Origin of the sequence: Klebsiella sp. CN_Kp113, assembly GCF_040064585.1 — a bacterium.
In the GTDB taxonomy this organism is placed as follows: Bacteria; Pseudomonadota; Gammaproteobacteria; order Enterobacterales; family Enterobacteriaceae; genus Klebsiella; species Klebsiella michiganensis.
This window is the reverse complement of sequence record NZ_JBEAID010000019.1, coordinates 56,939-114,609: the sequence shown is the minus strand read 5'-3', so window position 1 is coordinate 114,609 and position 57,671 is coordinate 56,939. Positions and strand designations below refer to the sequence as shown.

Here is a 57,671-nt window from a genome sequence, read left to right as displayed (position 1 = left end):
GTTGCCCCTGTGAAGACAATTGTTTCGCTTTTTGTTTCGCCTCCTCTGACGAGCGGGATACAATGACGACCTTCGCGCCATGTTTGTGTAACTGCTCTGCGACTGCCTCGCCTATACCTGCAGTGCTGCCGGTGATAACAGCCACTTTATTTTGAAAATTCATAATTCCCCCTATGACGTAGCATTGAGTCTTACATCTGAGGAAGTATACAAATTCGCAGTGACAGTTTTTGTCAGTACTCTTTCTCCGGGCCGATCCCCTCTTTCATTCTCCATTTATTCAATAAAACTAACCTGCTTTCACTATACCTGGAATCCAGCGGCACAATGCCTTGTATTTTGTCCGTTCTAAAATGACGGAAATCCTTTCTCATTTCACACCATGCAACCAAAAGCCAGCATGACTCCATATATACCAATGCGATGGGCCATATGACTCGAGAAGAGTTAACATTGCTCTTATCACAATACTTTATTTTGATCCTCTTTCGTTTTTTAATCGCATTACGCAAGTCTTCAAAAAACACCTCATTCTTTTCTGTGGGACCGGTCAGATAGGATTGACTCTCAATAAGATTTTTTAATTCGCCGGGAATAACGGCATGTATTTTGGCAAGCGCATTCCTTGCGTTTTTTTTGAAATCATTATCCGTATTATGAGAAACCCAATTAAGCCCAAGTATAATAGCATTGATTTCTTCATGAGAAAGATTTAAGGGCGGCAAATGAAAGTCAGACTTAACGATATAACCCATTCCAGCCACCCCTTCAATGCACACGCCTTGCTGCTGTAGCGTTTTTATATCTCTGTAAAGGGAACGCACGCTTATTTCTAATCTTTCTGAGAGAGCGGATGCCGTGATCGGATATCTTTGCGCCCTTAATATCTGTAGTAATTCGAGAAGCCTTTCTGTTCTGGTCATGCTGATAAATCCATCTTGATCCTGAGACGATATCTTAACGCCTCTGTTGGATAAATATCTTAGTATAAAGCAAACGTACATGCTTAAGCTGAGTGGCTCCCCGTTGTTTAATACACCGCGACAGGACATAGGGTGAGTTTGGTAGGCAGTGCTTTGTGCCAGAAGCGGACATTATCGCTGGATAATATCCAGAAACCGGCTTCAAACGTTCACCATGCTACACTTTCGCCCTGAATCAGATAAACAAACGGGTAGTCACGTTGGATAACGGATCTCAAATACGATGAAAGTGATATGGGTGAGGCACGCAGAAACCGAGTGGAATCATAGAGGGATTATTCAGGGGCGTCGCGACAGCTTCGTAACCCACCGCGGTATGCAAGAAACAGCGGCGTTACTGACAGCGCTGACGAAAGAGGCATATCCGATAGAATGTGTTTACAGCTCCCCGCTTGGGCGCGCCTTGCACATGGGGCTGAAGCTGTCTGAAGGTCTTGGCTGCCCGTTAAAAGTTGAAGAATCTCTTAAGGAACAGTCGTTTGGTTGCTTTGAAGGGATATCTTTCGAGCACTTCAGGCGAGACAATCCGCGTGATGCAGATGCGTTGCTCGCCCTTGATGCAGCCTATTGTCCCCCGGAGGGAGAGTCGTTAGCCCAGGCGACTCGACGCGTGATAAATTTCTTACGACACCTGCAAAATACCAATGAACATCAGATCGTCGGTGTTGTTTCTCACGGGCATGTCAGTCAGGGCGTGCTGGCGTTACTTAAAGAGGGGACTCTCGATAACTTCTCTCGCTATGCTCACCCCAATGCGAGTTACTCTGTTTTCGATTTTACGGACGGCAAATGCGCCGCGCTCAGATGGGGGATGGCTACCCACCTCATTCAACTTCAACGATAAACGCCCATTAAGACCCCGGGGGTCCTGTGTGCCCGAGCGGGTATTAAATGCTGATACATTTTTCATCAGTGCCTCACGCCATGGCGTGAAGCGTCGGCTGGTCCCGCTCTCACTCACGCTTTTTTACCTGGTGGGAAAAGCGCAGATTGCTTCAAAAAAATTACCGTATTTGGTATATTGTTGTTTATTGCTTACTCACCTCTGCGGTGCCAAAAAGAACAAGATTCACCGCTACCCAGGATAAGAAAATGTTAGATTACCGCTTCCCGACAGCTTTGCAGATGGTTCTCAGCGTAGCAATGGCGGAGCAGTTGGGTGAACGTTCGACGAGCGCGATTCTGGCCTACGGCCTGGAAGCGAACCCGAGCTTTATCCGCAAACTCATGGTTCCTCTCACCCGTGACGGCATTATTGTCTCAACGCTTGGCCGCAACGGCTCTATTCATCTTGGCCGCCCGGCGGAAGAGATCACCCTGCGCGATATCTACGTCTCCGTTATCGAAGATAAAAAACTGTGGGCGTCGCGCCCTGACGTCCCCGCCCGCTGCGTGGTCAGCGCAAACGCGTGCTGGTACTTCAAATCTATCGCCGATGAAGCGGAGCAGGCTTCGCTACAGGTACTGGCACGCCACACCGTGGCAAGCGCGCTGGAAGAAGTGAAAAAAGCCGATACCAGCGGGTGCGATCCGGTGCCTGAACTTATCGCCAAATATAAAGAAGCCCATTAATTTTCCTTGAGCGCCAAAAAACCGCCTTCACTGTGAAGGCGGTTTTTTGTTATCTGCCGCACCCTACGCCGGCGAAACGTCCTCAGCCGGTTTACCGCGCGTCACGAATTTACGCAGCGTCACGTAAAACACCGGGGTCAGGAACAGACCAAACAGCGTCACCCCCAGCATCCCGGAGAAAACCGTGATCCCGGTAACGCCGCGCACTTCCGCGCCCGCGCCGTGACCGAGGATCAGCGGGATGGTCCCGGCAATAAAGGCGATAGAGGTCATCACAATCGGGCGTAAACGCAGGCGACACGCCTCCAGCGCCGCTTCCATGATCCCTTTCCCCTGGATTTCCAGCTCGCGGGCAAACTCCACGATCAGAATCGCGTTTTTACAAGCCAGCCCCATCAGCACCACCAGCCCCACCTGTACGAACACGTTGTTATCGCCGCCGGTCAGCCAGACGCCAAACAGCGCGGAGAGCATCGTCATCGGCACGATAAGAATCACCGCCAGCGGCAGCGTCCAGCTTTCATACAGCGCCGCCAGCACCAGGAACGCCAGCAGCACCGCCACCGGGAAGACGATCAGCGCCGTATTGCCCTGCGTGGCCTGCTGGAAGCTCAGATCCGTCCATTCGATATTCATCCCGTTCGGCAATATCTGGCCGGACATCTTCTCCAGCTGCGTCATCGCCTGCGAGGAAGAGAGTACGCGCGGATCGGCATCGCCAATCAAATCCGCCGCCGGATAGCCATTGTAGCGAATCACCGGGTCCGGCCCGTAGGTGGTGCTGATATTCACCATACTGCCGATTGGCACCATTTCGCCCTGATTATTCCGCGTGCGCAAATTGGCAATATCCTCCACGCTTTCGCGGAACGGGCCGTCAGCCTGCGCCATCACGCGCCAGGTCCGCCCGAACTGGTTAAAATCATTGACGTAAGACGATCCCAGATAGGTTTGCAGCGTACCAAACAGATCGGTGAGCGACACGCCCTGCGCTTTCGCCTTATCACGATCGACCTGGACATCCAGCTGCGGCACGTTCGCCTGGTAGGTGGAGATCGGGAAGTGCATCCCCGGCGTCTGCATAATGGTACCGGACATCGCGTTTACCGCGCTTTGCAGCGCACCATAGCCAAGACCTGCCCGGTCCTGAATATAGAGCGAATAGCCGGAACCCTGGCCAAGCCCTAAAATCGGCGGAGGCAAAATAGAGAAGCCAAAGCCCTGCTGGATTTGCGCGATTTTCGCGTTGATCTCAGCGTTAATTTCCGCCGCCGAATGTTTACGCTGGTCGAACGGCTTCAGGCCAAAGAAGACCGTTCCGGTATTCGGCGTATTGGTGAACTGCAGCGCGTTAAGCCCCGGAAACGCGACCGCGTAATCCACGCCTTCGGTATTCATCCCGATTTCGCTCATTTTGCGGATCACCGCATCGGTGCGCGCCAGCGATGAACCTTCCGGCATTTTCACGCCGCCGATTAAATACAGTTTATCCTGCGTCGGTATAAATCCGCCGGGTACCGCTTTAAACATGACGCCCGCCGCGCAGAGCAGCAGCACATAGACCACAAACACCGCCCCGCGTCGTCCGAGCGTTTTTCCCACCAGCCCCTGATAGCCGTTCGAGCTGCGGTGGAAGAAACGGTTAAACGGACGGAAAATCCAGCCGAAAAGACGGTCGATAAGCCGGGTCGGGAAGTCTTTCGGCGCGCCGTGCGGTTTTAGCAGCAGCGCGGCCAGCGCCGGAGAGAGCGTCAGCGAGTTGATGGCGGAGATCACCGTGGAGATGGCGATCGTCACCGCAAACTGCTTGTAGAACTGGCCGGTCACGCCCGAGAGAAACGCCATCGGCACAAACACCGCGCACAGTACCAGCGCAATGGCGATAATCGGGCCGGACACCTCACGCATCGCCTGATGCGCCGCGGCGAGCGGAGCCAGCCCTTCCTCGATATTTCGCTCGACGTTTTCCACCACCACGATGGCGTCATCCACCACGATGCCGATGGCCAGCACCAGCCCGAACAAGCTCAGGGTATTCAGCGAGAAGCCCAGCAGGTAGAGAATGCTGAAGGTACCCACAACCGAAACCGGCACCGCGATCAGCGGAATAATCGACGCGCGCCAGGTTTGCAGGAACAGGATCACCACCAGCACAACCAGCACCACCGCTTCCAGCAGCGTTTGCACTACCGCGCGAATGGAATCGCGAACAAATACCGTCGGATCGTAAGGCGCCGCCCATTTCATATCCTGCGGGAAACGCTTCGACAGCTCGTCCATTTTGGCGCGCACCGCGTTAGACAAATCGATGGCGTTCGCCCCCGGCGACTGGAAGATACCAATCCCGACCGCGTCTTTATTGTTCAGCTGGGAACGCAGCGCATAGCTGCCGGAGCCCATTTCGATACGCGCCACGTCGCGCAGGCGGACGACCGTACCGTCCTGCGTTGTTTTCAGGACAATATTGCCAAACTCTTCTTCGGTATGCAGGCGCCCCTGGGCGTTAATGGAGATCAGGAAGTCGCTCTCTTTCGGCAGCGGCTCGGCGCCAAGCTGCCCGGCGGAAACCTGGACGTTCTGCTCCTGCATCGCCGTGACCACATCCGACGCGGTCAACCCGCGCGCCGCCACCTTGTTGGGATCGAGCCAGACGCGCATCGCGTATTCGCCCGAGCCGAAGATCTGAATTTGGCCGACGCCGGGCAGGCGCGCCAGTTCATCCTTCACCTTCAGCGTGGCGTAGTTACGCATGTACAGGGAGTCGTATTTACCGTTTGGCGAAAACAGATGCACCACCAGCGTCAGCGTCGGCGACTGCTTCTGGGTGGTGATCCCCAAACGCCGCACATCTTCCGGCAGACGCGCCTCGGCCTGCGATACCCGGTTTTGCACCTGAACCTGCGCCTGATCGGGATCGGTACCCGGACGGAAGGTTACGGTGGTCACCAGTACGCCGTCAGAACCGGCGACGGATTTCATGTACATCATATTTTCAACGCCGTTGATCGCCTCTTCCAGCGGCGTCGCCACGGTCTCGGCAATCACTTTCGGGTTGGCGCCCGGATACTCCGCGCGCACCTGCACGCTGGGCGGCACGACGTCAGGATATTCGCTCACCGGCAGCAGCGGGATGGCGATTAATCCGGTGATAAAAATCAGAATCGACAGAACGGCGGCAAAAATCGGCCTGTCGATGAAAAAACGGGAAAAGTCCATGGGTTGGATTCTCAGGTCAAGGGATCAGTTGATGGCGGTGCTGGCGGTCATGGCCACGGTTTTCGCGTTAACCGGCATGCCCGGCATAAACACTTTCTGTAGACCATCGACGATGACTCTGTCGCCCGGCTTCAGCCCCTGCTGCACGATGCGCAAACCGTCGGCCAGACGGCCCGGCGTAATATCACGGCGCTGCGCTTTACCCTCTTTATCAACGACATAAACATATTTGCGATCCTGATCGGTCAACACCGCTTTATCATCGATAAGCGTGGCGTTGAATTCCGCGCTGCCCGGCAGGCGGACGCGGGCAAAGAGACCCGGCGTGAACTGACGCTGCGCGTTATCCAGCAGCGCGCGCATCCGGATGGTGCCGGTGCTTGGCGTTAACTGATTATCGAGAAAATCCACTTTGCCCTGATGGGGGTAGCCCTCTTCGCCAACCAGGCCAATCTCCACCGGCAGCGCCAGATGATTGCTGGACGCGCCCTGCCCGCTGCGGGCGAGATTTTGATAATGGAGGTAGGTCGACTCGTCCACGTCAAAGTAGACGTAAACCGTCTTCTGCGACACCAGCGTGGTGAGCACGCTGGCGCTGTCGCCGGCGGTGACGAGGTTACCGCTGGTGATCAACGCCCGGCTGGCGCGGCCATCGATAGGCGCGGTCACTTTGGTGAAGTCCAGGTTAAGCTGCGCGGCGTCGACTGCCGCCTGCGCGGCGCGAATGTCGGCCTGCGCCTGGGTGGCCGCGGCGCGGCGCTGCTCCCACTCTTCGCGGGAGACCAGGTTGGTATTGACTAATTTATCGGTACGGTTAGCCTCGCTTCGCGCCAGGCTGGCCTGCGTTTTGGCTCGCGCCAGCGTCGCCTGCGCCTGTTCCAGCGCGGCGCGATAGGTTCTGTCATCGATAGTGAACAGCACCTCCCCCTTTTTCACCTCCTGGCCGTCGGTGTAATTCACTTTGTCAATGTAGCCGGAGACGCGGGGTCGCAGCTGGACGCTTTCCACCGCTTCAATCCGACCGTTAAAGCTGTCCCACTGACTAATGGATTTGACGACCACATCAGCGGCGCTGACGGCGGGCGCCTGCGGCGCGGCGTTTTGCGCGACGCCCTCATCGCATCCAACGAGGAGCGCCGAGAGCAGCATCACGCCCGGCACAGTCAGATGAAAGTTACCCCAGTATTTTTGCAGGCTCATTATTTTTATTCCGGTATTGGTAGCCGCCGGGCAAGACGCAGCGGAAGACACCGCGCCACTTCCTTTGTCCGGGCTGGCTTAAGGCCATTTGTGTCGTTCATCGCCACAAAACTGTAACAGTTGCGAATACACTATCGCGGCGATTGTAGGAAGGCGCTAAATTTAGTGCAAGAATAATTGTTGCACTTTATGTGCTATTCCTGGCGCCTAAAAATGGCGCGTTTCCGGCATGGATTTAAATGCAACAATAAAACTTGCAATTAGTGCAAAAACGGGCCACCTTTAAATGCAACAGATAAAGATGCTTTTTTAGACGCTGCGTAGAGGTACATCAGATGAACACTGGCGCATTCATTCACGATTTACTCGACTGGATCGACAACAATCTTGATAGCCGTCTGGATATTGGCACCGTCGCCAGGCGAGCCGGCTATTCGAAATGGCATCTGCAGCGGCTATTTAAGGAGCATACCGGTTATCCTCTCGCCGAGTATATTCGCGCGCAAAAACTACAAAAATCGGTCGAGCGCTTAGCCCACAGCGACGAACCGATTTTGAATGTGGCGATCGCCCTGGGCTTTGACTCCCAGCAGTCCTTCAACCGCAGCTTCAAGCGTCAGTTCGGCCAGGCCCCCGGCGCATGGCGCCGCAGCATCGGCAACCCGGATACGACGGGATTACGCCAGCCGCCCCCGCCCTTCTCTGACTAAATTTTGCGCTCGCCGCGGCGCTGTGGCCGCGGCGGATATTAAGCGCCTCACTCCGCATCCAACCTGCGCGCCGCTCAGGGATCTGCCGTTCTTCGACCGGCAAAATAGTGCGCGGGGGTGCTCCCCATCGTTTTTCTGAACATGGTGATAAACGCGTTGACCGACTCATACCCCAGATTAGCCGCCACGTTTTGCACCGATACCCCGCTTGCCAGCTCCCGCAGGGCAATAATCAAATGCAGCTGCTGACGCCATCGCCCGAAGGTCAGACCGGTTTCGCGCAGCATCAGGCGTGCTAATGAGCGCTCGCTGAGCGCCAGCCGTTTCGCCCAAACTTTAAAGGTGCTGCGATCCTCCGGGTGGCTGACCAGCGCATCCGCCATGGCGCGGATCTTAGGATGCGCCGAAACCGGCAGACTCAGCTTCTGCTGCGGCATGGTGGCCAGCTCATCGAGCGTCACTCTGGTCAGCCTGCCGACATGGCTCTCCGCGGTGTAATCGACGTCCGCATTCGTTAAGCGGTCAACTAACGCTTTAATCAGCGGCGAAATCGCCAGCGTGCAGCATTTCTCCGGCAGCGCGGCGGCGCCGGGTTCAATAAACAAATAGTTGAGATGCGCATTCCAGGTCGCTTTGGCGCTGTGCGGGATCCCACCGGGGATCCACACCGCGCAGTCTGGCGGCACTATCCAGATATCGTTTTCCGCACGACAAATCACCGCCCCATAGAGGGCAACGATCAGTTGTCCCTTGCGGTGGGTATGAACCGGCACTTCTGCCGCGTAATCAACGAAATCAATATGCCGCGCGACGGCAGGGCTCGGCGTGCTATCGGGATCAAACAGGGTATGGGCAAGTCTGGATGGCATCTCATTGGCAACATTTAGGTATTTTTTGACAGAATAGAGTATTTAAGGAGACGCGCAAAGCGGGAATAATTCCCGGCATGAGCACATTAACTTCCCATCACAGCCGTTTTTTACACGCGATAAGCCGTTGGTCAGGCCGCATAGCCTCTCCCTCGCTGCTGAGCGACGCCCATGCCCTGCTCTATTCCGTCAGGAGTTTTGCCGCCGCGATGCTCGCCTATTACGTTGCCCTGGCGATTGGCCTTGAACGGCCCTCATGGGCCATCATCACCGTCTACATCGTGTCGCAAACCTCGGTGGGCGCGTCCCTGAGCAGAAGCCTTTATCGCCTGGCCGGTACCGTGGCCGGCGCGGGGGCCACGGTATTGATTGTGCCGACGTTTGTGAATACGCCAATTCTATGTAGCGTGATTCTGGCAGGCTGGATCACCTTCTGCCTCTATTTATCCCTGCTTGAACGCACGCCCCGCGCCTATGCCTTTGTGCTGGCCGGTTATACCGCAAGCCTGATTGGTTTTCCCGCCGTCGCCGATCCCGGCACGGTGTTTAACATCGCCCTCATCCGGGTACAGGAAATCGCGATCGGTATCGTCTGCGCCGCGCTGATTCACCGCTACATTTTACCTGCCCGGATATCAGGGCTGTTCAACAGCAAATTAGCCCAGACGCTGCACGCCGCGCGCCAGCGGATTGCCGACACCCTGGCAGGCAAGGCCGACGCGCAGTCAGAGCCGCTGCATCTGGCGCTGGCGCTACAGTTTCTGCAGGGTATCAGCCACCATATCCCGTATGATTTTGCCCTTTTGGTTCCGGCCCGCCAGGCCAGGAAAGCGCTCCATGACAGGCTGGCGCGGTTAGTGATTGTCAACGGCGAAGTGCGCGATCGTTTGCAGATCATCGCCGAGATGCCCGCCGCGATGCAGGCTCTACTGAATGACGTGCAGGTCTGGCTGACCTGCGACGATACCGGCCAACGCAAAAACGCCGCAGAAGCGCTGCACCAGCGCAGCGCGCAGTTAGCGCAGCGGCTCGCGGCGCAGGCGCGGACCTTTGAAGATGCGCTGCGGGTAAATTTCTTACGCTACATCGCTGAGTTGATTACCCTCCTGCAACAGTGTGAGCGGCTTTCGGAGACCATTCATCACGCCAGGCCTGCGCCAGCGCAGGCGGAAGATCGTGCGGCGACAGGATACGTTTTCCATCGCGATCCCCTCAGCGCCGCCCGCACGGCGTTGGGCGCTTTTGTCATCATTCTGAGCGGCTGTCTGCTATGGATTTACTCTGCCTGGCCCGATGGCGGCACGGCGGTGTCAATTCTTGGTGTTTGCTGCACGCTGTTTGGCAGTTTCGACACGCCGGCCCCGCATATTGTGAAATATATTATCGGCTCTGTCTGGGGCGTAGTGATAAGCCTTATCTATAGCTTCGCCCTGCTTCCTCCGCTCAGCGATTTCCCCGTGCTGGTGGCGGTGCTTGCCCCGGTCTATCTGCTTGCCGGATCGCTGCAGGCGCGGCCCCCCACGACCTTTATGGCCATGGGGATCACCCTGACGCTGCCGGTACTGTGCGAGCTGGGCGCGCGCTACAGCGGCGACTTCGCCGACGCGGCCAACACCGCGATCGCCCTGTTTTTCGCGACCGGCTTTGCGGTTATCGGCATGAGTCTGCTGCAAACCGTACAGGCGGACGCGGCGATAAAGCGTCTGCTGAAACTGTGCCAACGCGATATTCGCCGCAGCGTGAGCGGCGTATTTAAAGGCGATGAAACGCACTGGACCAATCTGATGATCGACCGGGCCGCCCTGCTGCTACCACGCTTGCCGCGCAGCGGGCAGTCCTCCGCCCGGGCGCTCGATCGCCTGGTGCACTTTCTGCGCATTGGCCTCTGCGTGATGCGCCTGCGCCGTTGCGAAACGCCCGCCGGCAGCGATATCCACGAGGTGCTTTCTCGTCTTACCCGCACAACGGAGACCGAAGCCTTACGCGAGCGCATTGCCGCCATGGCGAACCGCTGCTTGCCCGCGAGGGATGAACAATCATGCCAGTTTGTCGACCGACTGGTCGATCTGCACTGCGCGTTACGGACGCAGAACGAGGAACCCACCCATGATAAATGACATCAATATCGGGGGCGTTTTTATCCCCGGATTGCTGCTGACCGCGCTCATTGCCCTGGTCTGTACGCTGTTACTCGTACCGCTTTTCTCCTGCAGCAGGCTTTACCGCCGCTTGCCCTTACGCCCGCTGCTTGATGTTTCAACCTATATCGTGACCTTTTTCCTGCTTTTGCAGGGCCTGACCACACTGGGGTTATTCGCATGAAATCTTTTTTCTCTTTGCTGGGCCGTTACGCGCTGACGTTAATCGCAGTAGCGGTAGCGGCCTGCGTGGCGTTTATTTTCTGGAAACAGTATACGCAGACGCCCTGGACGCGCGATGGCCGGGTTCGGGCAGATGTGGTGCAGATTGCGCCGGATGTTTCCGGGCCGGTGAGCAGCGTGGCGGTGCGGGATAATCAGTGGGTTAACCGCGGCGATGTGCTTTATGCCATCGACCCGCGCTGGCTGAAGCTGGCGGTGCTCAGCGCGCAGGCCGACGTCGAAGCAAAACGTCATGAAATGCTGATGCGCCAGGATGCCGCCCGGCGACGCGCGCTCATCAAAGGGGTCATTTCCGGCGAGGATATCCAGCAAACAGGCAGCGCAGCGCGCGTCGCGGCGGCCAATTATCAGGGGGCGCTGGCTGCGCTGGAACTGGCGCAGCTGAACTTATCCCATACAACGGTGCGCGCACCGGTTACCGGCTACGTGACGCATCTTCGGCTCCGCCCCGGCGACTACGCCGCGGCGGGAGAGACAAAGATCGCCGTGGTCGATGCGCACAGTTTCTGGGTGGTGGGCTATTTTGAAGAGACTAAGCTGCGTCATATTCGCGTCGGAAGCGCCGCACACATTTCGCTGATGGGGTTTGACTCGCTCATCACCGGGCACGTGGAGAGTATCGGCCGGGGGATCGATGATAGCAATGACGAGACCGGCGGGCTGGGGCTGCCGGATGTCAATCCCACCTTCAGCTGGGTGCGACTTGCGCAGCGAGTCCCCGTTCGTATTCAGTTAGATAAGATACCGGAAGGGATTGAACTGGTGGCGGGACTATCCGCCAGCGTTTCTATCCTGCCTGAAAGCCCTGACGGCGGGCGTAGCGGAGGATCGGGCTACGTGGCTCAGGCTATCCACCCATAGTGGACCCGAGACTCAATGAGGAAACGACGCTTCCTGCAAAAATATCTGGCCCGAATACACCGAACTCGATATTCTGTAATGCTTTGTATTTTTTGTGAACAGGAAAAAGTATGCTTAGTACGTTACCCGATTTACACAGAAGTTTTGCAGAGCAACTCAAGCTTAACGTTCAGTCTGACGCCCGGATTCACTCCCTGCTCGGGGGCGGATCGCTTATTCATGGCGGATTTGATAAATACTCCGATTTGGATTTTGTCGTTGTAGTAGACCCTCTCTACTACGATGAAATCATGGCGCAGCGTGTGGCGTTCGCCGGAACAGCAGGCAACCTGCTGCATGCGTTCACCGGGGAACATGTCGGAGAGCCTCGCCTGCTGATATGCCTGTATGGCCCTGAACTCCTCCATGTCGATCTGAAATTTGTCACCCTGGACATGCTCACTCAACGCGTTGAGGAGCCGGTAGTGTTATTTTCTCGCGATCGCCATGCCCTGGAGCGACATCTGGCACAATTTCGGGCCCAGTGGCCTGACATGACGCCGGAGTGGTTTGAGTCCCGAGCCTGGATCTGGCTTCATTATGCGGTGGTTAAACTGGGAAGGGGCGAACTTTTCGAAGCGATGGGTATGCTGTCATTCTTCCGGGAGCAAGTGCTGGGACCGATGCTGTACCGCCGCGCCAATCTACCGCAGCGTGGGGTTCGCCGCATTGAATGCCACAATATCGATCCTGAGGGCCTGCTGACCTCCACGCTGGCCACGCACGATCGTGACTCCGTCAGCATCGCCATCAGCAAGGCGGTTGACGCTTATATCAATCTCCGCGCTGATGCGCTGCCTGAAAATATCGCGGACGATGCGGCACGACGGGCGCTCCTTGCCATGCTGAAAGCGTATTCTGAACGGGTTTAAACGCTACTTCCGGCCGCTTAAGTGGCCGGAATGTAAAAGAGAGTCTGATACACATCATTGAAGGCCCGCTCCTCCTCATTGCAAACCCTGGCTTTGTTGAGTCTGGCAGCTATATGCCAGAAGCGGATGTCTTAAGCCTGTTCTTTCCTTTAAACGCGAATACCGCAGGATATCGACCTGAATATTATTGATTTCATATCAAATACTTGCAATGGATTTTTAGCTATGGAAGAGATAAAAATCGCTGATGCTATATGAAACATTTTAATAATGACGGAATCGGATGTTGTTCGTAATGACCTTTAATTTGGAATGAGATATAACGTGCCTCGAAGAAAATTAACATTCTCATAACGTAATTAGGGTTAAGCAAATGAAGCAGGTTGGCATTGTTGGTTGGCGAGGAATGGTCGGTTCTGTTTTGCTACAGCGAATGATCGAAGAGAACGACTTCGACAATATATCAGCGCATTTTTTCAGCACCTCCAGTGCAGGAGCCGCCGGTCCTGTCATTGATGGCGTCAGCTACACACTTAAAGATGCTAATTCCGTAAGTGCGCTGGCCGAAATGGACATCATCATAACCTGCCAGGGCGGGGATTATACCAAAGCAATATACCCTGCTTTGCTTAACCATGGCTGGGAAGGCTACTGGATTGACGCGGCCTCAGCGCTACGGATGGATGAGAAAGCCTGCATTATTCTCGACCCCGTCAACCGCAACAATATCGATCGTGCAATTAAAGAAGGTATTAAACTTTTTGTCGGCGGCAACTGTTCCATTACGCTGAGTCTTATGGGGCTGGCTGGGTTGATAAAGGCTGACTTGATCGAATGGATGAGTGTGATGACCTACCAGTCCGCATCGGGTGCTGGTGCACAGTATGTACGGGAACTCATTGCGCAAAGTGCTTACATAAGCCGCCATTTATCTCCGGATGAGCTGGCATCCTCAGGTTCAGTGCTTCCGTTAGTTAATAAGGTCAGTGAATTGATTAACAGCGCTGATATGCCGACCCAGAACTTCGGTGCACCTTTGATGGGCAGCATCATTCCCTGGATTGACAGCGATTTAGGCGATGGCAACAGCCGTGAAGAATGGAAAGGTGAGGCGGAAACCAACAAAATTTTAGGCCTGTCTCCCGGTACGATCCCGGTAAACGGCTTATGCATACGCGTCGGCGTGATCCGCTGCCACAGCGCTGCTATAACCCTTAAGCTCAAGCGTGAAGTCAACGAAGAGGAATTTGCCGAATTAGTGATGAATTCCCACCCCTGGGTTAACTATGTGCCCAATAACAAGGAAGAGAGTGTCCGTACCCTGACACCGGCCTGTATCAGCGGTTCGCTTAAGGTGGGTATTGGTCGTTACAAGAAAATGTCGCTAAACAATGAACCTATCTACTCGGTCCTGACGGTTGGCGATCAGCTATTGTGGGGAGCAGCGGAACCATTACGCCGCATGTTGAATATTTTGGCTGGCAAAGCGTGAATCATATTATGTGGACAAAACACCTCTCCCTAAACTCAACGGCATAGATACAAGCTGAATACGGAGCACTTGATGGTCACCACACATGTTTTTATCGCGGTTAGTCTTGATGGTTATATCGCCCGACATGATGGCGATATCGACTGGCTGTTGCAGCGCGATGACCCGACAGAAGATCATGGCTATGCCGCATTCATCGCGGACAAAGATTGGATCGTTATGGGCCGGGGGAGCTATGAGAAGGCGCTGACTTTTGACCAATGGCCTTACGATCGACCCGTACTGGTTCTCTCCCGACAGCTAACCGATACCGCCATTCCCGAGGCGCTGAAGGGCAAAGTGCAGCTCTCGAGCCGCACGCCGGGCGAAGTGCTTGCTGACCTGGCGGCGCAAAACGCGCATCGCGTCTATCTGGATGGCGGGCAGGTAATACAGTCGTTCCTGCGCGAAGGTCTGGTCGCCGATATCGTTATCACGACCGTTCCTGTCCTACTTGGTTCGGGAAAACCATTGTTCGGATCCCTGACCAGGGATATCGATTTGACGCTGTTATCAAGCCGCAACTTCCCTTCGGGACTGGTGCAGTCGCACTATCGGCTGACGTCATAAACGGCCTATAAACCTGACGGCGGCCTACGCTAAAGCAACAGTGCCGCCCTGCCAGCGGTACTTACCTTGTTCTTGCGATACCTCTGGCTACTCCCTTTGCATTGAACAGCGCAAATTAGCTTTAACAGAAGCAGAGCCGGTAACCAAACAGATCGTAAACTTCCATGACATCTCCTCAGTCCTGCCTCACTATTTTCGGGCGACCATAACCATATTGTTTTCCACGTAATTCGTTTCTGAACTACTTAATATTTTTCACACTGACGCAGGGGGTCGGTCTGTTAAACCCGTGGCGATTCAGTATCATTATAGGCTGTTGATTCACAGCCTATCGTGGATTTCTGTGTTGACTTATTTAATCAATTCTTTAAGGCGACCGATTAAGTTCGTATATTCCTCCGGTTGCTCAGTGAATAGTTTGGCGTATTTAGCTATAGTGTCCGGTGATACAAACAGGAACGTATTGGACTCCTGCAATTGTTCAAAGGTTGTAGTGACAGATTTGTGGCACGGCGATTGTGTGATTGCACTGTGCGATTTTTTTGACGCAAAGAACAAGCGTACGGTCACGCTTGGAGCGCCGAAAAGCTCTTCACAGATGAAAAGGATGTGGCCAAGTTTGGCATTTTCATCGCGCTCAACCGCCTGAAACTCACCATTTACTGCACTCAGTACACCTTTTGCAATCTCCATAGCGCTGCCGCCACTTAAACCAGGAAGAAGCTGCTGAATAATCTGAGTGTTAACGGTAACACCGCTGTTTTTAATGGTCATCATGTTTCTGGTCTTTTGCACTTCAACAAAAAATCCAGATCCACCGATTAAATTACTCCATGCTTCATAATCGAATAATGATTTTTTTGTCTCATGAAGCGCTGCGGTCATGGCAGCGAACAATACTGTGACACTATCAAATAGATCTTTAGTCCTGTGAGTAAGTTCCGGTGTAGTAGACACATAAAATATATTTCCCGTTTGGTTCATTCGGAATTGGGCTTCCTTCTCAGTATCACCGTTACTCGCAGCCATAAAATTACCACCTGCATTTTTTGTGAGTGCAGGTGATGCGAAAGTGTATGAATCCAACGGGACGGAACCTGCATTAACAGTTTTACAAATATCAGCTCCGACTAATTTTTCAATAATCATAAATCCCCCTCATTAATAGATATATGACAGAAGGCATAGAAACGCCAAAAATATGTAATATGCTACATATCCTTATGATTCGGGTACGGCCTTCATTAATAATGATGCCCGTGGAAGAACGTTTAAAATGTGATAAGGATCTTAAATTTAGCGTATATATTATAAAAACCGATCAATTCTTAATGATTAATCATTTATGCGAATATAATCACGCTGAAATATAAGTCGCAATGATCTTTTAGGGGCATTCAGTATTATGATAGTGTTATTCAGCAAGCTATTTATTGAATGGGTTTACCTATCGCAATTAGGCCTACCCTGATGCGATAACCATTTTTGTTAAAAATAAGAAATCGAATAATTTATTAGGGAAACTATATGGCAAGGAGGCATATTTTTTCTCTGTCGGAAGAGAATCATTACTCGCATTGCCATACGATGAATTAACGCAGTCCAAGTGGGACATTCAGTAAGCATGATCTGGCCTTATAAGTGGTCAACATAAACCCGCCAGCCGTTTTGGTTTTGCCGTCCTTCTTTGCTATCTGAAAAATTTCGGCTTTGCCCCGGATACCCCCCCCTCTGATGCGCTACTGAAGCATATCGCCAACAGGTTAAAACTCACAGGGAACCTCTGGCCCGCTTACCTTTGCGGCAGGGATACGACCCATTGTGAGCATTCAATCGAACTTATGACAAGCTGGTTGGCAACTGGAACAACCAGAAAAAGAAGAGGGAATGGGCTTTGGATCCCCTCAGTCGTAGAGTAAAAACATCTATCCGCAACGTGGTTGGGCACGCTACCGCGGCCAGACCTGCGGAAACTCATCGGCGACAAGCGGCTCTCCGTTGCGAAGCTTAAGCCCCGGAAACGGCGGCGACGTCACGCCGCCGCGTTCGGCGAATGTCGCATCATCCCCTACCCAACGGGCGGAAAATACCCGTCGCGCGCGGGCGGTTGAATTGCCCTTTGCCCCATGCAGCGTGCGGAAATGAAAAGCGACCGCATCGCCCGGCTCCAGCGCCCAGCTGACGATATCGTAATCCTCCTGATGGGCATCAATGTCCGGCAGCTCTTTAAAGCGCGAATGGGAATAGAGCTTTGAACCGTTAAACCGCGTTGGGCTGAACTCATCGTCCCAGCGATGGGAACCGCGAATACAGCGCAGCGAAATCGCCTCCGCTACCGGATCGAGCGGAATCCACAGGCTGACATTCTGCCGCCCCTCCACGCAGTAATAGGGCTGATCGTGGTGCCATGGCGTTACCGTACTGCCGCCGGGCTGTTTCACCAGCGTGTGCTCGTGGAAAAACTTCGCCGTCTGCGACCCCATCAGCGCCGCGGCGATCTCCGCCGCTGGCGACTGAAAAACAAAATCGCGAAATTCCGGGATTCGTTGCCAGTTGCAATAGTCCTGAAAAAACGGCGCCGAGCCGTCCTCGGGGATCACCGTTCGCGCGTGACCGTACTCGCTGGGGTTCGCCATCAGCGCGGCGACGCCGCGCGACAGGCTCTCGATCCACGGCGTGAACACGCCTTTAAGTAGCACGACGCCGTCGGCCTGCTAGCGGTCGACGGTCTGTTGATCAATAAGCGGGGAGTTCGGGTTTTGCATAGTCGCCATCCTGTGTTGATAAATCAGCGAAGAGAATCGGAGGGATCGGCGCGCATCCAGGCGCAAAGGTTTTCCAGCATCGCCATACAGCGTTCGGTCTGGGGGATACTGATATATTCGTCCGCCTTGTGGCCCTGAGCCATGCTGCCCGGCCCGCAGATCAGCGTCGCGACCCCCGCCTCGTCAAACAGGCCGCCTTCGGTGCCGTAGGCGACGGTGGTGAAATCGTCGCTGCCGCACCACTGCGCCAGCCAGCGGGCGAACTCTGACTGCGGGTCGCTCAGCAGCCCCGGATAGTGGCTCAGCGTCTGGAAATGAATATCGCTGCGCTGCGCCACCTTGCGCATCGCCGGAAGCAGCTGCTCGCGGGCATAATCGCCCAGGGCGTCGGTCACGGCCTGCGGGCGCGTGCCGGGTAAATAGCGAATTTCAAAGTCGAACCAGCAGGATTGCGGAACGATATTCAGCGCCGCGCCGCCGTGAATCGTCCCCACCTGCAGCGTGCCCGAGGGCGGCGAAAACCGGCTATCCTGCTGCTGCGCAAGGCTTTCACCCAGCGCGTCCAGCCGGGAAATCAGCCTGGCCGCATAGCTGATCGCGTTAACCCCTTCCGGGGCGTAGGCCGAGTGGCAGGCGTGCCCTTCCACGCGACAGCGCACCGCGAGCTTGCCTTTATGGCCGTAGACCGGGCGCATGTCGGTCGGCTCGCCGATAATGCACAGCGCCGGTTTCCCGGCGGAGGCGCGGAGAAAATCCACCAGGCTGTGCACGCCCAGGCAGCCAACCTCCTCATCATAAGAGAACCCCAGGTGCAGCGGCATCCGCAGCGGCGCGGCAAGAAACGCCTCCAGCGACGCCAGCACGCAGGCGATAAACCCTTTCATATCCGCGCTGCCGCGACCGTAGTAGCGCCCGTCGCGTTCGGTAAGGGCGAACGGCGGCACCGTCCACGCCTGACCATCCACCGGCACCACGTCTGTATGGCCGGAGAGCATCACCCCGCCGGGGCCGGTTGGCCCAAGGCGGGCATAGAGGTTTGCCTTGCGCCCTTCGTCGTCATAAAACAGCTGCGACGCCACGCCGCGCGCGCGCAGAAAGTCGCCGATCCAGGCAATCAGCGCCAGATTCGACTCGCGGCTGGTGGTATCAAACGCCAGCAGCGCGCCGAGGATCTCACGCACGCGGTTATTCATCGCCCGGCACCCCGTAGGTCGGCGCTTCGCGCGGGTCAAGCGCGCGGGTGATGTACGCTTCCATCTGCGGCTCGTAGGCCAGCCACAGCGCTTCCAGCGCCGCTACCGGGCGTTCTTCCGCCCAGTCGACGCGTAAATCCACCACCGGCCAGGCGTAATCCTCCACGACTTTAAGCGCCGCCGAGTGCTCCGGCCCGGCTTCGCCGCCCGCATCGATACCCGCCTGCAAAGCCGCGATCAGGCGACTGGCCAGTTCGCCGCTGGCGGCTTCGAACGCCGCCGTCATGGCGGTAATCACCTGCGGGTTGGCCAGCATATTCCCCGCCGCCACGCAGTTCTCGCCCTGCGCCAGCTGCCAGATGCCGAGCGTATGCTCGCCGCTGAACACGGCGCTCTCGCCGCTGGCGTCGATGACCGCCACCTGGCGATAATCGCTAAACCGGTCTTCGCCCAGCGCCTGCGTCAGGGCCTGCTGCGGCGTGAGTCCCGCCTCAAGCCCGGCAAGGATCTGCGGTCCGAGCGCGGGCAGCGTGATGTTCTGGCTGGACACCGCGCCAACGCCCGCCAGCAGCCACGGGCAGCGGGCGCCGACGGCAATGCTGGATGAGCTAATCGCAATGCCCAGTTGACCCGACTCCGGGCACAGGGCGGAAATAGAGAGGGTCATGGTGCCTCCTGCGCATGCCAGTCGTCAGGGATCACCGCCGTAACGTCAATTTCCATCAGCCACTGCGGCTGCGCGAGAGCCGATACCACCACGCCGGTCGAAATGGGAAACACGCCTTTGAGCCATTTCCCCACTTCCTGGTACACCGGTTCGCGGTAGCGCGGGTCGATCAGATAGGTCGTCGTTTTCACAATATGCGTCAGATCGCTGCCGGCCTCTTCCAGCAGCTGTTTAACGTTCTTCATCGCCTGTTCTGCCTGGGCGCGCGGGTCGCCCAGGCCGATCAAATTGCCGTCAAAATCGGTACCCACCTGACCGCGAACGTACACGGTGTTTCCCGCGCGCACCGCCTGGCACAGATCGTTATTGAGTGTCTGAGTGGGATAGGTTTCTTTGGTGTTAAACATCCGAATACGGGTATGGGTTGGCATAGGTTGCGTCCTCAAATCAGGCATTAGCAGGAAGGTTGATAGCGTTGATACTGGCGCTGAATGGCAATCTGATCGGCGATATATTTCGCATCGTGCCAGACGCCCCAGATAAAGGTTGAGCCACGGCGGGAGAGCCACGGCAGACCGAGGAAATAGACGCCCGGTTCGCTGGAAACGCCGCGATGATGCTGCGGGCGCTGCTGTTCATTAAAGGCGTTGACCTTCAGCCAGCGGTAATCGGTGGTATAGCCGGTAGCCCAGATAATGCAGCTCACCCCCGCGGCTGCCAGGTCGAGCTCGGTGAGGGGCTGGGTCAGGCAATCGGGGTCGGGCAGGAAAAAGCGCGCTTCCGGCTCTTCCGGCAGCGACAGCCCGTTGCGAGCGATATACTCATCCGCGGCGTCGAGCAGCGCCAGATAGGAGGCGTCGCCGAGACGAATGTTGTCCGCCAGATCGGCACGGAAAACGGCTTTGCCCTCGGTAAAGCCGTGCGTCTGTCCGACCAGGGTAATTCCCTGGTGCGCCAGCTGGCGAAAATCAACGGTATGACCGCCGCGCGCGCCGCTGACCGCAATCGTCACGTGCTCTTTGCCGGGCTGATTGGCCGCCGCATCCCACAGCCCTAACACCCCCAGCCACCAGCAAAAATCGCGCTGGCGGTAGCGGCGCGGCGGGCGATCGTGCGCGCCGACGGAGAGCCATACCGCGCGCCCCGCCCGGCGGAGCTCATCGGCGATTTGCACGCCGGACGACCCCGCGCCAACCACCAGCACGCCGCCTTCCGGAAGCTGCTGCGGGTTGAAATAGTGCGCAGAATGAATCTGCTGTACAGCGCTATCCTGCGGCGCGATGGCCGGTATCACCGGGCGCTGGAACGGCCCGGTAGCGGCGACGATACGCTGCGCCTCAATCACGCCCAGTGACGTTTCCACGCGAAACCCCGGACGGCCGTTTAAGCGCTCGGCGCTAAAGACCTCAACGCCGGTTTTGATCGGTGCATTAAAGGTTTTGGCATACGCGGCGAAATAGTCAGCGATTTGCTCTTTGGCGACAAAGCTGTCGGCGTCGCAGCCGGGAAAGGTCATGCCGGGAAACCGATCGTGCCAGGCCGGGCCGTTGGCCACCAGCGAATCCCAGCGGCCGCTGCGCCAGGCCTCAGCGATGCGCTTTTTTTCCAGCACCAGATGCGGAATGCCGTGATGCGTCAGATGCTCGCTCATGGCGACGCCCGCCTGCCCCGCGCCTACCACCAGGGTATCGATCTCTGTAATCTGCTCTGTCATATCTGTGTCCTTCAAGCACGGTTGTCCGGCTTATCCGCCGGGATTGACAGAACTCAGGTTAAGTAAGTGTGATGAAATGGTAAATTATTATAAAACGATCGTCTGAATAGAAATTTACGAGGCTGAATGACGCGACAAAAAAATAACGCTTTCGGCCGCGTTAATTAAATTACGCGTGCTGATGCGGCGTTAATTCTATGCTGCGGCAATAATCCATAAATAGCTGCGTCGGACGCGTGGGTTCATTATTGGCAAGATGCGCCATAATTAATGTCGATGCGGGCATTTCGTCGGCAATATCCAGCTGCACCAGCTTTTCGCCGTCATAGGTCATATCGCACAGCGGACGGGTAACCAGTACCGAAAAGCCTAATCCCTGCCCGACCATACAGCGCACCATTTCTATGGACGGCGAACTGTAGGCCACTTCCGGGTGATAACCTTTCTCTTTAAATATCGAGACAAAATAGTTTTTGCTGGGGACCGCATCGAGCAAAATCATCGGTTCCCGGCTTAATTCCTGGAGCGTGACGCATTTTTTCTGCGCCAGCGGATGAGAAGCGGGCAGCAAAGCATAGGGTTTATGCGGGGCGTTCAGCAGCTCTTTATGAATGGAGTGACCCAGCTCCAGGTCGTAGACCAGCGCCAGATCGAAGCGCCCGCGGTGCAGACCGTGCATCAGTTCATGCTGTTCGCCGTCGTAGAGCTGGAGAGTAATTTCGGGATACATTTTTTTAAATCCCGCTACCAGTTTTGGCATATACAGCGGCGCGACGGATTCAAAGCAGCCGACGGAAATCGTCCCGGATACCAGCTCTTTATCCGCCCGCGAGTTCTGCTCAAACTCATAGGACAGCCGCAGCAGCTCTTTGGCTTTATCGTAGAAGCGCCGCCCGCTTGAGGTCAGGGATACGCCCTGCGCGTGGTGACGAATAAACAGCTGCTGGTCGAAGGTACTTTCGAGGTTTTTAATCGCAATAGAGATCGACGGCTGGGCAATGTGCAGCTGACGGGAAGCCTCAGCGATACTCTCCGTTTCCACCACCGTCACGAAATATTTAAGCTGTTTGAGGGTAAATCGGTTCATCGCTTCACCATTGATAAAATATTGTCTTATTACGAACGGGCTTAGTTTTACGATAAGCAGCCTGCAAGCATCGTGCCATGCCGTTTGCGCTTTACCTCGTCGGCAAATAGCCGCCGTTTCTATTTAATAACCCGCCCTCTTTTTTTGCCTGATTTCGCGTATTGCACCATAAAGCATCGCCCTGCACCTTATTCGCCCGCGGCGCGCCCCAATATTGCACAAATTGTCATTTTACGAAAAATCAGGTTTAAAAATAAGGGTGATTGTTTTTAAGTTGTTTCAATGCTGTTTCTCATTAATTGCGTTAAATTCCCTGAGGTTAATATAGCTGTATAGTTTTTTTAAACTTAAAGGCCAAAAATTTACTAATTGCCACCGGTCGAAGAGTGCCAGCATAGTGTCATGGCAAGATGAACGCCGGCGGCTCCCCATTTTAGAACAGGGGAATCGCCTTAATTTCCGTTAATTATGGCGAGTGAAATAGCCCATGACGTTTAACTGGAACTATATGTTAAGCCTGCTCAGCGATATCGATTTCTGGCAGGCCACCTGGACCGTCATCAAATTAAGTTTGCTGACCTGGGCTTTCAGTATTGTGCTGGGGTTTATTCTGGCGCTGGCCAAACAGTCGCCGCGCAAGCTGTTTAACGCGCCTGCCCGCCTCTATATCTGGCTGTTTCGCAGCATGCCGCTGCTGGTGCTGCTGATTTTTGTCTACAACATGCCGCAGGCGCTGCCCTCCTTCGCCCCGGTGCTGAACGACCCGTTCTGGGCCGGACTGCTGGCGATGGTGCTGAGCGAAGCCGCCTATATTGCTGAAATTCATCGCGGCGGACTGCTGTCGATTCCGAAAGGACAGAGCGAAGCCGCCCGCGCGCTCGGGCTGCGCTATGCCGGCACCCAGTGGCGTGTGGTGATCCCGCAGGCGCTGCGCGTCGCCCTGCCGGCGCTGGCTAATGAGTATATCGCCATCGTCAAGCTCAGCTCGCTGGTGTCGGTTATCTCCCTGACCGAGATCTTAATGGTCGGCCAACGGCTCTATTCGCAGAATTTCCTCGTCATGGAGACCATGGCGGCTGTGGCGTTTTACTACATCCTGATCGTCACGGTGTTTGATTTCCTGCTTAAGCGCCTCGAGACCTGGCTCGACGTCACCCAGCGTAAGACCACGCGACCGGTGGATGAAGAAATGCAGCAGCTGGCTACCGCGCGGCGTCCGGCAATGGCCCGCAGCGTTAGCGTCGCGCAGGAACCGGCGCTACAGGCGTCAAAGCTGCATAAAGCCTATAACAATGTCGAAGTACTGGGCGCCGTCAGCCTGCAAATTCAGCCCGGCGAAGTGGTCTCCGTCATCGGCCCGTCCGGCTCCGGTAAAACCACGCTGATCCGCCTGCTGAACGGCCTTGAGCAGATTGATAACGGCGAGATCAAAATCAACGGCCAGCCTTTTATTCACCTTGACCGCCAGGGGCAGCAGAAGCCGCGTTTTATGGAGAACAGCGAGCATCGCCAGAATATCGGCATGGTTTTCCAGAGCTTCAACCTGTTCCCCCACCTGACCGTACTCGGCAACCTGCTGCTGGCGCCGCGCTATCACCATCTGGCCAGCGAAGGCGAGCTGAAGCAGCACGCCTGCGAACTGCTGCATAAAGTCGGCATGCTGGAACACGCGTGGAAATATCCGCATCAGCTTTCCGGCGGCCAGCAGCAGCGGGTAGCGATTGCCCGCGCCCTGATGATGCGCCCACAAATTATGCTGTTCGATGAGCCCACCTCGGCGCTGGATCCGGAAAAAGTTAACGAGGTTCTGCAGGTTATCGAATCGCTGGCCCATGAAGGCATCACCATGGTGATCGTCACCCATGAAATGAACTTCGCCTTTAAGGTTTCCGATCGAATTGTGTTTATGGAAAAAGGACGCGTGGTCTGCGACGACACGCCTCAGGCAATGCGCGACGGCCAGCATCCGCGCGTGGACGCCTTCCTGAAAGATGTCTCTTTGGCTTAACGCCTCCGTTCCCGAAAGGAGAAAAATATGATCGCGCAGTGGCAAATCGAACAGTTTCATCAGCAGGGTTTTCTGGTTGTCGAAGAGGTGCTTTCCGCCGAGGATGTCGCGCTGCTGCAGGCCGATTTCGACGCCTGGGTCGAAGAGAGCCGACAGCATAGCGAGGTGTGGGGCGAAACCCTGGACGGTCGGCCGCGTTTCGACCTCGAAAGCGATCACGCGCCCCATCATCCGTCGCTGCGCCGTGTGAGTTCCCCCACGGAGATTTCCGCCGCCTACCGCCACGCCGCGCTTGATTCGAGAATGGCGGCGATTGCCGGCCAGCTGATCGGCGGCAGCGGGACCCGCTTCCATCACAGCAAAATCAACTCCAAGCTGCCGCACACCGCCACGCAGGTGAAATGGCACCAGGATTTTCTGTTTACCCCCCACAGCAATGACGACATCATCACCGCCCTGCTGATGGTCAGCGAAGTGACGCCGGAGAACGGCCCGCTCAACGTGGTGCCGGGAAGCCATCGGGGACCGCTGTGGTCCCACTGGCAAAACGATCGTTTTACCGGCGCCGTGGATCGGGAGGTTGAAGCGACCCACTGCCAGCAGCCGCAGGCCTGTTTTGGCCCGGCGGGATCGGTGTGCTTTATGCATACTCGTCTGCTCCACGCCTCCAGCCCCAATGAAACCGACCTGCCGCGGACGCTGTTTATCAGCGTCTACGCGGCGGAAGATGCCCTGCCGTACGGCGAAAATCCGCTGCCCAGCGCGCACGCCGGGCAGATGGTTGCCGGGGAAGAGAGCGGCCTGGTGCGCAGTACCGTGAATCATTTACGCCTGCCGCAAAAACCGCGCGGCGCATCCTTTTTCGTCCAGCAGGCCGGTACCGATCGCGCCAGCATGTAATTTGCCCACTCTCTGGAGGTTGTATGAAACGTTTTAAAGCTTTCCGCCCTGCTGCCCTGCTCCTTTGCACCGCTGGCGCCCTGTCGTCCTTTAGCGCCCAGGCCTTCCAGCAGCCGGGGAAAATCACCGCCGGTTCGGATATGACCTTTTTCCCGTATGAATATATGGAAAACAACAAGCCCGCCGGGTTCGATATCGAGTTTCTTGCCGGGCTGGCGAAAACCATGGGCCGCGAGGCGGTGAATATTGATACCCGGTTTCCGAATTTGATTCCGGGCTTGCAGGGCGGACGCTTCGATATCACCAACTCGTCAATGTACATCACCGCCGAGCGTCTGAAGGTTATCGATATGGTGCCCTATCTGAAAAGCGGCGAAGCGATCCTCGCGCTGAAAGGCAGCGACTATCAGCCGAAAACGCCGGAAGAGTTTTGCGGCCACAAAATTGGTTCAATGGGGGCGACGTCATGGCTGGCGCAGCTGCAAAAGCTCTCCGCCGACTACTGCGTGAAAAAGGGCCTGAAGCCGATAGCGCTCAGTGAATACACCACAGACCCGCAAACCACCCAGGCGCTGCTCTCGCGGGCGGTTGAGGCGCAAATCACCGATGCGGCGGTGGCGCGCGGCGTGATTGATAAGCTTGGCGATCGGGTGACCATCTCTTCCGAAACCTTAATTTATCCGGTGCTCAATGGCTTTGGGGTGAAAAAAGGCAATAGCGAAGTGAAAACCGCGCTGGAGGAAGGGCTGAAGAAATACAGCGCGACGCCGGAATACGCCGCGCTGCTGAAGAAATATAACTTCCAGGCCCCGACGCCAGAGGATCTGCAGACCCTGATGCCGAAAGCGGAGTAATCATATGGCCCGCTCTTATGAAGAACAGACGCGTATCGACCTGGCGGCGACCTTTCGCATCATCGCCCATCTCGGGATGCACGAAGCGGTGGCCAACCACTTTAGCGCGGCCATCTCGGCGGACGGCAAAAAATTCCTGCTGAATCCGAAGTGGAAACACTTTTCGCGCATCCGCGCCAGCGACCTGCTGCTGCTGGACGCCGATGATGAAGCCTGCGCCCGGCGAGCGGACGTGGACGCCACGGCGTGGGCGATTCACGGGCAGATCCACCAGCGCCTGCCGGAGGTGCGGGTGGTACTGCACCTGCATCCGGTGTATACCACCAGCGTTGCTTGCCTCGAGACGCCGCATATCCCGCCGATCGATCAGAACACGGCGCGCTATTTCAATCGGGTAGCCGTCGATAGGTTGTACGGCGGCATGGCGGACACCACGGCGGAAGGCGCGCGTCTGGCGTCGCTGCTGGCCGACAAGCGCCGGCTGCTGATGGGCAACCACGGCGTACTGGTGACCGCACCGTCGATTGGCGAGGCTTTCGATGATATCTGGACTCTGGAGCGCGCCTGCCAGATTCTGGTGACCGCCTGGTCAACGGGGCAGCCGCTGAAAGTGCTCTCCGCTGCGGTGGCGGAGAAAACCGCGCAGGACTGGGAGGGGATCGCCGACTTTTCACGCCAGCATTTTGCAGAGATGAAGCAGATGATGATCGACGCCGACCCGTCCTTGCTGGAGTGACGGTTTACTCCCGGAGAAAGGCGCCACCGGGCATACGGAGATAAGCCGGATTTGAGGTATCGAGGCGCGGATTTTGCCGCAGGACTGGCGACAGAATCCGCAAGTTACGCGCTTGTAGCCCCGGTAAGGCGCCAGCCGCCACCGGGGAAAAGGCGGCTAGTAGCGCACGCAGACCGACTTTGTTTCGCACCAGTCATCCAGCCAGTCGGGGCCGAAATCGCGGCCGGTACCGGACTGCTTCATGCCGCCGAACGGCAGGTTGGCGTCGATCAGCGTATGGCTGTTGACCCACACCGTCCCCGCCTGCAGGCGATCGGTATAGCTCAGCGCCTGGCTCAGGTCGCGGGTCCAGACGCTGGCGGTCAGGCCAAAATCGCTGTCGTTGGCCAGGCGCAGCGCCTCTTCCCCGTCGGCCACGCGTACCAGGTTCACCACCGGACCGAAAACCTCTTCCCGGCTAAGGCGCAGCCCGGCGTCGGGATTAATCACCAGCGTTGGCGCAATATAGTAGCCCTGCGCATTCGGCCCCACGTTACCGCTAATCAGCTCTGCCTTCTGCTGACGGGCTTCATCAAGATAGGCCGCCACTTTTGCGCAATGCACCTGCGATACCACCGGGTTAATCTGGCTGCTCTCGAGCATACCGGGCCCGACCTGTAGCGACTTCACCGCCTGCTCGAAGCCGCTCACCAGCGTATCGAACAGCGGCGCTTCGATATAAATTCGCGAACTGGCGGCGCACACCTGCCCCTGATTCAGAAAGCTACCGGTCATTAATCCCTCAATAACCCACTGCGGATCGGCATCTTTCAGCACGATGGCTGGGTTCTTGCCGCCCAGCTCCAGCGTGACCCGGGTCAGTCGGTCAGCGGCCACGCGGGCAATCTGTTTACCGGTAGCGGTCGATCCGGTAAAGCTCACCTTGGCGACCTGAGGATGCGAGGTCAGCGCCGCGCCGCACCCGGCGCCGCTGCCGGTCACCACGTTAAAAACGCCGTCCGGTACGCCGGCCTCGGTTGCCAGTTCCGCTACCCGCAGCAGGGTCAGCGGCGTGGTTTCCGACGGCTTAATGACGATCGAGCAGCCAGCCGCCAGCGCGGGCATCACTTTCCACATGCCGATCATCAACGGGAAATTCCACGGCACGATCCCGGCCACCACGCCCACCGGCTCTTTTTTGGTCCACGCCTGATAGCGTGCGCCCTGCGGGAAGGGGATCGATACGTCGAGGGTGCGGCCGCTGATTTTAGTGGTCAGTCCGGCGGTATAGCGCATCCAGTTCAGCGTGCAGCCCACTTCAAAGGCGCGGGAAATGTTAATCGATTTCCCCTGTTCAAGGGTCTCCAGCTGCGCCAGCTCCTCGCCGTGCTGCTCCACCAGATCGGCGAAACGCAGCAGGATCCGTTCGCGGTCGGCGGGCGTCCGCCCTGCCCAGCTGCGGGAAACGAAAGCGCGCCAGGCGGACATCACCGCCCGATCGACATCCGCGGCGTTAGCATCCGCGGTGCTGGCGATAGCCTGACCGGTGGCCGGATCCCAGACGGTTAAGCGCTTTTCGCTCTCTGCCGCCTGCTGCGCACCGTCAAGATACAACCCATGCTGTCTGTCTAAAAACTGCTGCACGCTGGCGAGTAGCGCGACCTGTGATGTGGACATACCCCTTCCTTATTGTTCACGGATAGTGGTTTCAGTTTATGCCGGGGTCGCGATTCACGCTTTTTTCTCTGTGACATTCGCTGTTGCCGCTGTGACAGGCGCCGCAATTAAGTTGATGAGGCGGACAGAAAATGTGCAGCAGGTAATAGTTCTTTCATATACTCCGCCGTTGACCCTTGCCTCCGGCATCATAAGTGCAACAATGCAAAAACATTATTATTACAAGGGATGCGCGATGAGTACGGCAAATCGTGGGCAGAACTACCAGCATTGGTTAGCAAAAATCAATCAGGTCTGCGGGCAGTTTGCCGCCCGTCCGCTGGCTGATAATTTCCACGGTGAGATCGACGCCAGCTATGCCGGCGACCTGAAAGTCAGCACGGTGACCGCCTGCGGCATTAATCTTTACCGCACCCGACAAGAGATCCAGCGCGATAACGACGCCTGGTTTTATACCGTCTTCCAGCTCGCGGGCCAGGCAACGATCGAGCAGGATGGCCGCCAGGCGATGCTGGAAAGCGGCGATATCACCCTGATTGACGCGTCTCGTCCCTGTTCAATTATCTGGCAGCAAACCTCGCGTCAGGCCTCCCTGCTGCTGCCAAGATCGCTGCTGGAGCAACAGCTGCGCGGCAGTGAAATCAGCATCGCTACCCGGCTGGCGAAAAGCCTGCCGATGGTCCAGCTCAGCCAGCGCCTGCTGCATGAAAGCATGAACAGCCCTGAACTCTCGGCCAGCGAAAGCAAAGCGGCGCTGGAGGCCATCGTCTGCCTGCTGCGCCCGATGCTGCATCATCAGGAGGCCCAGCCGTCCCGGCGCGATAAGCAGTTTCAGAAAATCATGGCGTTAATCGATGAGTCGATTCAGGCGGAACATCTGCGCCCGGAGTGGCTGGCCAGCGAAACCGGCATGTCGGTGCGCAGCCTCTATCGGCTGTTTGCGGAAAAGGGGCTGGTGGTGGCGCAATATATCAAGAATCGTCGGCTCGATTTGTGCGCCCGCGCGCTGCAAAGCGCCCATGATGACGAAAAGCTGGCGGGGATCGGCTACAGCTGGGGCTTCAGCGATCATAGCCATTTTTCCACCGCCTTTAAGCAGCGCTTCGGCGTCTCGCCGGGGGAGTATCGCAAGCGCTGCCGATAGCTATTTTTTCAGCCATTTGCCGTTAAGGCCCTTCACGTACTCGCCCGGCTGCGCCCTGGCGACCAGCTTCTGACCGGCCATTTTCGCCACCTGATCCACCGGTAGATTATTGTCATCCGCCAGCTGCTGATAGCTGTCGCTGCGGGCGGCGTTGATCTGTTTCACCAGCTCAAGGGTTTCTTTATCCTGACGCAGCGGTTCAAGATAGCCGTTGAGGGTTTCGCCGACCCGCCCCTGCTGGCGAGCCTCATTCAGGGTCAGGGCCTGCGCCTGAGCGCTGAACAGCACCAGCGCCAGCGCGGCGGTTATCAGTCGTATTCTCATCATCGCCTCAGAACAGATCGCTACGCGATTTGAGCAGATTCTCAACGTCTTTATCCAGCTTGATATGAATTTCATGCTCAATTTTGACGTTCATATTGATGGTGATCGGCTCTTTCGATGCCGCGATTTCAATACGCGGCGTACAGCCCGCCAGCAGCGCGGTGGCCAGAAAGGCGGCGAATAGTTTGATCATTATTGTTGTTCCTTACAGGTATGACTGTCCTGACAGCGCGGCGCGGGCAGCCTGGCGTTCTGCTCCAGCCACGCCTGCAGATTGTCGCCGAAACGCAAGCTGCGCCACAGGTCAAAAATATTCTCTTCATGGGAGTAGTTTAAGTGCACCGTATTGCTTTTGCCTTCTACCCGGCTGGTGCCGCTAATCGTCGCCTTCAGCGTCAGTACGCCGAGGTTATCGAGGTTGATCCGCGTCCACGAGGTGGCCACTTCCATATAGCGCAGCCAGTTAATGGCCGCCCCGGCGGAGACGTTGTCGGCCACCAGCGCGTCAGCGGTGTCTTTATCAAGACGCATCGTCATCGGCCCCGGATTGCTGAACCAGCCGTCCTTGATAATCCATTTATCGTTATCCAGCCACAGCGGCAGCGCGCCGTTAAACGGGCCGGACACGGCGAACTGCTTCACTTTAATCGCGCTAATTAACTCGCTGCTGGAGATGTTTTGCAGACGCAGCAGCGCCGGATCGTGCTGCGGCATCCGCAGCTGCTGCATGGTCAGCTTGCCGCCGAGAATATCGACGCTGACGTTGCTCAACTGTAAAGGCGCGTCTTCACTCCAGGGCCAGGCGCCCTGGAGATCCGCCGTCAGATTGCGCGCGGTGAACTGGTTGACGACTTCGCCGATGCGCAGCGATACCGGATGGCGGGTGCCAAGCTGCCAGGTGGCGTCGCTAAAGCGGAACGGCAGCACAAAATCGACGCCGTTGATCTGGTTATCCGGCATCCAGGCGCTGCCGTCTTTGAGCACACCGTGACCGCCCGCCTCGAAGCCCTGTTCGGCGGCGGCAGAGAATGCCACCTGCGCGTAGAGCGTTCCCTCACGCAGGTTCATCTTCCACTCCGGCGGCACCAACGGCTGGAAAACGGTCAGCGACTGTTTTGGCCACCACGCCTCACCGCGCAGACGTTCGCCGTCCCAGCGCCCGGTAACGCGCACCGGGCCAATTTTTTGCGCATGCAGGGAGCCGCTGAACCGGAACCAGGTCGGATCGCGGCCATCAATGTTGAACTTAAGCGTTGACGGCGGCAGTTCGCTGCCGCCGCTGAAGGTGGTTTTCCCGGCATCCAGCGACAGCGCGCCGGTCAGCTTGGGATGCTGCTCATCGCGCAGCCAGTGGATCGGTTTTTCCAGCGTCAGGCGCGGGGTACTCACCAGCATGGATCCATACTGCAGCTTATCGAAACCGGTCGACAGGCTGTTGAGCACAATGGCGCTATCAACCCATTCGCCCGCGCCTTTAACATCCCAGCGCGCCTGCATCGGGGTGAAATGGCCATCGCCCCAGTAGCGCCACTGCCAGCGGCCGCGGTCGGGCATAAAGTTGTCGGCCTGGCCATCAAGATGCAGGATAAAATCCCCCATCTCCTGCTCATGGGCCCGTAGAATAGCCTGCAAGCGACCATCAACGCCCTGTTGCGTCACTTTAACGCCCGCCAGAGGCCAGCGGATTTCATCGATATTCAACGAATCGATGACCCGCCCGCGCGAACGCAGCAGCGCGCCGGGGTGAAAATTGAGCACCGGCGCGGTAAGCGGCCCGCTCAGCTGCGCGGGCAGTCGGGCATAAAAAATCAGATCGCCGAGCTTGGCCTCGCCGGTCAGCTGTAGCGGCATGTCGCTGCTGTCCATGCTCAGCTTACCGGGGCCGATATTCAGCACGGCGTTGCCCTTCCCGGCCTGGCCCTGAGTGAGCACGTTAAGACGCCCGCTGACCTGCATCTGCTCGGTGCCCTGCTGCCAGTTGCCCAGCGAAAGCGCAACCCGGCCGCTCAAGGCGTTGCCAGCGTATTCGGTGTGCCAGCGGCCATCGCTGATGACGATACGATCCGGGGTGATTTCCCACGGCAGGTCAAGCATCGGCTCCACTTCACCGCGCGGCGTGACCAGCAGCTGCCCGCGGTTCTTCTGCCACTCCAGCTCGGCATCGACAAGACCGGGGGTTTGTGGAAATTCAAAGGTGCTGAACAGGTGGCCGTCGACCGGCAAACCGTCCGGCACCAGCGGCATCTGAAACTCGCCCACCAGCTTCACCGGCGCCTGGTCTTCCACCAGACGCGCGGAAAAATCGCTGACCGTCAGCGCCTGGCCGCGCAGCCGCGCCTGGAGGGTAACCTCTTTACCGGCATAGCCGATATCCTGCTGCTGCGGCGTTAGCGACATCACCAGCCGCCCCTGCCATTTCTCCCACGGCGACAGGCGCAGATTGTCAATCGTCAGCCAGCTGTAAGGGAGCATTGATTGCCATTCGGCGAGGGTTTTCGGCGCCCCCGGCGCGGCTTCGCTTTCCGGGAGCTTGTTCAGGCAGGCGCTGTTTATATCCAGCTCGCTGATATGTAAACGCCAGCGGCTGGGACGCGAGAGCGAGGCATTGGCGACGCGCGCGATTTCGCAGTCGCCGACCAGGTAGCGCAGATCCGGAATACGCAGCGCGGAGCGCGTCAGTCGCGGGCTTTCATTAAGTGAGATTCGGGTTCCCGCCGGTAGCCAGATACCTGCCAGCGTGGGCACCCAGTGGGTGAGCGTTAATAGCAAAGCCAGCGGTAGCAGCACGAGGGCTAATAATAGCGCGATGGCGGCTTTATATTTACCCTTCATGGGCAGCTAATATCCTGATTCGAAATAAGTAAAAGCCGAGAGGCCGCTATTGTGGCACGTTCGACCTGTGAGTTAAAGTTTCCATCCCGTTTAAGCGTAGTCGCCGCCATGTGATTCACCAGCCGGCTATTTAACCGGGGTTTAGTTTTCGCCTGCGACACTGGTCCACACCTGCGAACGTAAACGGATGGTGCTGTGGACTTAATTATCTCGCTGATGGAATACGCTCAGAGCCGCTATTCATTGGTATTGCTGATGGTTTTCCTGCTGACGTTCACGAAATCTTGCGCCGTTATCTCGCTGCTGATCCCCGGTACCTCCGGACTGCTGCTGTTCGGCACCCTGGCATCGGCCAGCGTCGGCCATTTTTTGTTAATGTGGATGAGCGCCAGCCTCGGCGCCATCGGCGGATTCTGGCTCTCGTGGCTGACGGGCTACCGCTACCGGCACCATCTGCATCGTATCCGCTGGCTTAATGCCGAACGCCTCGCTCGCGGCCAGCTATTCCTGCGCCGCCACGGCGCGTGGGCGGTCTTTTTTAGCCGCTTTCTCTCTCCGCTGCGCGCCACCGTGCCGCTGGTCACCGGCGCCAGCGGGACCTCTCTCTGGCAGTTTCAGCTCGCTAACGTCAGTTCAGGTTTACTCTGGCCGCTGGTCCTGCTGGCGCCAGGGGCGCTGAGCCTCAACTTTTAATGAAACGTATTGTCTTTTAAAGAGATTTCTTAACTCTACGATATGCTCTAGAATTAATACTATAACCTGCTGATTAAACTAGTTTTTAACATTTGTAAGATTATTTTAATTATGCTACCGTGACGGTATTATCACTGGAGAAAAGTCTTATGAAAATCGCTGTATACAGTACGAAACAGTACGACAAGAAGTATCTGCAGCACGTCAATGATGCATACGGCTTTGAACTGGAATTTTTTGACTTCCTGCTAACCGAAAAGACCGCCAAAACCGCCAACGGCTGTGAAGCGGTGTGCATCTTCGTAAACGATGACGGTAGCCGCCCGGTACTCGAAGAACTGAAAGCCCACGGCGTGAAGTACATCGCGCTGCGCTGCGCGGGGTTCAACAACGTTGATCTCGATGCCGCGAAAGAGCTGGGCCTGCGCGTGGTGCGCGTCCCCGCCTACTCGCCGGAAGCGGTCGCAGAGCACGCGATCGGCATGATGATGTCGCTAAACCGCCGCATTCATCGCGCCTATCAGCGCACCCGCGATGCGAACTTCTCCCTTGAAGGACTAACCGGTTTCACCATGCACGGTAAAACCGCCGGCGTTATCGGTACCGGTAAAATCGGCGTCGCCGCGCTGCGCATTCTGAAAGGCTTCGGTATGCGTCTGCTGGCATTTGATCCCTACCCAAGCGCCGCCGCGCTGGATATGGGCGTGGAGTATGTCGATCTTGAAACCCTGTACCGGGAGTCTGACGTTATTTCCCTGCACTGCCCGCTGACCGATGAAAACTACCATTTGCTGAACCATGCCGCGTTCGATCGCATGAAAGACGGGGTGATGATCATCAACACCAGCCGCGGCGCGCTCATCGATTCTCAGGCAGCGATCGACGCCCTGAAGCATCAGAAAATTGGCGCGCTGGGGATGGACGTATATGAGAACGAACGCGATCTGTTCTTTGAAGATAAGTCTAATGACGTGATTCAGGATGATGTGTTCCGCCGTCTCTCCGCCTGCCATAACGTCCTTTTTACCGGTCACCAGGCGTTTCTGACCGCGGAAGCGCTGATCAGCATTTCACAAACCACCCTCGACAACCTGCGTCAGGTGGATGCTGGCGAAACCTGCCCTAACGCGCTGGTCTGATATTCCTTTCCCTTTTGTGCTCCTCCTCTGCGGGGGGCACATTCAGATAATCCCCACAGTAATCGCCTGCGATAAAGTTACAATTCCCTTCATTTATTAATACGATAAATATTTATGGAGACTAAATGAACAAGTTTGCTGCGCTGCTGGCGGCGGGAATGTTGCTATCGGGCTGCGTTTATAACAGCAAGGTGTCAACCAGAGCGGAACAGCTTCAGCATCACCGTTTTGTGCTGACCAGCGTTAACGGGCAGCCGCTGAATGCCGCGGATAAGCCGCAGGAGCTGAGCTTCGGCGAAAAAATGCCCATTACGGGCAAGATGTCTGTTTCAGGTAATATGTGCAACCGCTTCAGCGGCACGGGCAAAGTCTCGGACGGCGAGCTGAAGGTTGAAGAGCTGGCGATGACCCGCATGCTCTGCACAGACTCGCAGCTGAACGCGCTGGACGCCACGCTGAGCAAAATGCTGCGCGAAGGCGCGCAGGTCGACCTGACGGAAACGCAGCTAACGCTGGCGACCGCCGACCAGACGCTGGTGTATAAGCTCGCCGACCTGATGAATTAATAGTTACCGCAGCTTCCGCCTGCCAGCGCCTGCTCGCTGCAGCGCTTGCCGTTCGGCAATGCGCACATGCCGATAGCGGAGCCATCAAGCTGGCGGGCGACCGATAACGAGCCGCCAACCATGGCGCAGTTTGCCTGGCCGGAGCTGCTCATCGCGGCACGCATTCCCGGCGACACGTGCGCCGCCGTTGCCTGCTGAACAGGTTCATCATTGCTACTACACGCCGACAGTAACAGCGCAGCACATCCCACTAAAAACGCAGCTCGCATCTTCTCTCCCCTCAGATACATCTTAAAATGAACAAGCCTAAGGATAATAGGCAGCTCAGCGCGCCGCGTCGAGAGGCGAAGTACGTATTTATGCGCTGTATTAACATTTATTAGCAAATTTTTTGGTCGCTTTTATTCATCCTCAGTTTCAGAACGCAAAGCGCCCTCACTATGTCATCCATGATGAGGGCGCCGTTTCGGTTTGTATTTCAGGCTATTAAATTTAACTCACTGCGCAATCCGTGGTCTGGTAAATCATCACCTTAGAACAGAGCTTAGCCTTTTAATCACTTGAAACGCCTCGAATAATATTTGAATTACGCATAACAAACGCGTGAAAACGTGACAAGATTACGCCCGTCATACCACCGTTTCTGTCCAGATAGTACCCATAACGCACAACAGTCTGGCCGGTACCTGGCGGAACGATGAAGTCCATTGACTGAATTTCCATACTCCCATTTTCCTGCTTATATAAAACGCCATCAATAGAGAGCGCACAGGTCATGGGACCACCACCTGAAGTATCACCGGTACCCAGCATGAGAATACAGTACCCTAGTTTACCCATACTCAACGAGCCACCTTCATAACTCTTGTACTCCATACCTGCCGTTAATTTACCTCCACCCGTAATATTAATTGAGTCGTCCTGGCGAAGCGCGCCTAAAAGCTGCACTCGTTGCTCGAACGGCTGGCGATCAACAGCAAGCAAATCGAACCAGGCCCATTGTGCTTTCGCAATTCGACGGGAGCGGTGCTGAGCAATATTGATTGCCCACGAGCCGACGTCTCCAATAATCTTATTAGCCCTTACGGTGCCCAGGATATTACAACTCTCATTAATAACTACATTATTTAAAGTACCTGTATCAGCCTGTATTTCACCGCGAACAACAACGTTATTGAATTCACTACTTCCGCTCTTGGTAATACTCCAGCCTCTCCATCCGGCCACATAATTAGTAGAGGAAAGTCGATCTGTGATTTTGGCAATATCAATCGTGCCGTTTTTAATTCGCGCCGAATCAATATACAACTCGTTACCTTCCGCAATCATCACCGGCACGGCGGTTTTGCTGATGGCATTAAAAATAGAGAAACGATCAGCATTAAAAATGATGTCACTTGTCGAACCATCACTGGCTAATACCATCCCTGCGCCAACTCTCTTATCACCTTTTGTCTCAACTTTAATTGAGTACATCGAGTTAATTTTGCCTTCCGAATCCGCTATCGTCTCTCCCTGGGTCTTAACTTTACCCTTCAGTTCTCCGACCGTTATATCCAGGCCATCTACCTTCTCTACGCTAGCCTTTAATGTACCGTCGATTTCCTGCACATTGGCGTTCAGATCGCTCACTGCACTGGCCGTCGCTTTGGTCCCTAAATCAGCTTTCAGACTTTTAAGCTCCCGGGTATTAGCCTCAATATTTCCTCCGTCAATTTTGACCTGTGTATTCAGGGCAGTAAGTGCCGAAGCGTTCGCTGTATTTGCCACTTGATCGCTGACATCAATGCAAAATACATCATCTGCATACAGATAACCGGCCGACAGGCTGGAACGCAGGGAAATAGTCAGTGCAGCATCGGAGGACGGTTTATAGTCCCCAAAGATCTCCGTCCAGCCGGTTCCGATGCTGGTTGTTATCGGAATATCTTTCAGCGGCCCTGAGCTATTACGGATGCTGATTTTAGTATTACTGGCATTGCTGACCGCAAAGTCACCCGACTTGCGCACCCACGCGCCAATGCGGTATGTATGCCCCGCAATCAGGTTTACGTTCTGATCGCAGGCCGTAGAGCCGCTGGATGTCTTTGTCGCCTGGATAATGTACTTTCCGGACTTAGGGTTCTGCGCCGCCAGTATGCTCCAGCCTGAGTTCACCCATCCGTCAAAACTGCGCTCGAATGAGTTATTCGCCAGCATATTTCCCGGAATCGCTTTTGCTGCGTCGGCATCAGACTGAGTGGCCGCAATACTGTTATTCAGCGACGTGACGCTGCTGCTCTGGCTCTCCAGCTTTCCTTCAGCACTCGTCACCCGGTTGGTCAGAGCAGCCAACGCGGCGGCATCCGCTTTGTGATTAACGTTGTTAATGGTGGTAGTCAGGTCGTTCGTCAACTCCGTGATACTGCTACCCTGGCTAGTCAGCTTCCCTTCAGCGCTCGTCACACGCGTGGTCAGGCTACTGATGGCCCCGGCATTGGCTGCGATATTTACTTCATCTGTAACATCAACAAAATAGAAGTCGTCAAAATACTGCGCGCCAGACTTCAGGGAGGAGTAGATCGCCACATCGACCATCCCGTCTACCGTCGCCTTCCATGTTCCGGTCAATTCAATCCATGATGAACTGGTTGGAAGGTTCGCGGTGTTGAACTGGCGATCGTACAACAGGGACGACTGACCAATACGCAGTTTGTTATTACCCTGGTCACTCATGACCGAACCGCCCTGCGCACGGGCAAACACACCGATTTTATATGTGTTGCCTTTGACGACCGGTACTTTCTGAGAGATCCCGGCCAGGCCCACACCACACATCGCTATTTTGCTGCCGTAGTTGGGCGATTGTGCACTGATAACGGACCCGACGCTTCCCCATCCTGTGAAAGCCTCCTGGCCGCGTTCAAATGAACCGTTGGAAATCAGGTTGCCGGGAATTTTACCATCAGCAGCCAGGCTGGCCGTGGCATCATTCAGGGAGTTATTCAACTGCGTCAGGCTGCTACCCTGACTGGCCATCGTTTTGCCCTGTTCCGTCACGGTATTCTGGAGCGTCTGCAGAGCGGTAGCATCGGCTTTTTTGTTGACGTTGCCGTTTGTCGTATTCAGCCCGTTTTCCAGCATGGTGGTCCGGCTTCCGACACTCGTCAGGATATCACCCTGCTGAGAGACTTGTGTCGTCAGGGAATCAACAGCTGAGGCGGTCGCGTCTGCCGTGCTCTGCGCATTGTAAGCGTCGGTTACATCTGTAATAACCATGTCGTCGATAAACAGATTATAACCCGGCGTGTTGCTGCCGTTCGCCCCGCGCGTAGAGATCCAAACAACGGCACGGGTTGCACCTTTCGCGGTGGCTTTTGCATACCCGGAAAATTTAACCCATTTGTCACGACCGGCCAGCGCTGTTTCGCTGACATTAGCAGCTCCCAGCCATGAGTTTGCGCCCGCATCATTTTGCACGTTGAGGCCGACCACGGTGACCCAGCCGCCTGAGGGGGTTTCACCGGATGGCATCATCGCCCAGAACTCAACCCTGAATACTGCCGCGTCGCGAATGGCAAGGCGTGAACCGATTAGGTCGTCGCTGTTACCGGTAGTGTTCGGTGCACGCGTCACGCGCATGCATTTGCCGCCCGAGTAGCTGACTCCGCTAATAACTCGCGCAGACCCACCCAGGTTCTGATTAACGTCATAAGTTTCAAACGTTCCGTCCAGCCACGGGTTTGAGCCTTTGCGGGCGTTAATATTCAGCGTGCTGTTCAGGCTGGTAATGCTGTCAGCCTGGCTGTTGATATCCTTTTCAGTCTGCGTTACACGATTAGATAACGCGTTTAATGCAGTAGCATCAGCCTTCTTATTAACATTCGCATTGGTGGTTGACAGATCATTCTGCAGCTTTGTAATAGCCGCTCCCTGAGAGGTCATTCCCGCCTCAGCACTGGTCACCCGTGTTGTCAAATCACTGATTGCGCTGGCATTGGCCGAACCCACGGTTTCATCGGTAACGTCATAAACGGCAATGCTGTCGACGGCAACAACTGTCGCGGACGGATATACATAAAAAGCAATCCTTGCGTCTGTGGTGGTGGCCGGCAACGCGGGTATATCTACCGTCAGCGTTTCAAAACCATCTTTTCTGGTTACAACAGCCTGCGTCTGGGTGTAAGTACCAGCGGTCTTCGAATTAAAGATGCGGCATAAAATCCCACCTGAACCTGAGATTAATTTTGCACGTACCTTAAAACGGAACCGGCGTGATGAACTTACCGGGAACCATTTAGCGTTATTCGACATTAATCCAGGATTACTTGCGTCACCCGTATGCGTGATTATCACACCGGGAGCACCCTCCCCGTTTGATGCTCCCCACACAATGCGCCCGGCATTCTGCAGATTCCACGCATTTAATTGGTTTCTGAAATCATAGTTTTCAACCAGATTCTCACCGGTATCGCGAGCGCTATCGAGTGAAGCTTCTAGCTGGGTAATACTGTTACTTTGACTCGTCAGCTTCTCTTCAGCTTCAGTAACCCGGTTGCCTAACGAAGCGACGGCTGAAGCATCGGCTTTTTTCTCGATGTTCTGGTCGGCAGTGGCAAGTCCGTTTTGCAGTTTTGTGATGGACTGACTCTGGCTCTCAAGCTTTCCTTCAGCGCTACTGGCCCGGTTTGTCAGGTTGCTGATGGCGGTGGCGCTGACCGCAATATTGGTTTCATCAGTCACATCTACCAGATAGAAATCATCAAAATACTGCTCTCCCGTCGCCAGCAGCACCATGAGCGAGACGTCAAGGACTGCGGTTTTCGTGGCTTTCCATGTGCCCGAAATTTCCTGCCAGACAGAACTCGTGGGCAGCATCGCGGGGTTAAACTGAACCTCCTTCAGTGGCCCGTCAGAATCACCAATACGCAGCTTATTGTTGCCAGCGGTGCCTGACGGCATTGTTGTTCCACCTGAAACACGCGTGAAGATACCTATTTTGTAGGTGCGATCTTTGGTAAACGAAATCTTCTGAAGCAACGAGACGACACTGCTGCCTGGAACCACTTTAAGAATTTGGGTGCCACTATGCGGCGAAGAAGCTGTGAGTATTGACGTCGCTGATTGCCAGCCGCTGTAACCATCTTTACCTCGTTCAAAAGACGGATTTGTTAACAGATTTCCGACTATCGCCCGGGAAGCATCGGCATCAGCTTTTGTGGCATCAACAGCCGCGACAGTTTCCTTCAGGCTGTTATCCAGCTTCGTCAGACTGCTGCCCTGGCTGGTCAGCGTCTTGCCCTGTTCGGTGACTGTGTTCTGCAACAATTGCAGCGCGCTCGCATCCGCTTTTTTACTGACGCTGGCATTCGTCGTTGACAGACCGTTTTCCAGCGCCGTGGTCCGGCTACCGATGCTGCTCAGCGTATCGCCCTGCACAGAGACTGTTGTCGTCAGGGAGTCCACCGCTTTTGCTGTTGCATCAGCGGTTTTCTGTGCACTCTGCGCTGCAGTAACGTTGCGCAGATGCCAGTCTGCCGCATACCAGACCGTACCAAAGGGTGAACTCTGATTAACCTGCAGGAAGGGACGCATAAAATTCGTATCGGCCGGCACCGTAAAGCGCCATGTCACGCGTTTCCACGCTGCGGTGACTTTGGTATTCCCGCCGGAAAGTCTCGCTTTGATACCACCTGTCGCTGAAGTGGCATTAGCGATATAGAGATTAAAATCCGCCTGTCCGGTTCCGCAAGCAACCACCGCCGACATCTCGAAAACATCACCCGGAGTCACCGCAACATTGTTGATTTTAGGTACATGGTCGCGACCGGCCAGGCGAACCACATACGCAAACGGGCAATCTACAGGTACACCCGCAGCAGTGGCTGAAACGACGTCATAACCCATGCGGTCGTAGGAAGGTTCAAGCGCCGGGTTAGGAATATAATCATCCCCTGCAGCTTTTGCAGCACCAATCGCGCTGGTCAGGGAAGTAATATTACCATTCGCTGCAGTCAGGCCGCTTTCCGTCTTCTCCACTCGTCCGGTCAGTGACGTCAGGGCGCTTTGATCCGCCTTTTTACTTACGGTGGCGTTGGTCGTTGTCAGATCATTCTGTAGCTTTGCGATCGCCTGGCTCTGGCTGACCAGTTTCCCTTCCGCCGAGTCGACCCGGCTGGTCAGGTCTGTTACCGCCGATGCATTCGCTTTCTTTGACACCCCGGTCGATGAAAAGACGTCGACTTTACGGATATACAGACGTGCACTGTTTGACGGTGTCCCGCCCCCGGCGGCAAATCGCAGATAAACGTAACGCCCGGTAAAATTGGCCGGAATGGTCAGTTCCACGGTTTTCGTCTGCCAGTTGGTCGTTACCCCACTCAGCCACGGTGATATAGACGATAACCAGGCGATCGGATTGCCTAAATCCGCTATCACACCGACGGTGTCAGACGATACGCTGTTAACCGTTTCCGAAGTCCGGTACTCAAAAGAGACCGTGAGAGTCAGTCCGGCCTCAACGGGGATACGCGTGACGTTGGCGACGCGAATGGAGCCAGTCGTGGTTTTCAGGGCTTTTTCACCCGAATCATAAGTGAACGCCGAACCGGTACCGGAGTTTTCCCAGAAGGATAAATCAACATTCATTCCGCCATTGCTGACCAGGCTCCCCTCAGCCAGGGAGTTTTTCAGCATTGTCAATTGGCCAGACTGCGTGGCCAGGTTTCCTTCCGTCCCGGTCACACGATTGGTTAAGGCAGTGACCGCACTGGCATCAGCCTTTTTACTGACGCTGGCATTCGTCGTGGTCAGGTCGTTCTGCAACTTTGCGATGGCGCTGCTCTGGCTGGTCAGCGTTTTATCCTGCTGGCTGACGCTGGACTGCAGGCCCGTAATGGCATTGCTGTTTGCGGCCACGCCCGATTCCGTTTTCCCGACGCGGTTAGACAGCGAGGTCAGCGTATTTCCCTGGCTGGTTAACGTGGTGCCCTGCTGTTCGACCTTTTGCGTCAGCGTCTGGAGCGCGGTTGCGTCGGCTTTTTTACCCAGACTGGTTTCCAGACCGCTAATTTTGCTGGTCTGCGCGCTCTGCGCTGTCGTCAGGGAGCTCAGTTCCTCCGCCACCGAGGATTTATTGTCGTTGAACTGCGCCTGCAGCGATTCTCTGGCCGTCACCTCTGCTTTATCGGCGGTGATACGCGCGTTCATCTCCTGATACAGCAGGCCGGAGCGCAGGTCTGCAAGGCTGTTACTGTCAGAGGTTCCCCTGATCTGAGCCGCCAGCGTGGAACGTTTCAGCGCCTCTACCTCATCCGCTTGCGTCCGCGCCATCTCCTCATTACGCAGAGCTGCCGTACTTGCTGCCGGCGCCGGGCGCCCAACGGATATCCAGTGGATCAGAAAATAGTTGTCGGCATTCTGCCCCTGGGCCAGATCGAGACGAAAACGGCGAACCGTGCCGGACGCGTTCCAGTTCACGTCGGAAATGGCCACCACGCTGATACCCTCGCCATCAAACTCCTGCTCGGCGATAGTCACCGAGCGGGCATCACTCCAGCCGGTTTCCTCTGTACCAATCCAGTAAAGCCGCCCTTTCCATGCCGGATTACCCACGCGCTTAATACGCAGCATGACGGTGCGATAGGAGGAACCCGGGATTTTTTGCCCGTTTGGCGAACGGCAGGAGGCCGTGCTGTTCGATGCTTTCAGCCAGCCTTCGTCCGTGATTTGCATCGGCACCTGACCGCCATCGTCCTCGGTCCACCCTTCATTGTCTTTATCGAAGTACCAGATACTGAATGAATCAAACTGCTGCCCACTACCGGCAGAGATTTCAGCGATCTGACGCGCCAGTGACTCGTCCCCATCCTGAATAATTGTCTGCAGATTATCGATGGCGGCCACCCGCTCATTTTTTTCATTGAGCAGCTGGTCTGCCGCCTGCGCCGCTTTCGCGTTGACGTCCGCAATGCGGTCAGCGGTCTCATGTTTTACCGCTTTATCCCAGCCCGTATTTGCCTGAGCAATGGACTGTTTCAGGCCGTTTTCAACCGTCTGCAGCTGGGATTTTAACGCCGAGTCCCCCGCAGTCAGGGCTTTATTGACATCTGCTATCTGCTGGTCGACGGAAGTATTAATATCACTCACAGCATCGTTGATGCTTTTGTTTACTGTCGAGATGGCGTCATTGAGGGTCTGATTAACGAGGTCAATATTCTCTGTCATCGACTTATTGACCGTCGCTATCTGCCCATCAACCTGCTTACGGATCCCCCCGGCGGTCTCATTAATGCTCTGGTTTATTTCGTTAACCTGCTGCTCGACCTCTTCACGGATGGCATCAGCGGTTTCCGTCAGCGTTTTGTGGGTTTCCTCCATATCCCGCTGAGATTCTTGCCAGGCTTCGGTGTCCTTAATTGCATCGGTCAGCTTGTCGTAATACTCCCCGATATCGTCGCTGGCCATCCCCTGCACCCAGACGGTCCACGGACTTTCGTTACCAAGGCGATCGACAATGCGTGCCCGGTACCAGAACGTCGCCGCAATCTGCAGGCCCATCTGCTGATACGAGTTTCCCGGATACGTTACGTCAGAAAGCGCCATCGCGCCGTTGCCGGTTGGATTTGGGCTGTACTGCAGCTCGGTTTTTTGCGTATCGCCACTTCCCTCCGGGAACGCCCAGTTTAGTTGAACGCCATGCAGAAGGGATGTTGTGGTCAGCGAAACAGGTGCCGAAGGCAGGCCGATTTTGCCGGTCAGCGTTTTCTCTTGCGAATATGCCCAGCCGCTCGACACTTCCGCGGCATTGATAGCGCGCACCCTTACGATGTATCGGCCGGCATAAATTCCGCTGACATCAAACGAGGCAACGGAACTCCGGGGCACGTTTATCCAGTTGCCTTCATTGCGGCGCCACTGTGCTTCATAAGCAATGGCATTCTGTACTGCCGTCCAGTGAACCTGCAGCGTTTCAACGCTAATCCCCTGATTAACCACGGAATAAGACTCAACAACGATATTAGCTGGCGCGCTTTGCTTCCCTGGAGGAATAACGCTGATTGGCCGACTATCAATAATCGCACCGGAATCAATCCTGGCGTATTTATCCGGATCGTGAGCGGCTGCGGAAATTGCAAAGGTGCTATCGTTATTATCTTTAACACCCACAACACGATATTGCTGGACCCTCAGAGAGTCAGACTCAATGGCCCATACGCATTCCGGTTCTGGTCTTTCGGCATATTCAGCGGTGACGGTGACGACGTGTCCATCGACGCTCTCAATGGTTCGGCCTTGCGTCCCCCCCGATGGCAGGTTCAATAACAGACGGTCCCCGGCTTTCGCTTCCGTTTTACGATCGAGCGTAATAACGCAGCCATCCACTTCGCGGGTACGGCCACCGTTGACTTTTCCCGCCAGCATTTCGTCCGCCACCGCAATGATATAGCCGGGTTGTGGAATATTACCGTCCAGTCCGACTGAAAAAGTCACTACGCGATCTTTATTGTTGGTCAGAATTCCCCAACGCCCTTTACGGTTGGCCTCCGACTGACGGGTACAGCCAATCGCCGTAAGTTCTAGCTGATTAAATCCATAGCGGGCGACAAGCGGCTGCTCAAAAACCGGCTCCATCGCATCCGCATACTCATTCTCTGGATCAGACCATGAGACGAGCGCGTTGGTATAGCGCGTTTTGCTACTGCTGCTGGCATAGTGAAAACGACCATTGATGACGTTAGCCCTGGTATAGGTGTAATCAATATCACGAGGCATATCCGCCAGAGCAATCACCCGATCGCCACTCCAGCAGGTCATGCCACGGAAAATGGCCGCAAAATCGCGTAACACCGTATAGGCATCGTTGCGATCCTGAACATAGACGTTACATAAATAGCGCGGCTCGGTACCCTCCCCACCTTTACCATCGGGGACGGGTTCATCGCAATATCGTGCTACCTGATACAACGTCCATTTATCAATATTTTCTGAGGTAAGACGATTCCCCAGGCCAAAACGATCGCTGACGATCAGATCGTAAAAAATCCAGGCCGGGTTATCCGTCCACGCCCATTTGAATGCTCCGGTCCAGATGCCTGAATATTGGCGGGTCTCCGGGTCATAGTTATCAGGAACGCGGATCACCCGCCCGCGAGGACTGCAGGCAATTTTTGGAATAGAGCCATTAAACTGTCGAGAGTCAAATTCAACGTAAAGCAGGGCCGTGTTGGGATAGCGTAGTTTTGCATCAAGCACCTCAGCATAACTTTGCAGCATCATAACATCGCCAGTTTTTGAGGTATTTGCGTCTTCCGTGACCTTACGCAGGCGCAAAACCCAACCCGTCGTCGCCCGGGGGAGATCAATGCGGTGGCATCGTTCATAGCCGGAAGTGGTCTTTCCGCTTACCGCACTCTCCAGCACCGTCTGCCAGCTACCACCATCGGTTTGCAAATCAACGGCATAGCTGACGGCGTTCCCTACCAGATCGCCATTATCTTCCTGTTTCAGTAAAGATGGCCATTTTAAGCGCAGGCGGACGGCGGAAAGCTGGGTATTACTAAAAGAGCGGGACCAGGCCGTTTTGCTGGAGACTTCCACTCCTACGTTAATTTCATTTTCTGAACCGGGGATCCCCTGGATGTAATTCTGTGCCTGAGTTCCCGGTCGAAACTCCCAGGCGACACCGCTAAAATTTTGCGAGCCGTCGGAATTTTCCAGTGGCGTACCATCAAGGTAAATATCTTTTGCGGTAAGCGCACCGGCAAATTCACCCTCGCCCAGCGCAATGAGAATTTTTGCTTTCGCAACAGACTGTAAATCATCAGGCTGTTCCGTTGGGGTACGCGGGCTTGAACTCCCGCCCTTACAACCTTTAATGAGATGCTGTGTCATAGATATTTTGTCCATAAAAAAACCACCTCAAAGGTGGTCTGAAATGAGAGAAGCCGGATATTTTACTGCTGGTCTTCTACATAAATTCCCGCTGAAATAATTGCCCCGCCGATAAGCCGCTTGCCGTATAACAACGGTACCGGATATCCCTGAGCGGTGGTGTTCGTGACCCCGCCAAATGCGTAGGAGGCTTTATTTTCAGGAGATTGTTGACTGGCTAAACCTGGAACCTGAGGAGAAAGCATCTGAAGAACACCACCAAGTACCATTGAGGCCCCCAGCATTGCGGCACTTCCCCACCCGGAGCCGGCAGCAATCGCGGCGAATATCCCTCCAGTGCCCATAGTGGCGATTGAAGCGACCGCGATCAATGCAACACCTAATATCGTCTGTAGCACGCCAGCTTTTTTACTACCAATAACGACAGGAACAATTCGTATTACTTTATCGTTGATGGGGAAAGGAATATCATCCTCGCTAATGTTTTTCTTTCCTTTAAAAACAGCATAGGTTAATCCCATAGCTTTGCTGTTGTTCATGAATTTTTCAAATCCATTGATAGTACAACATAAAGCCCTTATCGCTTCAGATGCCGTTGCCACCATCCGACAATGAGATTTGCCAAATTTCTTACCAAGAATACCGCCCAACTCTATTCTGACCATATGTTCTTGCATAAATACTCCATCTGCAGCAGACATTATGAATAAATCATAAGCATCTATTCCGCCATTGATAATATCGTACGCTGAGTTGACTCGAGAGCAAGTCCAGCCCTCTGATGTTGAATCACATTCACTTGCTAACGCATTTCATATCGGGTGATTTAAAATCCCAACGTCTTTCAGATTTTTTCATTAGTCAACGCATTATCATTAATATGATAGCGCAAAACTTTCACCGTTCTTTCCTGCCAGTATCCCCCATACGGCACTCGCTGGCTTAAATGACCATACAGGTGATGCAGCAGCATATTTCCCTCAAGGAGAATACCCGCATGATTCCACTTATTTGCCTGTACCTGCATGATAATCATATCTCCCGGCTGCGGCGGGCCATCAAACTCGCGAAAGCCACATTCATACCAACAATCATGATAAAAGTTATCAGGGTAGCCATCTTCCCACCACGGATAATCCACACGATAATCCGTCAACTCAACATTATGCTGCTGGCGAAAATAGCTCATTACCAGTCCCCAGCAATCATAATGGCCAAGCACGAACGGACGTTCCAGCAGCGGCAATTCTCCTCGCGGATAAATGGTACGAAAATCGCCTTCCGGCCAGCTGAAAATATGCCAGGGTAACAACATCGCGTCACACTGAGCCTTATCCAACTCGCTTGGCTGGGTCGTCGCGTCGGGGTGACTGTGGACGATCCCCGTTACGGTGCCCCAATCCTCTACCCGTGCATAATCCTCCGGCGCAAGAACAAAATGCTCCTGTGGGGCATCGGCAATATTACGACAGGGGAAATAGCGCTCTACCCGCCCCCTTTGGGCAATCGCACCGCAGCATTCTCGAGGATATTGCTCCTGAGCATGCACCTGAATAGCCCTGATAACTTTCTGGCGCATGTTAGCTCCGAATTAAAGATGTGCCGGGAAAACCACCAAAAGGCAGCTCATTGTCTTCGCCAAAGCGTAATTTACAGGCCGACAAAGTGCCGTTACAAACATCCAGCGCCGGATCGGTAACAGGTGTATTATTGTTATCAAAATATCGCTGACCTGTATAATCACAACCATCGCCGCTGCGGTATTTATTCCTGATACACCAGGTACAGATAGAATGCAGCTGACGCGTTGGGATCATTATTCCTTGCAAATCCATTGGACTGGCAAGAGTGAACTCAATCGCTTCATTGGTCTCCTCACTTTTGGCATCAATAAAGAAGACTTTTCGTTTTTCCTGCGTGGGGTCGGCTCTCGCATTACCTTCAGGGAAATTACGTGCGTCGAGATATTTTGCCAGCGTATCGTGAATGGTGACTTTCGCCTGAACCAGGTCATCGTAATACAAGCACAGCGCGGTAATCGAAGCATCAATATTTGCCACCTTCAGCGATGGTTGCGCGTCCCGACCGCTGGTAGAGGATTCAATCCCGTCAATAATACAAGGCCATGGCATATATTCATTGCCCTGCCACCAAATGGATTTTGCAGGCAAACGCGTTTCGTCCCCTCCAGCAGCCTGGATTTCAGCTTCGCTATGGGCGATACTGTGCCCGTGGAAATATAAGACATCATCCATGCCAAAGACGCTGCCATCAATTTCCAGTAAACGTATTTCACTCCCGGGTTCAAGTTTTTGATAATCAGCTGTAATCATGGTGCATATGCCTGGTTAAATGTGGCGGTTACCGTCATTATCTGACTCGATAATGGCGAAAGTTTTAGTGAATCGGCGCTAACACGATAAAGCCCGGATTCCCCCGCAGGGGTATCCCAGATAAACGACTTCGTTACATGACGCCGCATAAATTCAAGCACGGCTAATATCTCTCCCTTTTCTCCGGTCAAGGTCACTGGCCAGCTTTGTTTTTCAAAATGTAGACCATCGCCGACGATCTGCTGATATCCGTCGCCAAAACGAGCCTCGCGAACGGTGAAATTAAAATCCCCCTGCAAACCCGCTTGTATTTGCGTTCGCCAGGTAAAGGTTTCTATTGCCATATCTTCTCCGGGAATCAAAAAATTAACGTGCGTGGTTTGCATTCCAGATAAGGCCACCAGGCCTCAATTCATTTGCCACGCCAGCGCGAACGGAACGGTCTATCGTCTGCTGCCAGGCGCGATTTAACGCGCCGTTATTGTCGGCCGCCTGCGGTTCTGAGCCCTGATTCTGAATAAGTACTGAGGTCTGAATGGTCAGTGGCCCTGCGCCTGAAGAACCCAGTCCCTGCATTGATGCCGTTCCCACATAGCCGCCGCCCGCATACCCCTGCGCACCTCGCATCATGGCGTAAAGGTTGCCAATCCCTATCGCCGAGGTCGCCTCTTTGGTAAAAACAAATTCGCCGCCATGAACAATCCCTCTCGGCTCATATTTACCCCCGTCTCCGGTATAGCCTCCATCGGAGTGGCCCGTGAAAACTTTACCGATGGATGCTACCCAGCCAATGCCGGAATTCGACATCGCGTTAAAGGAAGCCTGCATGGCTTTTACCAACAATAATTGGCTAAGCATCTTCAGCGTCCCTTTCAGAAAGGTCATCAGGAAATCACTAAAATTCGCCTTTCCTGTGGTTATATATTCCACCAGCGAGTTTCCCATTGAGCTGAAGGCGTCTTTAGCTAAATCCTTAAGCTTGCCATGAACGTTTTCTCCATCCTTAAGGAATTTATCCCACGCCTCTTTGGCTCCTGCCATTAAACCGCCGAGCCAATCGCTCTTCCCCCCTTTTTCCGTATCATCGTCAGAACGCTCTTCCATATTTGCGCCTGGGCGAAAAACTTTTGGCGTATTACCCAGTTCTTCTTTTGGAGGGCTACCTATTCCTGCCAGTGAATCCCAGTAACTTTTAGAGCCTGACGTTATATTGTAGGTCTCATCCTCAGATTTCTTTACCATATCCTGAAGTATGGGTCCCATTCTGGCTGGAGGAAGGGGTAACGTCTGTATTAACCTTTTCAGGCCATCCGTATGCTTTTTCTGGATATCTGTTGCAGCACGAAAAGTCTTATTAAACTCTTCACTTTTACGGCTGGCGACAGTTACTTTCTGTTGATATTTATCCAGAAGCTGATTGCTTTTTTCCAGTTCACTGTTATTCATGCGCAGTGTTATTGTTGTATCACCCGCCATTGATTATCTCCTGAAAGAATAAACCAACTACTTATCTGGTTTACATTGATTAATAATGTGAACATACTTCTGCTAAAACCCAGGCTAGTTCTGTAGTTTATTCAGGATATTCAAGGCCACCCGTTCCATTACCTGAATATCGTTTATTGCGGTTACCTCATCAGCTATATCATAAACCCTCATGAGCCATGCGAGGACACTGTAGTCCAGACCGATAACCCCTCCTGGACTGGTGCGCCACTGCGTGCTGGCCGTGCGAAAGACCACAAACGCAGGCCAGATATCGGGCCAGACGTTGATGACAATATCGTCATAGTCTTCGGCTGTCAGACCGAATGCGCTTAGCTCATCCGCTGATGGTTCAGGCGTATAGAATGCAGAGGCAACCGCAATCAGTTTTTTTCGCGATTTCCCGTCAGCTCCTGATAATAAGTAGCCATTATTGCTTTAACGGCCCCCGGATAGTTATCTACCAGCACGCCCATATTTTCTCGCGTACAGGGTTCAGATAATGCCCAGCCGTCGACGATCTCCAGTAAGAAATCACAGACCGTTTTTTCGTCAATATCTTCTAGCTCTGCCAGTTCTTTTATTGGCCGATGCTTAAACGTAAAATTCAGCACTCCGTCTTCTTCACCGGCACGAGGAATAGCAACATCAGCTTTAAAAACAGGGTTAGGTTGTAATTTGAAAATAGCGCTCATAAATACCCTTAAAAAAGGCTCCCGCAGGAGCCCAGTTGAATTTAATTTATGTTCCACAGATAAGGAGAACGATTAATCTTCCGATTTATAGAAAGTAATATCCCGAGAGTGAATGGAAAACGCGACTTGTACGGTTTCAACGCTATTCACCGCGGTCACTGGTTGCGGATCAAATGACGGAACGCCGGACCAATAGCGATACTCCTTCGCATTAGGCACAAACATGCGTAGCGGTAACACCTGGCCGTAGCGATCCACCATGCCCAATACTTTATAGATCGGTAAAGAAGCATCATGCGCTAAGGTAAAGGTTTGGCTTTTAGCCGCCTTAAAGGTGCCAATATTACGCTGGCGATCGTCTGCCAGAAACTGTACCTGTGCATACTGCTGTTCACCACCCGACTGCGCGACTTCCGTAATCTGTGGAATCTCAGTCCACTCCGTGATTTTCTGTAATTTCCCGCCACCGGCATGAGCCGGGAAAAAATTCCGGTCGCTGGAGTTAATGACCGAAATGGTTACGCTATTTGTTGTTTGTGCGGTGATTCTGGCAACTAAACCATCGATTACACCCCAACCCGAAGAAATCAGCACGACATCATCAACCTTAAGGTTATGATTTTCAGCAACGGTAAATACCGCACCTTCAGCATTGGAAACCGTACTCACAGATACGGGAGAACCAAGACCGGAACCAACAAAAACGGTTGAGCCATTAGGCAGAGCAAAACCCATAATAATATCTCCATTATTGATATTTAAATATTTGAATGCATTTTATCAATGCGAATAGCTTGTTTAATTATGACTTATTGTTGCGCCATAGTGATTACGCTTTAACACCACATCACTTTTCAGGAATTTATGTGGCTGCCGTTCTGTAATACGCTATCAGGGATACGTTTTGCCACCGGCTCATTTTCAAAAATTTTCATACCATACTGGCCGATCCAGGTTGCATTTTGGTTAACATTACTCAAAATAAAATCCATAACTTCAATCATTAACTCTTCAATGAGAGCCGCAGAATTATCACGCCACCAGGTTTCAATAGCGGCGAGAAGAGAGTCGGAGCCATTAGCAATAAACTGCTCGCCAATACTATAACGTTTCGCTTTATTTTCATCAGTAATACAGTGCAACTTACTGATTTGTAAAATTTCCGCTGATGGCCCCATGGTTTGAACGGTGAGCGTTGCGACTTTATTACCAGTTTCCTCAGCAATGGCAGATGAGTAAAACATTGAGAGGGTTAAATCATTAGATGTATACATATTCACTTTCTCCAGATTTCAGTTACTGAACGAATTAGATTAATAAAACAGAAAATTACATAGCTATCCGAGCCCTTAACCAACCATATATAAATGATTTATTAGCCTCACTTTTTTCTGCTAACTCCAGATAATACTGCCCCTGGCTACAGTTTAATGCCCGTAGCAGTACAAGCTCCCCTTCACTGCCTCTTCGAATAACATAATGGCTCAAGGCATTTAAGGTCCTGGGGCCAATAACACCATCGGTTATAAGATCCGGATAAAGTACCCCACGATGATTAAAAGCATTTAACCAGCGTTGAAGCCACTTACCCGGCAGAACAGGCCCCATATTGACCCCGGCGTCACACAGTTTTTCAGCGATCGCGGTAGATATTTCAGCAACATGATCGAACCGGGGCGCAATCCAGTAGTCAGCGTTGAGAATATCCAGCGCCTGTTGGCGCGTCAGTTTTTGCATATCGCCATCATAACCATGAGCCCGTGCGGTGACTTGAGTAATCCCCCAGTTTGTCGGACCTCCTTTATCATCAGGATGATTTACATAACCGCCCTCCTTTTCCAGAATGGCATTAAAAATCTCATCTTTATTCATTTATTCCTCATTTATCGATTAAATGCGCAATATTCCCCCTCACCAGGAACACGGCAATAAAGACAAAAAAATTCACGGTAACAACCAACCAGTGGGTCGACGTATACAAGCCGAAGAGATAACGAAACGGTATGCTGGCATAGGTGATTACCAGTAAATAAGCCGTATATGATATCCATGGTCGATACCTTCTGTACCGGGCGCGCCGATAAAACATTAAGGTTAGGGTGATCAAAGCGCAGAGAACGGCATTAAGCAGCGCGGGAAGTTCATTTCCCATTCGGGCGCCCACTATTGTTGCGGGTTAGTATTTTGTAGAGGTCGGTTAGTTCTTGATTATTCAGGAACGTGAGTATCTTAATAATCAGCGCGGATATCAGCACGGCGCCTAACGCGTCTAAAGGTCGTTCATTGTATCCGGTCCAGATAGCCAGCTTCGTACCAATTAACCCGGAACCCAAAACGCCGACAATAAAAGAAGTCATAAAATAGGCGACGAGTCTAAAGCGCGTGATATTAACCGCCGTCGCAACATAAAATACCGCGCCAGCAAAAGCCCCAAAAACAACGCCATAATCAATACCTGTCACCAGGCCAAACATACCAGCGCCCATTAATCCACCAGCAACAATTATCGACGTACCGGAAACAGGATCGGACATATACCCTCCCTTCTTTCACTATGAGTTATGATGGTAAATAACGAAGCGCAGGGTCATTTTTCCTGGCACTAAGGCGTTACCTCGCCGTTACTTTCTTTCTTTTTTGCAAACCAAGCGCATAAATTGCCCTCTGGAAGAGCCAGGTTCCTGGCTGCGCATACTGGTGTGCAAATTCTTGCTGATAAATGATGGTCGCTCGCTCAATTTGCCGTTTATATTCCTCGCGCTGCCAAAAAATATCCTGTGCCACAAATTTAATCGGCAATGCGTCCTCAATACGTTCAGGCGTATGGTGCTTCCCTTTTGCCTGAATCTGAGCGCGGGACGGCGTGGGCCGATGGATAAGATCTGAACTGAGCGTTTGCGGATTTTGTAAGTGGGAGCGCTGCGCGCGACGTCGGCCCGCAGCGGAGCCATTAAACGCGGTTTTACGGGACATTGCGGTCTCCTTTAATGGGCTTTGGCGGAATGCCTTCGGCAATCGGATCCTTGCCAATGGCTTCACCCCAAAGCGCACTGCGCCATGGCGCTGGCTTTTCAGCCACGTAGATTCAGTTATGAATCGTTGTATTTCATCATCCGGATAGTGCTGTCTATCAAGCTGATGACAAAAGAATACCTCAGGGTTATTTAAAAATAAATACCCATAGGTATACTTTATGAAAAAAACAAATTAACCAATTGAAAATATTGAAAATATTTTTGAAAAAATAGTGGCCTGACGCGTAAAAACAGCTGAAAAGGTCCGAGGCGGGTAGTGTTGAACAGCGGGTCACAGGATTGGGGGGTGAGAAGCCGCAGGTATGCCCGGCGTACAGGTGGCATACCCGGGTAATGCTTATGGCTGAGCTCAGGGTTTATGACAGAAACAGGATGGCGAAGCTGCGCGGCAATGAACGCCTTTAAACAAAGCGTTTAACGCTGTGGCTATAAATCACGCGACCAATGATCTTCAGATACTGTTCATGGCTTTCGCCAATCGTCCAGTCCGCATATTTGCTGTTATCCGAGTGAACGAGCAGCCCATCCGCCGTGAACTGAAGACGTTTCACCAGCACCGCGCCTTTAAAAGAAAAGACATAAATGCCGTCACCTTCAAAGTAGTCTTTCGAGACATCGACAAAAATGTAGTCACCGGTCTCAATGGTGCCGGACATGCTATCGCCGGAGACCGTGATCACCTTGATATGCTCTGCGGGCCGGTTACCAAAAAGCCGCAGCGCGCCGGCAGAGTCATAGGTGATGCTATTCACCGTTTCATCAACCTCACTGGAGACAATGCAGCCCGGCCCTGCGCTGGCCTGGGCATCCAGAACCTCAATGACATATGGCATCTGCGGCGAATCCTCTACCGGTTCTCGCTCGATATCAATATTACCGGTGATACCGTCCATCCATCCACGGGGCAGATTGAACGAAGATTCAATAAGTTCGACCATCTCGTCAGCTATCCTTTTCTTTTGCTTTTTGCCTTCGGGGTAGAGCATCCTTGAGACGTAAGAAGGCTCCCGTCCAAGGGTTCGGGCCACATCAACAGCCTTACCGCCGCATAAATTATCACGGATATAGAGCAAGCGCTGTCGTCTGATTTCGTATTTATCCATCGCAATGATTCTAACGCCATTTACCATCAAGTATCTAAAATATAGCAAAACTCGAATAAATTACCTACAGGTAATTAAGACAGTGTTGTCGGTCAGGAGGCTTTGACTGGCGAAATTCGCCACACTGCTACTTATGGAAAAATGACGCCACTGATTTTGGTGTAGGGTGTCGTTCATACGTAGGCACCTATGTAATACCTTGAATTAATTTATCTGAACTATGGATTTTGTCGCTACTGGAGATCAAAAAATCATGTTCCTCTGGGGTCTATACTTAAACAGTGATTCACAAACCCGGTCACCCTGCCCGTAGCGATGCAGGTAACGCAACCCCGTTACCAGGCAGGTGAGATACGAACTTTCCGCTACCGTGGAATCGCGCCGATAGCGGTTTCGCAGAAGAGCTCAGCGAGTGCTCAGCGTGTATCAATGGGCATAAAAACTTTTTTATCAAAAATTTAGCAATGTGAGTATTGATATGATCACTATCGACGGTAATGGCGCGGTTGCTTCAGTCGCGTTTCGCACCAGTGAAGTTATCGCCATCTACCCGATCACGCCCAGCTCCACGATGGCGGAGCAGGCGGACGCCTGGGCGGGCAACGGGCTGAAAAACGTCTGGGGCGATGTCCCCCGCGTCGTCGAAATGCAGTCGGAAGCCGGGGCAATCGGCGCCGTACACGGCGCGCTGCAAACTGGCGCCCTCTCGACCTCTTTTACTTCATCGCAGGGTTTACTGCTGATGATCCCGACGCTGTACAAACTGGCCGGCCAGCTGATGCCGTTTGTTCTGCACGTCGCCGCCCGCACCGTGGCAACCCACGCGCTCTCCATATTCGGCGATCACTCGGACGTCATGGCCGTGCGTCAGACCGGCTGCGCGATGCTCTGCGCCAGCAGCGTCCAGGAAGCCCAGGATTTTGCGCTGATTTCGCATATCGCCACGCTGCAAAGCCGGGTGCCATTTATTCATTTCTTTGATGGTTTCCGCACCTCGCACGAAATCAACAAAATCGCCCCGCTGGCGGACGATACCCTTCTCAGCCTGCTGCCGCAGGATAAAATCGATGAACATCGCCAGCGCGCCCTGAACCCCGAACATCCGGTAATCCGCGGCACCTCAGCGAATCCGGATACCTACTTCCAGTCACGTGAAGCAACTAACCCGTGGTACGACGCGGTTTACGCGCACGTTGAAACGGCGATGAACGATTTTGCCGCCGCCACCGGGCGTCAGTACAAACCGTTTGAGTTCTACGGCCATCCACAGGCCGAGCGCGTTATCGTGATTATGGGCTCCGCAATCGGCACCTGTGAGGAAGTGGTTGATGAACTGCTGAGCCGCGGTGAAAAAGTCGGTGTACTGAAAGTTCGTCTTTACCGCCCCTTCTCCGCTGCCCACCTGCTGGAAGCGCTGCCGGTAAGCGCCCGCGCCGTAGCGGTGCTTGACCGCACCAAGGAACCGGGCGCCCAGGCTGAGCCGCTGTATCTCGACGTGATGACCGCGCTGGCGGAAGCCTTCAACCGCGGCGAGCGAGAAACCCTGCCGCGTACCATTGGCGGCCGCTATGGTCTCTCTTCAAAAGAGTTCGGGCCGGAGTGCGTCCTGGCGATATTCAACGAACTGAGCGCCGCTAAACCCAAGCCGCGCTTTACCGTCGGCATCTACGATGACGTCACCAATCTTTCGCTGCCGCTGGTAGAAAACACGCTGCCGTCGGAGGCGAAGCTGGAAGCCCTGTTTTACGGGCTCGGCAGCGACGGCAGCGTCTCGGCCACCAAAAACAATATCAAGATTATCGGTAACTCGACGCCCTGGTTCTCGCAGGGCTATTTCGTCTATGATTCGAAAAAGGCCGGCGGCCTGACGGTTTCCCATCTGCGCGTTAGCGAGAAGCCGATTCGTTCTTCCTATCTGATTTCACAGGCGGATTTCGTCGGCTGCCACCAGCTGCAGTTTATCGACAAGTATCAGATGGTTGAACGCCTGAAGCCCGGCGGTATTTTCCTGCTCAACACGCCTTACGGCGCCGAAGAGGTCTGGTCGCGTCTGCCGCAGGAAGTCCAGGCCACGCTGAATCAGAAAAAAGCGCGGTTTTATATCGTTAACGCGGCAAAAATCGCCCGCGAGTGTAGCCTTGGAGCGCGTATCAACACCGTCATGCAGATGGCCTTTTTCCATCTGACGCAGATCCTGCCGGGCGATAGCGCGCTGGCGGAGCTGCAGGGCGCGATTGCTAAAAGCTACAGCAGCAAAGGTCAGGAGCTGGTCGAACGCAACTGGCAGGCGCTGGCCCTGGCCCGCGAGTCGCTGGCGGAAGTGCCGCTGCAGCAGGTCGATGCCAACAGCCCGAACCGCCCGCCGGTCGTCTCCGACGCCGCGCCGGATTTCGTCAAAACCGTGACCGCCGCCATGCTGGCCGGGCTCGGCGATGCGCTTCCGGTCTCCGCCCTGCCGCCGGACGGTACCTGGCCGATGGGCACCACCCGCTGGGAAAAACGCAATATCGCCGAAGAGATCCCTATCTGGAAGGAAGAACTTTGCACCCAGTGTAACCACTGCGTGGCCGCCTGCCCGCACTCGGCAATCCGCGCGAAAGTGGTCTCCCCGGACGCGATGGAAAATGCCCCGGCCAGCCTGCATTCTCTGGACGTTAAATCCCGCGATATGCGCGGCCAGAAGTACGTTCTGCAGGTCGCGCCTGAAGATTGCACCGGCTGTAATCTCTGCGTCGAGGTTTGTCCGGCCAAAGACAGGCAGAACCCGGAAATCAAGGCCATCAATATGATGTCGCGCCTTGAACATGTTGAAGAAGAGAAAGTGAATTATGACTACTTCCTCAATCTGCCGGAAATGGACCGCAGCAAGCTGGAGCGTATCGATATCCGCACCTCGCAGCTGATCAGCCCGCTGTTCGAATACTCCGGCGCCTGCTCCGGCTGCGGCGAAACGCCGTATATCAAGCTGCTGACTCAGCTCTACGGCGACCGGATGCTGATTGCCAACGCCACCGGCTGTTCATCGATTTACGGCGGCAACCTGCCTTCCACGCCCTACACCACCGA

General features: G+C 54.5%; 49 protein-coding genes and 2 pseudogenes (2 of these 51 running past the window's edge). 19 read left to right on the top strand and 32 right to left on the bottom strand.

Going from position 1 to position 57,671, the window contains the following annotated elements; all coding sequences use genetic code 11:
* Both ABLV30_RS12145 and ABLV30_RS12140 read right to left on the bottom strand, forming a co-directional pair.
* Positions 1-163, bottom strand: partial view of an SDR family NAD(P)-dependent oxidoreductase gene (locus ABLV30_RS12145; protein ID WP_025107943.1) — the 5' end (the start) only. The gene continues 584 nt to the left of window position 1, outside the view; the window shows 163 of its 747 coding nt (coding positions 1-163); the start codon lies at positions 161-163; its stop codon lies beyond the left edge, outside the window.
* Positions 164-233: 70 nt separating this feature from the next.
* Positions 234-923, bottom strand: coding sequence for a YafY family protein (locus tag ABLV30_RS12140; protein ID WP_265799767.1), 690 nt, complete (start codon positions 921-923; stop codon positions 234-236).
* Positions 924-1,206: 283 nt separating this feature from the next.
* On the opposite strand from ABLV30_RS12140, the gene ABLV30_RS12135 reads away from it, so the two are divergent.
* The gene (locus tag ABLV30_RS12135) at positions 1,207-1,827 is read left to right on the top strand and encodes a histidine phosphatase family protein (protein ID WP_025107945.1); all 621 of its coding nucleotides are present in this window, start codon (positions 1,207-1,209) and stop codon (positions 1,825-1,827) included.
* A 248-nt stretch (positions 1,828-2,075) separates the two neighbouring features.
* Entirely contained in the window at positions 2,076-2,555 is a 480-nt protein-coding gene (locus ABLV30_RS12130) for an Rrf2 family transcriptional regulator (RefSeq protein ID WP_004121015.1), read from the top strand.
* Between the two features lie 63 nt (positions 2,556-2,618).
* Here ABLV30_RS12130 and oqxB read toward each other — a convergent pair whose 3' ends face one another.
* Entirely contained in the window at positions 2,619-5,771 is a 3,153-nt protein-coding gene (gene oqxB, locus ABLV30_RS12125) for a multidrug efflux RND transporter permease subunit OqxB (RefSeq protein WP_038424435.1), read from the bottom strand.
* 24 nt (positions 5,772-5,795) lie between these two features.
* On the bottom strand, positions 5,796-6,971 hold the full coding sequence (locus ABLV30_RS12120) for an efflux RND transporter periplasmic adaptor subunit (RefSeq protein ID WP_025107947.1): 1,176 nt from the start codon (positions 6,969-6,971) through the stop codon (positions 5,796-5,798).
* A gap of 335 nt (positions 6,972-7,306) precedes the next feature.
* Between ABLV30_RS12120 and ABLV30_RS12115 the strand changes: the two genes are divergently transcribed.
* Positions 7,307-7,681, top strand: coding sequence for a helix-turn-helix domain-containing protein (locus tag ABLV30_RS12115; RefSeq protein ID WP_025107948.1), 375 nt, complete (start codon positions 7,307-7,309; stop codon positions 7,679-7,681).
* Between the two features lie 74 nt (positions 7,682-7,755).
* Here ABLV30_RS12115 and ABLV30_RS12110 read toward each other — a convergent pair whose 3' ends face one another.
* Positions 7,756-8,550: a helix-turn-helix transcriptional regulator gene (locus ABLV30_RS12110; protein ID WP_025107949.1), complete on the bottom strand. Its 795-nt coding sequence runs from the start codon at positions 8,548-8,550 to the stop codon at positions 7,756-7,758.
* A 77-nt stretch (positions 8,551-8,627) separates the two neighbouring features.
* On the opposite strand from ABLV30_RS12110, the gene ABLV30_RS12105 reads away from it, so the two are divergent.
* From ABLV30_RS12105 to ABLV30_RS12080, 6 genes are all read left to right on the top strand, one after another.
* A complete protein-coding gene (locus ABLV30_RS12105; protein ID WP_265799763.1) occupies positions 8,628-10,667 on the top strand; it encodes an FUSC family protein in 2,040 nt (679 codons plus the stop codon).
* Complete coding sequence (locus ABLV30_RS12100; RefSeq protein WP_014229155.1) at positions 10,657-10,872, top strand: DUF1656 domain-containing protein; 216 nt, start codon at positions 10,657-10,659, stop codon at positions 10,870-10,872. Before ABLV30_RS12105 ends, ABLV30_RS12100 begins: the two co-directional genes overlap by 11 nt.
* Positions 10,869-11,792, top strand: coding sequence for an HlyD family secretion protein (locus ABLV30_RS12095; RefSeq protein WP_265799761.1), 924 nt, complete (start codon positions 10,869-10,871; stop codon positions 11,790-11,792). Before ABLV30_RS12100 ends, ABLV30_RS12095 begins: the two co-directional genes overlap by 4 nt.
* A 110-nt stretch (positions 11,793-11,902) precedes the next feature.
* Positions 11,903-12,703, top strand: a complete 801-nt coding sequence (locus ABLV30_RS12090; protein ID WP_032749315.1) for a hypothetical protein — start codon at positions 11,903-11,905, stop codon at positions 12,701-12,703.
* A gap of 373 nt (positions 12,704-13,076) precedes the next feature.
* Positions 13,077-14,195: an aspartate-semialdehyde dehydrogenase gene (asd, locus tag ABLV30_RS12085; RefSeq protein WP_025107953.1), complete on the top strand. Its 1,119-nt coding sequence runs from the start codon at positions 13,077-13,079 to the stop codon at positions 14,193-14,195.
* A 72-nt stretch (positions 14,196-14,267) separates the two neighbouring features.
* Entirely contained in the window at positions 14,268-14,804 is a 537-nt protein-coding gene (locus tag ABLV30_RS12080; RefSeq protein WP_265799758.1) for a dihydrofolate reductase family protein, read from the top strand.
* A 351-nt stretch (positions 14,805-15,155) separates the two neighbouring features.
* Here the strand turns inward: ABLV30_RS12080 and ABLV30_RS12075 are convergent, their stop codons facing one another.
* A complete protein-coding gene (locus tag ABLV30_RS12075; protein ID WP_064375766.1) occupies positions 15,156-15,953 on the bottom strand; it encodes a hypothetical protein in 798 nt (265 codons plus the stop codon).
* 378 nt (positions 15,954-16,331) lie between these two features.
* On the opposite strand from ABLV30_RS12075, the pseudogene ABLV30_RS12070 reads away from it, so the two are divergent.
* A pseudogene (locus tag ABLV30_RS12070) lies at positions 16,332-16,645 on the top strand (DUF4158 domain-containing protein); the annotation flags it as partial.
* A gap of 108 nt (positions 16,646-16,753) precedes the next feature.
* Here the strand turns inward: ABLV30_RS12070 and ABLV30_RS12065 are convergent.
* From ABLV30_RS12065 to ABLV30_RS12040, 6 genes and pseudogenes are all read right to left on the bottom strand, one after another.
* Positions 16,754-17,569, bottom strand: a pseudogene (locus tag ABLV30_RS12065) (phytanoyl-CoA dioxygenase family protein).
* Between the two features lie 23 nt (positions 17,570-17,592).
* A complete protein-coding gene (argE, locus tag ABLV30_RS12060; RefSeq protein ID WP_064358481.1) occupies positions 17,593-18,762 on the bottom strand; it encodes an acetylornithine deacetylase in 1,170 nt (389 codons plus the stop codon).
* Positions 18,755-19,429 carry a DUF1028 domain-containing protein gene (locus ABLV30_RS12055; RefSeq protein ID WP_014229145.1) on the bottom strand — a complete coding sequence of 225 codons (675 nt, stop codon included), beginning with the start codon at positions 19,427-19,429 and terminating at the stop codon, positions 18,755-18,757. The genes argE and ABLV30_RS12055 overlap by 8 nt, the downstream gene beginning before the upstream one ends.
* A complete protein-coding gene (locus ABLV30_RS12050; protein ID WP_064358482.1) occupies positions 19,426-19,860 on the bottom strand; it encodes a RidA family protein in 435 nt (144 codons plus the stop codon). The genes ABLV30_RS12055 and ABLV30_RS12050 overlap by 4 nt, the downstream gene beginning before the upstream one ends.
* 23 nt (positions 19,861-19,883) lie before the next feature.
* Entirely contained in the window at positions 19,884-21,143 is a 1,260-nt protein-coding gene (locus ABLV30_RS12045; protein WP_025107957.1) for an NAD(P)/FAD-dependent oxidoreductase, read from the bottom strand.
* 169 nt (positions 21,144-21,312) lie between these two features.
* A complete protein-coding gene (locus ABLV30_RS12040; protein WP_009653045.1) occupies positions 21,313-22,230 on the bottom strand; it encodes a LysR substrate-binding domain-containing protein in 918 nt (305 codons plus the stop codon).
* 487 nt (positions 22,231-22,717) lie between these two features.
* Here ABLV30_RS12040 and ABLV30_RS12035 point away from each other — a divergent pair, with 487 nt between their 5' ends.
* The 4 genes from ABLV30_RS12035 to ABLV30_RS12020 are packed head-to-tail and all read left to right on the top strand — an operon-like array spanning position 22,718 to position 26,728.
* Complete coding sequence (locus ABLV30_RS12035) at positions 22,718-24,238, top strand: amino acid ABC transporter permease/ATP-binding protein (protein WP_046877242.1); 1,521 nt, start codon at positions 22,718-22,720, stop codon at positions 24,236-24,238.
* Between the two features lie 27 nt (positions 24,239-24,265).
* Positions 24,266-25,138, top strand: a complete 873-nt coding sequence (locus ABLV30_RS12030; protein ID WP_049082366.1) for a phytanoyl-CoA dioxygenase family protein — start codon at positions 24,266-24,268, stop codon at positions 25,136-25,138.
* 23 nt (positions 25,139-25,161) lie between these two features.
* A complete protein-coding gene (locus tag ABLV30_RS12025) occupies positions 25,162-25,992 on the top strand; it encodes an ABC transporter substrate-binding protein (RefSeq protein WP_064381163.1) in 831 nt (276 codons plus the stop codon).
* A 4-nt stretch (positions 25,993-25,996) separates the two neighbouring features.
* The gene (locus ABLV30_RS12020) at positions 25,997-26,728 is read left to right on the top strand and encodes a class II aldolase and adducin N-terminal domain-containing protein (protein ID WP_025107959.1); all 732 of its coding nucleotides are present in this window, start codon (positions 25,997-25,999) and stop codon (positions 26,726-26,728) included.
* A gap of 156 nt (positions 26,729-26,884) precedes the next feature.
* On the opposite strand, the gene ABLV30_RS12015 is transcribed toward ABLV30_RS12020, so the two are convergent.
* Positions 26,885-28,384: an aldehyde dehydrogenase family protein gene (locus tag ABLV30_RS12015; protein WP_025107960.1), complete on the bottom strand. Its 1,500-nt coding sequence runs from the start codon at positions 28,382-28,384 to the stop codon at positions 26,885-26,887.
* A gap of 235 nt (positions 28,385-28,619) precedes the next feature.
* Here ABLV30_RS12015 and feaR point away from each other — a divergent pair, with 235 nt between their 5' ends.
* Positions 28,620-29,528: a transcriptional regulator FeaR gene (feaR, locus tag ABLV30_RS12010; RefSeq protein WP_025107961.1), complete on the top strand. Its 909-nt coding sequence runs from the start codon at positions 28,620-28,622 to the stop codon at positions 29,526-29,528.
* Here the strand turns inward: feaR and ABLV30_RS12005 are convergent, their stop codons facing one another.
* From ABLV30_RS12005 to ABLV30_RS11995, 3 genes are read right to left on the bottom strand one after another with little or no spacing between them, the layout of a single operon-like run.
* Entirely contained in the window at positions 29,529-29,852 is a 324-nt protein-coding gene (locus ABLV30_RS12005; protein WP_014838317.1) for a YdbL family protein, read from the bottom strand.
* Between the two features lie 7 nt (positions 29,853-29,859).
* On the bottom strand, positions 29,860-30,045 hold the full coding sequence (locus ABLV30_RS12000) for a YnbE family lipoprotein (RefSeq protein WP_004121063.1): 186 nt from the start codon (positions 30,043-30,045) through the stop codon (positions 29,860-29,862).
* Positions 30,045-32,684, bottom strand: coding sequence for a YdbH family protein (locus tag ABLV30_RS11995; protein WP_042945052.1), 2,640 nt, complete (start codon positions 32,682-32,684; stop codon positions 30,045-30,047). The genes ABLV30_RS12000 and ABLV30_RS11995 overlap by 1 nt, the downstream gene beginning before the upstream one ends.
* 195 nt (positions 32,685-32,879) lie before the next feature.
* On the opposite strand from ABLV30_RS11995, the gene ABLV30_RS11990 reads away from it, so the two are divergent.
* The 3 genes from ABLV30_RS11990 to hslJ all read left to right on the top strand — a co-directional run bounded on the left by ABLV30_RS11990 (position 32,880) and on the right by hslJ (position 35,082).
* On the top strand, positions 32,880-33,377 hold the full coding sequence (locus ABLV30_RS11990) for a DedA family protein (RefSeq protein ID WP_004850371.1): 498 nt from the start codon (positions 32,880-32,882) through the stop codon (positions 33,375-33,377).
* 149 nt (positions 33,378-33,526) lie between these two features.
* Positions 33,527-34,516 (top strand): 2-hydroxyacid dehydrogenase, encoded by a 990-nt coding sequence (locus ABLV30_RS11985; RefSeq protein ID WP_004112629.1) that lies wholly within the window; start codon positions 33,527-33,529, stop codon positions 34,514-34,516.
* Positions 34,517-34,641: 125 nt separating this feature from the next.
* The gene (gene hslJ, locus ABLV30_RS11980; protein WP_014229134.1) at positions 34,642-35,082 is read left to right on the top strand and encodes a heat shock protein HslJ; all 441 of its coding nucleotides are present in this window, start codon (positions 34,642-34,644) and stop codon (positions 35,080-35,082) included.
* Here hslJ and ABLV30_RS11975 read toward each other — a convergent pair.
* From ABLV30_RS11975 to ABLV30_RS11900, 16 genes are all read right to left on the bottom strand, one after another.
* Positions 35,079-35,351 (bottom strand): DUF333 domain-containing protein, encoded by a 273-nt coding sequence (locus ABLV30_RS11975; RefSeq protein WP_004101621.1) that lies wholly within the window; start codon positions 35,349-35,351, stop codon positions 35,079-35,081. The two genes, hslJ and ABLV30_RS11975, sit on opposite strands and share 4 nt — an antisense overlap.
* A gap of 283 nt (positions 35,352-35,634) precedes the next feature.
* Positions 35,635-45,969, bottom strand: a complete 10,335-nt coding sequence (locus tag ABLV30_RS11970) for a carbohydrate binding domain-containing protein (protein WP_348865602.1) — start codon at positions 45,967-45,969, stop codon at positions 35,635-35,637.
* Positions 45,970-46,016: 47 nt separating this feature from the next.
* The gene (locus tag ABLV30_RS11965) at positions 46,017-46,631 is read right to left on the bottom strand and encodes a tail assembly protein (protein ID WP_004850357.1); all 615 of its coding nucleotides are present in this window, start codon (positions 46,629-46,631) and stop codon (positions 46,017-46,019) included.
* A gap of 167 nt (positions 46,632-46,798) precedes the next feature.
* Positions 46,799-47,533, bottom strand: coding sequence for a C40 family peptidase (locus ABLV30_RS11960; RefSeq protein WP_004850353.1), 735 nt, complete (start codon positions 47,531-47,533; stop codon positions 46,799-46,801).
* 1 nt (position 47,534) lies between these two features.
* Positions 47,535-48,287 (bottom strand): phage minor tail protein L, encoded by a 753-nt coding sequence (locus ABLV30_RS11955; RefSeq protein ID WP_025107965.1) that lies wholly within the window; start codon positions 48,285-48,287, stop codon positions 47,535-47,537.
* Positions 48,284-48,631, bottom strand: a complete 348-nt coding sequence (locus ABLV30_RS11950) for a phage tail protein (protein WP_224266434.1) — start codon at positions 48,629-48,631, stop codon at positions 48,284-48,286. The genes ABLV30_RS11955 and ABLV30_RS11950 overlap by 4 nt, the downstream gene beginning before the upstream one ends.
* Positions 48,632-48,653: 22 nt before the next feature.
* Positions 48,654-49,763 (bottom strand): phage tail tape measure protein, encoded by a 1,110-nt coding sequence (locus ABLV30_RS11945; RefSeq protein WP_064358487.1) that lies wholly within the window; start codon positions 49,761-49,763, stop codon positions 48,654-48,656.
* 84 nt (positions 49,764-49,847) lie between these two features.
* Positions 49,848-50,093 carry a DUF1799 domain-containing protein gene (locus tag ABLV30_RS11940; RefSeq protein WP_048263674.1) on the bottom strand — a complete coding sequence of 82 codons (246 nt, stop codon included), beginning with the start codon at positions 50,091-50,093 and terminating at the stop codon, positions 49,848-49,850.
* Positions 50,094-50,155: 62 nt separating this feature from the next.
* The gene (locus tag ABLV30_RS11935) at positions 50,156-50,467 is read right to left on the bottom strand and encodes a phage tail assembly chaperone (RefSeq protein WP_004850345.1); all 312 of its coding nucleotides are present in this window, start codon (positions 50,465-50,467) and stop codon (positions 50,156-50,158) included.
* A 72-nt stretch (positions 50,468-50,539) separates the two neighbouring features.
* Positions 50,540-51,202, bottom strand: a complete 663-nt coding sequence (locus ABLV30_RS11930) for a phage tail protein (RefSeq protein WP_265799744.1) — start codon at positions 51,200-51,202, stop codon at positions 50,540-50,542.
* Between the two features lie 119 nt (positions 51,203-51,321).
* Positions 51,322-51,741 (bottom strand): hypothetical protein, encoded by a 420-nt coding sequence (locus ABLV30_RS11925; RefSeq protein ID WP_265799741.1) that lies wholly within the window; start codon positions 51,739-51,741, stop codon positions 51,322-51,324.
* A 55-nt stretch (positions 51,742-51,796) separates the two neighbouring features.
* Positions 51,797-52,339 (bottom strand): glycosyl hydrolase 108 family protein, encoded by a 543-nt coding sequence (locus tag ABLV30_RS11920; protein WP_004850338.1) that lies wholly within the window; start codon positions 52,337-52,339, stop codon positions 51,797-51,799.
* Positions 52,340-52,346: 7 nt separating this feature from the next.
* Entirely contained in the window at positions 52,347-52,619 is a 273-nt protein-coding gene (locus ABLV30_RS11915; RefSeq protein WP_032749344.1) for a phage holin family protein, read from the bottom strand.
* Entirely contained in the window at positions 52,609-53,001 is a 393-nt protein-coding gene (locus tag ABLV30_RS11910; RefSeq protein WP_025107970.1) for a phage holin family protein, read from the bottom strand. Before ABLV30_RS11910 ends, ABLV30_RS11915 begins: the two co-directional genes overlap by 11 nt.
* Before the next feature lie 76 nt (positions 53,002-53,077).
* On the bottom strand, positions 53,078-53,440 hold the full coding sequence (locus ABLV30_RS11905; RefSeq protein ID WP_014229124.1) for a hypothetical protein: 363 nt from the start codon (positions 53,438-53,440) through the stop codon (positions 53,078-53,080).
* A 463-nt stretch (positions 53,441-53,903) separates the two neighbouring features.
* Positions 53,904-54,605, bottom strand: a complete 702-nt coding sequence (locus ABLV30_RS11900; RefSeq protein ID WP_046877232.1) for a S24 family peptidase — start codon at positions 54,603-54,605, stop codon at positions 53,904-53,906.
* A gap of 478 nt (positions 54,606-55,083) precedes the next feature.
* Between ABLV30_RS11900 and nifJ the strand changes: the two genes are divergently transcribed.
* Positions 55,084-57,671, top strand: partial view of a pyruvate:ferredoxin (flavodoxin) oxidoreductase gene (gene nifJ / locus ABLV30_RS11895; RefSeq protein ID WP_038424419.1) — the 5' portion only. Its footprint extends 940 nt past the window's final position; only the first 2,588 of its 3,528 coding nucleotides appear in the window; its start codon is at positions 55,084-55,086; its stop codon lies off the right edge, out of view.

Excerpts from the sequence above, each read along its gene's own strand:
- ABLV30_RS12140 (WP_265799767.1), bottom strand. The coding sequence starts at position 923 with ATGACCAGAACAGAAAGGCTTCTCGAATTACTACAGATATTAAGGGCG.
- ABLV30_RS12135 (WP_025107945.1), top strand. The coding sequence starts at position 1,207 with ATGAAAGTGATATGGGTGAGGCACGCAGAAACCGAGTGGAATCATAGA.
- ABLV30_RS12130 (WP_004121015.1), top strand. The coding sequence starts at position 2,076 with ATGTTAGATTACCGCTTCCCGACAGCTTTGCAGATGGTTCTCAGCGTA.
- oqxB (WP_038424435.1), bottom strand. The coding sequence starts at position 5,771 with ATGGACTTTTCCCGTTTTTTCATCGACAGGCCGATTTTTGCCGCCGTT.
- ABLV30_RS12120 (WP_025107947.1), bottom strand. The coding sequence starts at position 6,971 with ATGAGCCTGCAAAAATACTGGGGTAACTTTCATCTGACTGTGCCGGGC.
- ABLV30_RS12115 (WP_025107948.1), top strand. The coding sequence starts at position 7,307 with ATGAACACTGGCGCATTCATTCACGATTTACTCGACTGGATCGACAAC.
- ABLV30_RS12110 (WP_025107949.1), bottom strand. The coding sequence starts at position 8,550 with ATGCCATCCAGACTTGCCCATACCCTGTTTGATCCCGATAGCACGCCG.
- ABLV30_RS12105 (WP_265799763.1), top strand. The coding sequence starts at position 8,628 with ATGAGCACATTAACTTCCCATCACAGCCGTTTTTTACACGCGATAAGC.
- ABLV30_RS12100 (WP_014229155.1), top strand. The coding sequence starts at position 10,657 with ATGATAAATGACATCAATATCGGGGGCGTTTTTATCCCCGGATTGCTG.
- ABLV30_RS12095 (WP_265799761.1), top strand. The coding sequence starts at position 10,869 with ATGAAATCTTTTTTCTCTTTGCTGGGCCGTTACGCGCTGACGTTAATC.
- ABLV30_RS12090 (WP_032749315.1), top strand. The coding sequence starts at position 11,903 with ATGCTTAGTACGTTACCCGATTTACACAGAAGTTTTGCAGAGCAACTC.
- asd (WP_025107953.1), top strand. The coding sequence starts at position 13,077 with ATGAAGCAGGTTGGCATTGTTGGTTGGCGAGGAATGGTCGGTTCTGTT.
- ABLV30_RS12080 (WP_265799758.1), top strand. The coding sequence starts at position 14,268 with ATGGTCACCACACATGTTTTTATCGCGGTTAGTCTTGATGGTTATATC.
- ABLV30_RS12075 (WP_064375766.1), bottom strand. The coding sequence starts at position 15,953 with ATGATTATTGAAAAATTAGTCGGAGCTGATATTTGTAAAACTGTTAAT.
- argE (WP_064358481.1), bottom strand. The coding sequence starts at position 18,762 with ATGAATAACCGCGTGCGTGAGATCCTCGGCGCGCTGCTGGCGTTTGAT.
- ABLV30_RS12055 (WP_014229145.1), bottom strand. The coding sequence starts at position 19,429 with ATGACCCTCTCTATTTCCGCCCTGTGCCCGGAGTCGGGTCAACTGGGC.
- ABLV30_RS12050 (WP_064358482.1), bottom strand. The coding sequence starts at position 19,860 with ATGCCAACCCATACCCGTATTCGGATGTTTAACACCAAAGAAACCTAT.
- ABLV30_RS12045 (WP_025107957.1), bottom strand. The coding sequence starts at position 21,143 with ATGACAGAGCAGATTACAGAGATCGATACCCTGGTGGTAGGCGCGGGG.
- ABLV30_RS12040 (WP_009653045.1), bottom strand. The coding sequence starts at position 22,230 with ATGAACCGATTTACCCTCAAACAGCTTAAATATTTCGTGACGGTGGTG.
- ABLV30_RS12035 (WP_046877242.1), top strand. The coding sequence starts at position 22,718 with ATGACGTTTAACTGGAACTATATGTTAAGCCTGCTCAGCGATATCGAT.
- ABLV30_RS12030 (WP_049082366.1), top strand. The coding sequence starts at position 24,266 with ATGATCGCGCAGTGGCAAATCGAACAGTTTCATCAGCAGGGTTTTCTG.
- ABLV30_RS12025 (WP_064381163.1), top strand. The coding sequence starts at position 25,162 with ATGAAACGTTTTAAAGCTTTCCGCCCTGCTGCCCTGCTCCTTTGCACC.
- ABLV30_RS12020 (WP_025107959.1), top strand. The coding sequence starts at position 25,997 with ATGGCCCGCTCTTATGAAGAACAGACGCGTATCGACCTGGCGGCGACC.
- ABLV30_RS12015 (WP_025107960.1), bottom strand. The coding sequence starts at position 28,384 with ATGTCCACATCACAGGTCGCGCTACTCGCCAGCGTGCAGCAGTTTTTA.
- feaR (WP_025107961.1), top strand. The coding sequence starts at position 28,620 with ATGAGTACGGCAAATCGTGGGCAGAACTACCAGCATTGGTTAGCAAAA.
- ABLV30_RS12005 (WP_014838317.1), bottom strand. The coding sequence starts at position 29,852 with ATGAGAATACGACTGATAACCGCCGCGCTGGCGCTGGTGCTGTTCAGC.
- ABLV30_RS12000 (WP_004121063.1), bottom strand. The coding sequence starts at position 30,045 with ATGATCAAACTATTCGCCGCCTTTCTGGCCACCGCGCTGCTGGCGGGC.
- ABLV30_RS11995 (WP_042945052.1), bottom strand. The coding sequence starts at position 32,684 with ATGAAGGGTAAATATAAAGCCGCCATCGCGCTATTATTAGCCCTCGTG.
- ABLV30_RS11985 (WP_004112629.1), top strand. The coding sequence starts at position 33,527 with ATGAAAATCGCTGTATACAGTACGAAACAGTACGACAAGAAGTATCTG.
- hslJ (WP_014229134.1), top strand. The coding sequence starts at position 34,642 with ATGAACAAGTTTGCTGCGCTGCTGGCGGCGGGAATGTTGCTATCGGGC.
- ABLV30_RS11975 (WP_004101621.1), bottom strand. The coding sequence starts at position 35,351 with ATGCGAGCTGCGTTTTTAGTGGGATGTGCTGCGCTGTTACTGTCGGCG.
- ABLV30_RS11970 (WP_348865602.1), bottom strand. The coding sequence starts at position 45,969 with ATGGACAAAATATCTATGACACAGCATCTCATTAAAGGTTGTAAGGGC.
- ABLV30_RS11965 (WP_004850357.1), bottom strand. The coding sequence starts at position 46,631 with ATGCAAGAACATATGGTCAGAATAGAGTTGGGCGGTATTCTTGGTAAG.
- ABLV30_RS11960 (WP_004850353.1), bottom strand. The coding sequence starts at position 47,533 with ATGCGCCAGAAAGTTATCAGGGCTATTCAGGTGCATGCTCAGGAGCAA.
- ABLV30_RS11955 (WP_025107965.1), bottom strand. The coding sequence starts at position 48,287 with ATGATTACAGCTGATTATCAAAAACTTGAACCCGGGAGTGAAATACGT.
- ABLV30_RS11950 (WP_224266434.1), bottom strand. The coding sequence starts at position 48,631 with ATGGCAATAGAAACCTTTACCTGGCGAACGCAAATACAAGCGGGTTTG.
- ABLV30_RS11945 (WP_064358487.1), bottom strand. The coding sequence starts at position 49,763 with ATGGCGGGTGATACAACAATAACACTGCGCATGAATAACAGTGAACTG.
- ABLV30_RS11935 (WP_004850345.1), bottom strand. The coding sequence starts at position 50,467 with ATGAGCGCTATTTTCAAATTACAACCTAACCCTGTTTTTAAAGCTGAT.
- ABLV30_RS11930 (WP_265799744.1), bottom strand. The coding sequence starts at position 51,202 with ATGGGTTTTGCTCTGCCTAATGGCTCAACCGTTTTTGTTGGTTCCGGT.
- ABLV30_RS11925 (WP_265799741.1), bottom strand. The coding sequence starts at position 51,741 with ATGTATACATCTAATGATTTAACCCTCTCAATGTTTTACTCATCTGCC.
- ABLV30_RS11920 (WP_004850338.1), bottom strand. The coding sequence starts at position 52,339 with ATGAATAAAGATGAGATTTTTAATGCCATTCTGGAAAAGGAGGGCGGT.
- ABLV30_RS11915 (WP_032749344.1), bottom strand. The coding sequence starts at position 52,619 with ATGGGAAATGAACTTCCCGCGCTGCTTAATGCCGTTCTCTGCGCTTTG.
- ABLV30_RS11910 (WP_025107970.1), bottom strand. The coding sequence starts at position 53,001 with ATGTCCGATCCTGTTTCCGGTACGTCGATAATTGTTGCTGGTGGATTA.
- ABLV30_RS11905 (WP_014229124.1), bottom strand. The coding sequence starts at position 53,440 with ATGTCCCGTAAAACCGCGTTTAATGGCTCCGCTGCGGGCCGACGTCGC.
- ABLV30_RS11900 (WP_046877232.1), bottom strand. The coding sequence starts at position 54,605 with ATGGATAAATACGAAATCAGACGACAGCGCTTGCTCTATATCCGTGAT.